Origin of the sequence: Paenibacillus sp. GCM10027628 (assembly GCF_042676385.1) — a bacterium.
Lineage (GTDB): Bacteria > Bacillota > Bacilli > Paenibacillales > NBRC-103111 > Paenibacillus_E.
Genome location: NZ_JBHTHA010000052.1, coordinates 112196 through 169866, shown reverse-complemented (window position 1 = coordinate 169866; position 57671 = coordinate 112196). Strand labels below are relative to the sequence as shown.

General features: G+C 47.5%; 46 protein-coding genes and 1 pseudogene (1 of these 47 cut by a window edge). 38 read left to right on the top strand and 9 right to left on the bottom strand.

The window, feature by feature from the left end; genetic code table 11:
• The 5 genes from ACFQZT_RS32115 to ACFQZT_RS32095 all read left to right on the top strand — a co-directional run.
• Nucleotides 1-1218, top strand: the 3' portion of a protein-coding gene (locus ACFQZT_RS32115) for a pyridoxal phosphate-dependent decarboxylase family protein (RefSeq protein ID WP_379307009.1). 453 nt of this gene lie to the left of the window's left edge; the window shows 1218 of its 1671 coding nt (coding positions 454-1671); the start codon falls outside the window, past its left edge; it ends in the stop codon at nucleotides 1216-1218.
• Nucleotides 1219-1224: 6 nt separating this feature from the next.
• Complete coding sequence (locus ACFQZT_RS32110) at nucleotides 1225-2961, top strand: methyl-accepting chemotaxis protein (protein ID WP_379307008.1); 1737 nt, start codon at nucleotides 1225-1227, stop codon at nucleotides 2959-2961.
• Between the two features lie 134 nt (nucleotides 2962-3095).
• On the top strand, nucleotides 3096-3701 hold the full coding sequence (locus tag ACFQZT_RS32105) for a pentapeptide repeat-containing protein (RefSeq protein WP_379307006.1): 606 nt from the start codon (nucleotides 3096-3098) through the stop codon (nucleotides 3699-3701).
• A 114-nt stretch (nucleotides 3702-3815) separates the two neighbouring features.
• A complete protein-coding gene (uxaC, locus tag ACFQZT_RS32100) occupies nucleotides 3816-5216 on the top strand; it encodes a glucuronate isomerase (RefSeq protein ID WP_379307004.1) in 1401 nt (466 codons plus the stop codon).
• Between the two features lie 146 nt (nucleotides 5217-5362).
• Nucleotides 5363-6412 carry a sulfite oxidase gene (locus ACFQZT_RS32095; protein ID WP_379307002.1) on the top strand — a complete coding sequence of 350 codons (1050 nt, stop codon included), beginning with the start codon at nucleotides 5363-5365 and terminating at the stop codon, nucleotides 6410-6412.
• A 16-nt stretch (nucleotides 6413-6428) separates the two neighbouring features.
• Here ACFQZT_RS32095 and ACFQZT_RS32090 read toward each other — a convergent pair whose 3' ends face one another.
• A complete protein-coding gene (locus ACFQZT_RS32090) occupies nucleotides 6429-7250 on the bottom strand; it encodes a helix-turn-helix transcriptional regulator (protein ID WP_379307000.1) in 822 nt (273 codons plus the stop codon).
• A 156-nt stretch (nucleotides 7251-7406) separates the two neighbouring features.
• Between ACFQZT_RS32090 and ACFQZT_RS32085 the strand changes: the two genes are divergently transcribed.
• Nucleotides 7407-8690 carry a Gfo/Idh/MocA family protein gene (locus ACFQZT_RS32085; protein ID WP_379306998.1) on the top strand — a complete coding sequence of 428 codons (1284 nt, stop codon included), beginning with the start codon at nucleotides 7407-7409 and terminating at the stop codon, nucleotides 8688-8690.
• 710 nt (nucleotides 8691-9400) lie between these two features.
• On the opposite strand, the gene ACFQZT_RS32080 is transcribed toward ACFQZT_RS32085, so the two are convergent.
• Together ACFQZT_RS32080 and ACFQZT_RS32075 are read right to left on the bottom strand one after the other, a co-directional pair.
• Nucleotides 9401-9997, bottom strand: a complete 597-nt coding sequence (locus tag ACFQZT_RS32080) for a TetR/AcrR family transcriptional regulator (protein WP_379307033.1) — start codon at nucleotides 9995-9997, stop codon at nucleotides 9401-9403.
• Between the two features lie 160 nt (nucleotides 9998-10157).
• Nucleotides 10158-11375, bottom strand: a complete 1218-nt coding sequence (locus tag ACFQZT_RS32075) for an MFS transporter (protein WP_379306996.1) — start codon at nucleotides 11373-11375, stop codon at nucleotides 10158-10160.
• 173 nt (nucleotides 11376-11548) lie between these two features.
• Here ACFQZT_RS32075 and ACFQZT_RS32070 point away from each other — a divergent pair, with 173 nt between their 5' ends.
• The 3 genes from ACFQZT_RS32070 to ACFQZT_RS32060 all read left to right on the top strand — a co-directional run bounded on the left by ACFQZT_RS32070 (nucleotide 11549) and on the right by ACFQZT_RS32060 (nucleotide 15097).
• Nucleotides 11549-12157 (top strand): SLOG family protein, encoded by a 609-nt coding sequence (locus tag ACFQZT_RS32070; protein WP_379306994.1) that lies wholly within the window; start codon nucleotides 11549-11551, stop codon nucleotides 12155-12157.
• A gap of 454 nt (nucleotides 12158-12611) precedes the next feature.
• Nucleotides 12612-13919 (top strand): RNA polymerase factor sigma-54, encoded by a 1308-nt coding sequence (gene rpoN, locus ACFQZT_RS32065; RefSeq protein WP_379306992.1) that lies wholly within the window; start codon nucleotides 12612-12614, stop codon nucleotides 13917-13919.
• Nucleotides 13920-14149: 230 nt separating this feature from the next.
• The gene (locus ACFQZT_RS32060) at nucleotides 14150-15097 is read left to right on the top strand and encodes a formylglycine-generating enzyme family protein (protein ID WP_379307031.1); all 948 of its coding nucleotides are present in this window, start codon (nucleotides 14150-14152) and stop codon (nucleotides 15095-15097) included.
• A 3-nt stretch (nucleotides 15098-15100) separates the two neighbouring features.
• On the opposite strand, the gene ACFQZT_RS32055 is transcribed toward ACFQZT_RS32060, so the two are convergent.
• From ACFQZT_RS32055 to ACFQZT_RS32045, 3 genes are read right to left on the bottom strand one after another with little or no spacing between them, the layout of a single operon-like run.
• Complete coding sequence (locus ACFQZT_RS32055) at nucleotides 15101-16693, bottom strand: response regulator (protein WP_379306990.1); 1593 nt, start codon at nucleotides 16691-16693, stop codon at nucleotides 15101-15103.
• A 4-nt stretch (nucleotides 16694-16697) separates the two neighbouring features.
• The gene (locus tag ACFQZT_RS32050; protein WP_379306988.1) at nucleotides 16698-18440 is read right to left on the bottom strand and encodes a sensor histidine kinase; all 1743 of its coding nucleotides are present in this window, start codon (nucleotides 18438-18440) and stop codon (nucleotides 16698-16700) included.
• Nucleotides 18441-18464: 24 nt separating this feature from the next.
• Nucleotides 18465-19964: an ABC transporter substrate-binding protein gene (locus tag ACFQZT_RS32045; protein ID WP_379306986.1), complete on the bottom strand. Its 1500-nt coding sequence runs from the start codon at nucleotides 19962-19964 to the stop codon at nucleotides 18465-18467.
• A 217-nt stretch (nucleotides 19965-20181) separates the two neighbouring features.
• Between ACFQZT_RS32045 and ACFQZT_RS32040 the strand changes: the two genes are divergently transcribed.
• From ACFQZT_RS32040 to ACFQZT_RS31950, 19 genes are all read left to right on the top strand, one after another.
• Complete coding sequence (locus ACFQZT_RS32040) at nucleotides 20182-21102, top strand: ABC transporter permease (RefSeq protein ID WP_379306984.1); 921 nt, start codon at nucleotides 20182-20184, stop codon at nucleotides 21100-21102.
• 23 nt (nucleotides 21103-21125) lie between these two features.
• The gene (locus ACFQZT_RS32035) at nucleotides 21126-22016 is read left to right on the top strand and encodes a carbohydrate ABC transporter permease (RefSeq protein ID WP_379306982.1); all 891 of its coding nucleotides are present in this window, start codon (nucleotides 21126-21128) and stop codon (nucleotides 22014-22016) included.
• A 118-nt stretch (nucleotides 22017-22134) separates the two neighbouring features.
• Nucleotides 22135-23670: an ABC transporter substrate-binding protein gene (locus ACFQZT_RS32030; protein WP_379306980.1), complete on the top strand. Its 1536-nt coding sequence runs from the start codon at nucleotides 22135-22137 to the stop codon at nucleotides 23668-23670.
• A 58-nt stretch (nucleotides 23671-23728) separates the two neighbouring features.
• Nucleotides 23729-24664: a metallophosphoesterase family protein gene (locus ACFQZT_RS32025; protein WP_379306978.1), complete on the top strand. Its 936-nt coding sequence runs from the start codon at nucleotides 23729-23731 to the stop codon at nucleotides 24662-24664.
• 340 nt (nucleotides 24665-25004) lie between these two features.
• A complete protein-coding gene (locus tag ACFQZT_RS32020) occupies nucleotides 25005-25850 on the top strand; it encodes an NAD-dependent epimerase/dehydratase family protein (RefSeq protein ID WP_379306976.1) in 846 nt (281 codons plus the stop codon).
• A gap of 1114 nt (nucleotides 25851-26964) precedes the next feature.
• Nucleotides 26965-29034 carry a bifunctional aldolase/short-chain dehydrogenase gene (locus ACFQZT_RS32015; RefSeq protein WP_379306974.1) on the top strand — a complete coding sequence of 690 codons (2070 nt, stop codon included), beginning with the start codon at nucleotides 26965-26967 and terminating at the stop codon, nucleotides 29032-29034.
• 17 nt (nucleotides 29035-29051) lie between these two features.
• A complete protein-coding gene (locus tag ACFQZT_RS32010) occupies nucleotides 29052-29447 on the top strand; it encodes a sensory rhodopsin transducer (protein ID WP_379306972.1) in 396 nt (131 codons plus the stop codon).
• A gap of 14 nt (nucleotides 29448-29461) precedes the next feature.
• Nucleotides 29462-30682, top strand: coding sequence for an L-rhamnose isomerase (gene rhaI, locus ACFQZT_RS32005; RefSeq protein ID WP_379306970.1), 1221 nt, complete (start codon nucleotides 29462-29464; stop codon nucleotides 30680-30682).
• The gene (rhaB, locus tag ACFQZT_RS32000; RefSeq protein ID WP_379306968.1) at nucleotides 30679-32184 is read left to right on the top strand and encodes a rhamnulokinase; all 1506 of its coding nucleotides are present in this window, start codon (nucleotides 30679-30681) and stop codon (nucleotides 32182-32184) included. The genes rhaI and rhaB overlap by 4 nt, the downstream gene beginning before the upstream one ends.
• 9 nt (nucleotides 32185-32193) lie before the next feature.
• Nucleotides 32194-32961 carry a DeoR/GlpR family DNA-binding transcription regulator gene (locus tag ACFQZT_RS31995; protein WP_379306966.1) on the top strand — a complete coding sequence of 256 codons (768 nt, stop codon included), beginning with the start codon at nucleotides 32194-32196 and terminating at the stop codon, nucleotides 32959-32961.
• A 108-nt stretch (nucleotides 32962-33069) separates the two neighbouring features.
• On the top strand, nucleotides 33070-33813 hold the full coding sequence (locus tag ACFQZT_RS31990; RefSeq protein WP_379306964.1) for a (Fe-S)-binding protein: 744 nt from the start codon (nucleotides 33070-33072) through the stop codon (nucleotides 33811-33813).
• Complete coding sequence (locus ACFQZT_RS31985) at nucleotides 33800-35308, top strand: LutB/LldF family L-lactate oxidation iron-sulfur protein (protein ID WP_379306962.1); 1509 nt, start codon at nucleotides 33800-33802, stop codon at nucleotides 35306-35308. Before ACFQZT_RS31990 ends, ACFQZT_RS31985 begins: the two co-directional genes overlap by 14 nt.
• On the top strand, nucleotides 35301-36047 hold the full coding sequence (locus ACFQZT_RS31980) for a LutC/YkgG family protein (RefSeq protein WP_379306960.1): 747 nt from the start codon (nucleotides 35301-35303) through the stop codon (nucleotides 36045-36047). Before ACFQZT_RS31985 ends, ACFQZT_RS31980 begins: the two co-directional genes overlap by 8 nt.
• Nucleotides 36048-36540: 493 nt before the next feature.
• Complete coding sequence (locus ACFQZT_RS31975) at nucleotides 36541-37989, top strand: PTS mannitol transporter subunit IIBC (protein WP_379306958.1); 1449 nt, start codon at nucleotides 36541-36543, stop codon at nucleotides 37987-37989.
• A gap of 64 nt (nucleotides 37990-38053) precedes the next feature.
• On the top strand, nucleotides 38054-40102 hold the full coding sequence (locus tag ACFQZT_RS31970; protein WP_379306956.1) for a BglG family transcription antiterminator: 2049 nt from the start codon (nucleotides 38054-38056) through the stop codon (nucleotides 40100-40102).
• 25 nt (nucleotides 40103-40127) lie between these two features.
• Nucleotides 40128-40565, top strand: coding sequence for a PTS mannitol transporter subunit IIA (locus tag ACFQZT_RS31965; protein WP_379306954.1), 438 nt, complete (start codon nucleotides 40128-40130; stop codon nucleotides 40563-40565).
• Nucleotides 40562-41719, top strand: coding sequence for a mannitol-1-phosphate 5-dehydrogenase (locus ACFQZT_RS31960; RefSeq protein WP_379306952.1), 1158 nt, complete (start codon nucleotides 40562-40564; stop codon nucleotides 41717-41719). The genes ACFQZT_RS31965 and ACFQZT_RS31960 overlap by 4 nt, the downstream gene beginning before the upstream one ends.
• 29 nt (nucleotides 41720-41748) lie before the next feature.
• The gene (gene ptsP, locus ACFQZT_RS31955) at nucleotides 41749-43467 is read left to right on the top strand and encodes a phosphoenolpyruvate--protein phosphotransferase (protein WP_379307029.1); all 1719 of its coding nucleotides are present in this window, start codon (nucleotides 41749-41751) and stop codon (nucleotides 43465-43467) included.
• 6 nt (nucleotides 43468-43473) lie between these two features.
• Nucleotides 43474-43737, top strand: coding sequence for an HPr family phosphocarrier protein (locus ACFQZT_RS31950; RefSeq protein ID WP_379306950.1), 264 nt, complete (start codon nucleotides 43474-43476; stop codon nucleotides 43735-43737).
• 107 nt (nucleotides 43738-43844) lie between these two features.
• Here ACFQZT_RS31950 and ACFQZT_RS31945 read toward each other — a convergent pair whose 3' ends face one another.
• Nucleotides 43845-44702 (bottom strand): aldo/keto reductase, encoded by an 858-nt coding sequence (locus ACFQZT_RS31945; RefSeq protein ID WP_379306948.1) that lies wholly within the window; start codon nucleotides 44700-44702, stop codon nucleotides 43845-43847.
• A gap of 272 nt (nucleotides 44703-44974) precedes the next feature.
• Here ACFQZT_RS31945 and motA point away from each other — a divergent pair, with 272 nt between their 5' ends.
• The 3 genes from motA to ACFQZT_RS31930 all read left to right on the top strand — a co-directional run bounded on the left by motA (nucleotide 44975) and on the right by ACFQZT_RS31930 (nucleotide 47219).
• Nucleotides 44975-45769, top strand: a complete 795-nt coding sequence (gene motA, locus ACFQZT_RS31940; protein WP_379306946.1) for a flagellar motor stator protein MotA — start codon at nucleotides 44975-44977, stop codon at nucleotides 45767-45769.
• Nucleotides 45766-46569: a flagellar motor protein MotB gene (motB, locus tag ACFQZT_RS31935; RefSeq protein ID WP_379306944.1), complete on the top strand. Its 804-nt coding sequence runs from the start codon at nucleotides 45766-45768 to the stop codon at nucleotides 46567-46569. The genes motA and motB overlap by 4 nt, the downstream gene beginning before the upstream one ends.
• Nucleotides 46570-46652: 83 nt before the next feature.
• Complete coding sequence (locus ACFQZT_RS31930; RefSeq protein ID WP_379306942.1) at nucleotides 46653-47219, top strand: MBL fold metallo-hydrolase; 567 nt, start codon at nucleotides 46653-46655, stop codon at nucleotides 47217-47219.
• 223 nt (nucleotides 47220-47442) lie between these two features.
• Here the strand turns inward: ACFQZT_RS31930 and ACFQZT_RS31925 are convergent, their stop codons facing one another.
• On the bottom strand, nucleotides 47443-49383 hold the full coding sequence (locus tag ACFQZT_RS31925; RefSeq protein ID WP_379306940.1) for a methyl-accepting chemotaxis protein: 1941 nt from the start codon (nucleotides 49381-49383) through the stop codon (nucleotides 47443-47445).
• A gap of 282 nt (nucleotides 49384-49665) precedes the next feature.
• Here ACFQZT_RS31925 and ACFQZT_RS31920 point away from each other — a divergent pair, with 282 nt between their 5' ends.
• The 7 genes and pseudogenes from ACFQZT_RS31920 to ACFQZT_RS31890 form a co-directional block, all read left to right on the top strand.
• Nucleotides 49666-50586, top strand: a complete 921-nt coding sequence (locus ACFQZT_RS31920) for a phosphate ABC transporter substrate-binding protein (RefSeq protein WP_379306938.1) — start codon at nucleotides 49666-49668, stop codon at nucleotides 50584-50586.
• A gap of 178 nt (nucleotides 50587-50764) precedes the next feature.
• A complete protein-coding gene (gene pstC / locus ACFQZT_RS31915) occupies nucleotides 50765-51700 on the top strand; it encodes a phosphate ABC transporter permease subunit PstC (RefSeq protein ID WP_379306936.1) in 936 nt (311 codons plus the stop codon).
• Nucleotides 51697-52554, top strand: coding sequence for a phosphate ABC transporter permease PstA (gene pstA / locus ACFQZT_RS31910; protein WP_379306934.1), 858 nt, complete (start codon nucleotides 51697-51699; stop codon nucleotides 52552-52554). Before pstC ends, pstA begins: the two co-directional genes overlap by 4 nt.
• A 2-nt stretch (nucleotides 52555-52556) precedes the next feature.
• On the top strand, nucleotides 52557-53318 hold the full coding sequence (gene pstB, locus ACFQZT_RS31905) for a phosphate ABC transporter ATP-binding protein PstB (protein ID WP_379306932.1): 762 nt from the start codon (nucleotides 52557-52559) through the stop codon (nucleotides 53316-53318).
• Nucleotides 53319-53341: 23 nt separating this feature from the next.
• On the top strand, nucleotides 53342-54001 hold the full coding sequence (gene phoU / locus ACFQZT_RS31900; RefSeq protein ID WP_379306930.1) for a phosphate signaling complex protein PhoU: 660 nt from the start codon (nucleotides 53342-53344) through the stop codon (nucleotides 53999-54001).
• 314 nt (nucleotides 54002-54315) lie between these two features.
• Nucleotides 54316-54642, top strand: a complete 327-nt coding sequence (locus tag ACFQZT_RS31895) for an ArsR/SmtB family transcription factor (protein ID WP_379306928.1) — start codon at nucleotides 54316-54318, stop codon at nucleotides 54640-54642.
• Between the two features lie 116 nt (nucleotides 54643-54758).
• Nucleotides 54759-55994: pseudogene (locus ACFQZT_RS31890) on the top strand (SulP family inorganic anion transporter); the annotation flags it as partial.
• On the opposite strand, the gene ACFQZT_RS31885 reads toward ACFQZT_RS31890, so the two are convergent.
• Entirely contained in the window at nucleotides 55987-57573 is a 1587-nt protein-coding gene (locus ACFQZT_RS31885; RefSeq protein WP_379306926.1) for a response regulator, read from the bottom strand. The pseudogene ACFQZT_RS31890 and the gene ACFQZT_RS31885 sit on opposite strands and share 8 nt — an antisense overlap.
• Nucleotides 57574-57671: the final 98 nt, after the last annotated feature.

Sequence of the window (57671 nt, the reverse complement as noted above, 5' to 3'; positions counted from 1 at the left end):
AAAAGCGGCGGTTATACGACTTGGGGCGGACAAGGAGCCGTATTCTCCGGTCTGCGGATTGCGATTGCCAAATTTGTTCCGGACGCGTTGCAAAAAGGCGTTCCCAACAATTTGTACGCTTTTTGTTCCGATGCCGCGCATTATAGTTTATATAAATCTATGGAAGCTTCAGGCATAGGCAGTGATAGATTGATAAGGGTCCGTACGCATGCAGACAGTTCCATGGATGTGGACGATCTGCGCAACAAAATGAAAGAAGTTATTGCAAACGGCGGAATTCCGATTTATATCGTTGCTACTACCGGAACGACAGACGCAATGGGTATTGACGATGTAGGGCAAATTTACGCTATGGCCGAGCAGGTAGCCGCTCATCATGGCTTATCCAGACCTCATATTCATGCAGATTCTGCTTTAGGCGGTTTTTTCGCTTTCTTTAACGACTATGACTTCACTGCAAATCCACTTGAGTTTAAGTCGGATGTTGTTCAAGCGCTAAAGTCCATCCAACGCAAGATGATACATTTGAAACTGGCCGATTCCCTTTGCTTCGATTTCCAAAAGTTAGGTCAAACTCCTTATGTGACAAGCTTATTTCTGCTTAAGGATGCCGCCGATTTAACGCTCGTCGATTTGCATCCGGATGAAACGCCTTATGTCGGACACCGCGGATATGGGCAATACCATACCGGATATACGTTGGAGTGTTCGCGCATGGCGAGTTCTATTAGTATTTATGGTGCTTTGCTTGCCTTCGGCATTCAAGGGTATCAGCGATTGCTGGCGCAATTCGTTGAGGTTAATCTCGCTTTCAGGGAAGCGTTGAAATGGGAAATCCCACAAGCCGAAATCGTCAATGGTGACAACCCTGGCATCATCACTTTATTTCGTATATATCCGGAGGGCAGTCCTGGCTTCCAGGCGGAAATGAAGGGCATGTGTACCCGTCTGGAAATCGAACGGAGCAACAAATTTAACGAACGACTGTTTGAAATGCTTGGGGATCATCGCGATCGTATCTTCTTCGGCGACACCAAGAAGCATCTCATGGTTCAGACGAAAGACGGCGGCTTGGTTCCTTTATACGCGTCTAAGATTTTTATTATTTCTCCTTATACAGAGACCAAGCACGTGCCTGAAATTGTTCAATATTTGAAAGAAACCGTAGCGCAAGTCTACGAAAAGCATTATGAATCAACGATTTTGAGCGGGAGGTAAATGAAAGTGGCAAAGCAGGCTCCAATGAAAATGATCAACTGGTTCCGGGAACGTATCGCGGTTAAAATGACGGGCAGTATTTTACTCCTGCTCTTGTTTATTTGCGCGGCATTTTCCTTGTCCGGATACATGGTTAGCCAAAAACTAACAACCAAGCTTGAGGATCAGTTCGTCCTCAGATTAACGTCCAATATTCAAAACGTTTCGAAATACATGGCTTCCATACCTGACCGGGCTGATGGAATTACCGGAAAAGATAATCCGGCCTATACGAAAATCAAACAACAATTCGAGCAGTTTAAAAAAGAAGATTCACTCGAGAACGTGTATGTGTTGAAAAAAGCTCAAAACAAAGAGCAAATTGTCATATTAACCGGAGTTGATGACGATTTCGGTACCGATTATCCTTTTACGCCTGAGATGAACGCAACGATTAAGGATAATAAACCTACGATCAGCAGCATCTATAAGGATGAATACGGCGTACATAAATCCATCTTTGTTCCGTTGAAAAACAGTAAAAATGAAAATATCGGAATTATCGGCATCGATTTGGATGCCTCGGTCGTTCCCAAAACAAAGCAAGATCTGTTGTGGACGACTTTTATGATCACCTTCATTGTTCTGGTCATCGGTTCTCTAATCGCATACTTGATTAGCCGCAGCGTGACGAAACCGGTCGTCCAACTGATGCGTGTGACCGAAAAGGTTGCTGCCGGAGATTTGTCTGCACAAGTTTCTATTCAGCGTGTCGACGAGATCGGTAAATTGGCGAATGCATTTAGCGAGATGAGGCACAGCTTGGAGTCCCTTATCCGTCAAATATTTTCTTCATCCAATCTGATCACCAATACCAGCGTGCAATTGTACCAGTCCGCGGATGAGTCGAGCTCCAGCGCAGGGCAAGTGGCCGTATCCATGAACAGCATGAACGAAGGCGTCGCTGAGGTCGTTTCTTCGATTTCAGATAGCACGGCTTCGATCATCGATATTAATAACGAATTGGTAGAGGTAACCACCGAAGTCAAAGAGATGCAGACTATGGCTCATCAAGTCGGCGCGCAATCTGTAGAGGGCCAACAGCTCGTTGAAAAAACGTTGCATCAAATGAACGTGATTCAAAAAGAAATGAAAAATTCGCAAGAAGCCGCCGGGCAGCTTGGGAACCGCTCGAAAGAAATCGGTGAAATTATTCATATCATTACCGAGATTGCCCAGCAAACGAACTTGCTTGCCCTTAACGCTTCTATTGAAGCGGCACGCGTGGGTGAACAAGGCAAAGGTTTTGCCGTTGTTGCCGGCGAAGTGAAGAAGCTGGCGGAACAATCGACGAATGCCGCAAGCTCGATCACCGAGCTCGTTTCCAGTACGCAAAATGACAGTCAGCTAGTTATGGAAAGTGTTCTTCAGGGAAATCGGGCGGTAGAGCAGGGGCAAACCTGGATCAATGAAACCTATGAGAATTTTAAAGTTATATTTAATGGTATTTCCGTATTTTCCAGTCGGACGGATCACCTGCTGAATTCGTTAGAAAAAGCGGAAAGATCCTTTGTGACCATCTCCAACGCGATGCAAAAAATATCCGGAATCACGGAGGAACAATCCGCAGGTTATGAGGAAGTAGCTGCCGCAGCGCAAGAGCAAAGTGCTTCCATTCAGGAGATTACTGCAGCTATACGCCAATTATCCGATATGGCTGTGAACTTGCAAACTTCCGTGCAAAACTTTAAAATTTCAGAATAAACTTCGTTCAATTGAGACGGCCAGCCTAGTGCTGGCTTTTTTGTTTTTCTCCGAAACTTCATAATCTGTCTCCTTTCATATACAATATGACTATGAATTTCGCTATTGATAAATGGCTGTTAGGAGATGCAAGTATGTACTCATATACCGATCAAGAATATGTAGAACAGGATTTTAGTCATGCCGATCAAAGGGACGGCGAATTGCGTAATTGTACGTTTACGCGATGCCGGTTCCGGGGCACTCATTTGGAAGAAATCTATACAATGGGTTCGCATTTTATCGATTGTGATTTTACCGGCGCGCAGCTGAACGGATCTGTGCATACCGGCTCGGCTTTTACGAACTGCCGGTTTCAAGGCGCCAATCTTTTCGTTGCCAAATTTGTAGATTGTAAAATGGTCGGCTCCGATTTCGCTGAGGCATTGCTCGATGGCATAACGCTTCAAGGCGGTGACTGGTCCTATACGAATCTGCGGAACGCGAATTTGATGAAGCAGGTTTTGTCAGGCATTCGTTTGCGGGAAGCGGATTTAAACGGTTGCAACTTGGAGAAGGCCGATCTCAGGCAAGCTGATTTGACACGTGCGCAAATGGGGAAAGTGAAGCTGGCTGGAGCGGATTTACGAGGCGCTATTCTGGACGGGATCGATTTCAAGTCTTTGGATATCAAAGGTGCGCGAATGGATATGACGCAAGCGGTCGCATTTGCCCGCGCTTATGGAGCGAAGATCGACTAAGTCAATATCTGCATATTTTACAAAAGGAAAGCAAAAAATCACAAGATTTTTGGGCAGGACTCGTCTAGAATAGACAGCAGATCATTCAGCTCATGAAAGGTGGAATCTTGCTATATGAAAACGTTTCTAGACGAGAATTTTTTGCTTACGAATGAGACGGCTGTTCATTTGTTTCACAACGTCGCCAAAAATCTACCGATTATCGACTACCATTGTCATTTAAGCCCGCAGGAAATCTATGAAAATAAACAGTTCAATACGATCACCGAGGCTTGGCTGTATGGCGATCATTACAAATGGAGAATGATGCGCGCGAATGGGGCGGAAGAGGCGTATGTTACCGGCAACGCAAGCGATTACGATCGCTTCGCGGCGTGGGCGGCGACACTTCCCATGGCGATCGGCAACCCGCTTTACCACTGGTCTCATATGGAGCTCAGGCGTTTTTTTGATGTACATGAAATCATTAATGCCAATAATGCTCCCGTCATCTGGGAGAAAGTTAACGCGAAGCTGGCGCAAGGCCATTTGCGGGCCAGAGATTTGATCACCATGTCAAAAGTTACGGTCATCTGCACAACCGATGATCCAGTTGATTCGCTGGAATTTCATATCAAAATCAAAGAAATCAAAGATTTCCATACGCAAGTGCTGCCATCCTTTCGCCCGGACAAAGCGCTTGAAATCAATCGGGCAACCTTCCTTCCTTGGATCGGAAAGCTGGAAGAGGCAGCTGGCGTTTCGATTCGCAATTATGATGATTTGCTGGCTGCTCTGGAGCATCGAGCTAACTTTTTTGCTTCTGTAGGGTGCAAAGTATCTGATCATGCCTTGGATTATGTGCCTTATGCCGCTGCATCCAAAGAAGAAGTGGAGCAGATTTTCCAAAGCGCCCTTCAAGGTCATTCTGTAAGTTTAGAGGACGAGAAAAAATACAAGACATGTACGCTCTTATTTTTGGGCGGCATCTACAAGAAACTCGACTGGGCCATGCAGTATCACATAAACGCGTCCAGAAATAATAATGGAAAAATGTTCCAAGTTTTGGGGCCCGATACCGGTTATGATTCGATCAATGACAGCCCTGTGGCTGGTGCATTGACAGGTTTGCTATCAGCACTGGCTCTCGACGACGCGCTTCCGAGAACGATTCTTTACTCGCTGAACCCTCGCGATCAGGATATTCTCGGATCGCTCATGGGCAGCTTCCAAGGCGACGGCATACCAGGTAAAATCCAGCTCGGTTCGGCCTGGTGGTTTAACGATACGAGAGACGGCATGCTGCAGCAATTGAAGACACTCGCCAATATGGGCTTGCTGGGCCGATTTGTTGGCATGCTGACCGATTCGAGAAGCTTCCTATCGTATACGCGGCACGAGTATTTCCGTAGACTTCTATGCAACCTCTTCGGTGAATGGGTGGAGGCGGGCGAGTTCCCGAACGACGAGGAGCTGTTGAAACAACTGGTTGAGGGCATATCTTATAACAACGCCAAACAATATTTCGGTTTTTAATTTTTGCGGCTGCTCAAGAGGTTATATGAACCTTTGGGGCAGTCTTTTTCTCATTCACTGACCCGACCGGGGAGTCTCATTTCAACAAGTTGCCCATACCTTCTAATAAGAGCTTAAACAATTCTTCTTATGAAAGGATGAATGACTTGTTGTATTCGGCTTACTTGATTACTCGAAAAATGATGCCGGAGAATCAGGAATTCCCCATGCTTTCGCTCTCCAGTCGAATCACTCCGGAACATCTGTTTTATATCCGCAATCATTTTCCTTATCCGTATGTGGATATTCTCAGGTGGGAATTGAGTATCCATGGACTTGTAAATCAGCCAATGTGTTTACGATATCACGATCTTTTAAAGTTGCCGATGGTTACGCGGCCTGTCACGCTCGAATGTGCAGGAGACAAAAGAGCTCTCTTTCATCCTAAAGCCCGCGGAGAGCAGTGGGGACTAGGTGCTATAAGTCATGCGATATGGACTGGGGTTCGTCTTGCGGATTTGCTGCATGTAACCGGGATTCAAACGAATGCGCGTGAAGTCATATTCGAGGGCATGGATAAAGGGGAGAGAACGGATAGGCCTGGCGTGGTTTCCTATATGAGAAGTCTTCCTCTTGACCAGGCTCTGAATCCTGATACGCTTATAGCGCTTTACATGAACGGAAAGCCGCTGCCCTTTCGCCACGGGTATCCGGCCAGACTCCTTGTTCCAGGATGGTACGGCATGGCTTCAGTTAAATGGCTGCACCGGATTACAGTCACGGAGGAGCCGTTTCAGGGCCCTTTCCAAGTCATAGACTATGTATACGATCGCACTCCTTTAGTGCCCTCCCCTCTAGAACCGGTGACTACGATTCGTCTTCATTCAACCATTGCCCGACCCACAGATGGGGAAGTATTGGCCAAAGGAGAGCATTGGATCGTAGGTACGGCAATATCGGGTAAATCACCAGTCGTATTGGTTGAGATAAGTACAGACGATGGATCAACGTGGAAGTCTGCATCATGGATGGATCCGCACGAAACCTATTCTTGGAGGCGTTGGATTTGGAAATGGACAGTAACCGTCTCCGGAGCCTACGACATTAAAGTCAGAGCGACGGATGCTGCCGGCAACGTTCAAAGTGAGAAGGCAGATTGGAATGTAAAAGGTTTTGGCTATAGCGCAATCCAGCATATACGCGTGTATGTGGACTGATTTAAAGTCCATTTGTTCATTTAACGCCCCGCGTGAGCTTACGGCATTCAAGCGGGGTCTGCTGTGTGACTTGCTTAAACACACGGCCGAAGTGAGCGACACTATCGAAACCGGACTGATCGGCAATATCGATTACTTTGAGCTTCGTTTCCCTAAGCAGCCGCTGCGCCTCGCGAATTCGTACGTTATTCAGGTATTCGATGAAAGAAAAGCCGGTCGTTTCCTTGAAAGAGCGGCAAAAATAACTCGGACTAATAAAGAACGTTTCAGAAATGGAAGCCAGCGTCAGCCGGGTCTTATAATGCGTGTTAATAAATCCGACAATTTCAAAGATTTTGGGGTTCATCGCATGTGGATGCTCGGGAGCTGCATTCGTTTTATCAATGAATCGGGAGCAAAAGATGAGCAATTGAGTCAACAGTGCTTTGCTGCTCAGTTCCCAGCCGCTTAACGTCTGCTGTTGTTCGCGCAGCATGCTGAACAGGAGGTTCTCCATGAAGGTGCGATTCTGCCCTTTCATGGTTATAATGTGCTGCTTTTGAGCAAAAGGAACTAAGAGGTGTTCAGCGGCATTCTCCCCAATGGAATCAATCCACGAATCGTCAAAACTAATCAGAATACGTTCATGAGGTTGAGCATCCGCATGATGTGTCTTATGCAGCTCATTGCGGTCTATAAATACGAGGTCGCCTTCTTGAATCAAGTAAGAACGATCTTGGATGAAGTAGTATCTTTGGCCCGTGAGCAAGTAGTAGATTTCATAATGGTCGTGAAAATGATTGACAGGCATGGAGAATGGTCCTTCCCTGCGAAGCCGTTCGATTTCGTAATTTTTCATGTGTTGTCACCTCTTTGGTTCATGATGCTGGTTTCTTAATAATAGCAAAATATGCAAGGAATATTAACCGAAAGATAATATTCGATTAGAAACCAAGCAAATATTGTATTACGCTTATGTTATCAGTTCATCTGAATCGAGAGGGGTACTACCTGAATGAAAAAACGTTATGTGCTAGTTGGTACCGGAGGAAGGGCGGAATTTTTCTACGGAGCCATCGTTAAGGATTTTCGAGAAACTTCAGAGTTGGCAGCGATTTGCGATATCAATCAGACCAGAATGGATTTCACCAATCGATTGCTGGTCGACCAATATGGTTATCACGCGGTTCCAACTTATAAGTCGGATGCATTTGAAGAGATGATTCGCAAAGAGAGACCGGATTATGTGATCGTTACCTCTGTTGACCGGACACATCACACTTATATTATCAAGGCGATGGAGCTGGGTTGTGACGTTATTTCCGAGAAGCCCATGACAGTCGATGAAGAGAAGTGCCAGGAGATATTGGATACAATCAAACGGACTGGCCGTCAGCTGCGCGTGACATTTAACTACCGCTATGCCCCACATAATACGAAAATCCGCGAATTAATTATGGAAGGCGTAATTGGCGATGTGCATTCGGTGCATTTCGAATGGCTGCTGAACACGCAGCATGGGGCGGATTATTTCCGCAGATGGCATCGGGATAAGCGCAATAGCGGGGGGCTGCTGGTGCATAAATCGACGCACCATTTTGATCTCGTTAATTTCTGGCTGGATACGCAGCCGCAGACCGTTTATGCGATGGGCGACCTGATGTTTTATGGCCGGGAAAATGCAGAAAAACGCGGCGTCACTGAATTCTACCAGCGTGCGACAGGCAATTCTATTGCAGAAAACGATCCGTTCGCGCTTCATCTGGATAAAAACGAACATCTCAAAGGTCTGTATCTGGATGCGGAGCATGAAGACGGCTATCAACGGGATCAAAGCGTGTTCGGCGACGGCATCAATATCGAAGATACGATGGGCGTTATGGTGCGTTACCGGAACAAGGCGATTCTAACCTACTCACTGAATGCCTATATGCCTTGGGAAGGATTCAATGTTAACATTAACGGCAGTAAAGGAAGAATTGAAATGAAGGTCGTGGAACAATCGTATGTCAATTCTGGCGGTCGTAAAGAGGATGAAGGCGCTTTGAAGGATAAAACGATTCAAGTATTCCCGATGTTCGCTGCGCCTTATCAGGTCCAAATCGAAGAAGGTACTGGCGGCCATGGCGGCGGTGATCCGATTTTGCTGCGCGATATTTTCGACAAACCGTCCGACGACCGTTTCCGTCGTGCGGCTTCCCATGTAGATGGCGCCATGTCGATTTTGACAGGCATTGCAGGCAACATTTCACTGCGGACAGGCCAGCCAGTTGCTGTTGATCGTCTGGTGAAATTTTAACAGGGTAGTCGCGAGGCAAATACAAGGAGATCTAGAAGATTTAAGAACAAAGGAATCAATTTCGTAATTTATTAGCCCTTGCCAGATAGGGCTTTTCCGTTATTGGAAAATGACTTACCTCCCCGATAGAGGTGCGTTTTATAATTCGATAGGAAACATAGGTAAATGTGCATGATGCCGATTTATGGATAAATATTATCAATCTATTTGTCCGGAATGACCGTAAAAGCTCTATTAGAGAAGAATGAAGTGCCTAAACAGTCGGTAATGCCCTCTATGTCTACAGTTCCCCCTTACCCGCCGTGGAAAGAACAAAGGTCGCTAATAGAGAACAATTTGACGCATTTGGTGGGTAAATGACCACCAATCAGGCCTCGAAAGAATAAAATTCCATAATTAGCGAAGATCGTTCGTTGTTTATGGACTTTTGTTCTTTCGAGCCCCGAAATGACTATTTCTCCGAAATTTAGCGTCAAACTTGTTCGCTAATAACGATCTTAGTTCTTTGTCAAGCGGGTGACCCGAAGGTTACCCCCTTATTTCTTTGAAAATGGCCGATGGTTGCATGATGTGCATTCGAATCTGTGGAAGAGCGAGCCAAAAGGAGTATATTTTATTGTGACTTTCTCACCGCATGTTACCAATTTTTTTCGCTTGGAGGTCATTCGTTTTCGATTGCGCGCTTTCGAGACAGTTCCTATACCTATTTTCTAGACTAAATATCGAAATAGCATCTCTTTCCATTCTTCAACGATTCGGTTGAAATTTTCTTTCGTTCCATCACTCAGATAGTGAAGGGCAATGCCGTCTCGTGCGGCCCAGAACAGACTGGTTGCCTTCTTCTCATCGATTTCTTTTCTAAATTCGCCGTTGTTTTTACCTTCTTCAATGATTTCTACGATCATTTGAAAGGCTTTATTGTAATTATGCTCCAGACGATTCTGCATATCTTCTTTGCGCGAGGAATGGATCGTAAATTCCAAATGAAAGGTAAGCAACCGACGCAGGTCATCTAAGGGTTGATCGATAAATTTTTGAAACATATAATGAAGCTTTGCTGTCGCGCTATCTTGTTGTTGCAGAAATTTGGACTTTAGGCCATCGACCATCGCATTCATCCGTTTTTCCATAAGACGAATATAGATGTCCTCTTTGCTTGGAAAATAGGTATAGATCGCCCCTTTGCTGATGCCAAGACGGATGGCGATATCATCAATAGTTGTTCCGCCATAGCCTTTTTCTGCAAAACAGTTCAATGCGCCTTCCAAAATGATATCGCGACGCTGCTCCTTATAGGCTTCTGACACTTTTGGCAAACCGATCTACTCCTTTAAGATGCGATGCCAACGTATGTTCGAAATTGTGACTAGACATCATGGCATTATGACTTTGAATATACCGTGTGGCAAATCCAATTGCAAGGGAAGGACATCCGACCCCGTGTATCTCGGGCTCATAAAGCCAAGGTTACGGCAACCATTCCGTCTTCCTCCTTAACGAAGTGCTGCTTCTCACCATGCCTATATAGAGTACAAGCACGATGACTGCCGATGTGATAACAATCCCATGTAAGCTCCAGACCATGCGACTTAGTGAAATCTGTTTTAAGAGCAGCGAGGCGACTAGAAATCCTCCGCCAAATCCAATAGAGTTCAATAGATTGGAGATCCCAGCCATCCTTCCGCGAATATGGTTATCACATTGCTGAACGATTGTCGATTGAATCGTTACGGAACAGGCGTCGGCAATGCCCGTTATAAATGCGCATAGCAGTACGATCGGCATTGAATCCGATATAAAAATGCTCATAAATCCAAGCGACATGAACACAGTGGAAATCAAATAAGCGCGATGAAGGTCGGCTTGAATGGCTTTCACCGAAGGCAAGCAATAGGTCATGAGCACATTCCCGAGCCCCCAGACAGACCAGATCATACCGTATATGAACGTTTGGCGTTCCGGTCTTAAAGCTTCTGCAAGCAGAGGAAAGCCCAGGTTATGAGAAGCGGAGCCGAAAGTATCTACGAAGTAAACGATAAACACCAGCATTAAATAAGGCTGAAGGCGTAGATACTTGACCGTTTCCTTCAGATCGTGAAGCAGACTTTGCCATATGCCCCCGGGCACGGTACTCTGAGCAGAAAGTCCGCTATCCCATTGCAGTTTAAACAGGATGACTGCGGATAGAAGAAATGAGAGGGCATCGATGAACAGCACGGTTGCATAACCGAATGCTTCGTAACAAAATCCGCCGATCAAAAATCCAAGAACCATGCTAATGGACCCAAGTCTGGAAATGATAGCATTGGTTTTTAAAATGTTGCCGCTTCCATAAATTTGGGGGATCTCTGCCGTATAGCTGACTTGAAAGAAACTGGCAATAAAACCGGATGCAAACCGAACGATTAGAATGAATACAGGATTCGGGTAAAAGATCAAGAGCAATATGGCGACGCCACGCAGCACATCGCTAACGATCATGATCGTTTTTCGATTCCATTTGTCGGCAGCAAGTCCTGATGCGAAGCTGGCCGCGATTCCGCCAATCATGGAAGCGATCATTGCAGCAGATAACCAAGCCACACTGCCGGTTTTCATATAAATCATGGCATTTAAAGCAATCATATCCATCCTGGAGCCGAAGTCGGAAAACGCTTTGACATAGAGATAAATGAGTGTTTTCAATAGGCATCTCCTAACTTATTAAACTACGGTTAATAAAATAAAAAAAACGACCAGTCAGTTTTTATTTTATTATTGCACATGCCCCTTATATCTTCAAGCTATTTATTAACTGAACCATCTGTGCTAACCTGTAACGAAGAGGATCGGAGATTGGACAGGGTGGTGTACCATCATTGAAGCGGGTTTTAATTACGGGATATAAGGCGTCGGAATTAGGCATCTTTTCTTTAAAGCATCCGGGCATTTCGATTATTAAAAAAGCAATTCAAAAGAAGTTGCATGCGCTGCTTGACGATGGATTGGAGTGGGTCATTGTGAGCGGGCAATGGGGTGTGGAGCTGTGGGCGGCTGAAGCGGCTCTGGAGCTTAGGCAAACCTACAAGGAGCTCAAGGTAGCCGTGATTACACCATTTTTGAATCAGGAAGAAAACTGGAGCGAAGAGAAGAAGAATCTTTACAGCAGCGTGATTACTCGGGCGAATTATGTTAACAGCGTTACGAAAACGAAGTACGAAGGGCCGTGGCAGTTTAAGGAGCGGGACAAGTTCCTGCTGCGTAACTCCGATGGGATCCTCCTTGTATACGATGAGGAAACCGAGGGTTCTCCGAAATTTATGAAACAACAGGCGATGCAGTTCGCAAATACGCAGTCATATCCAATCATCACCATCAATGCCTTCGATCTGCAGAATACGGCGGATGACGAGCAAGAGGACGGGCGGGTGGAGTATGAGACTGTGGATACGGATGCGCATGATACTCGCTGGCATATAGACGATTAATCGATTACCGCAGTCCAATGAATTTTGGGCTGCGGTTTTTTTGCATCATTTATGCAGGAGCAGCTAGTTATTCAAATTTGCATCAAATTATTTTTACCCGTGCCAGTGAAGTAAAGGGAAGGCGTTCATTCTACCTTGGCATAGGAATTGCTACTCTAATAAGATGTAACTCAATCTATGGGCTCGTGCAAAGCGTACATTAAAGGAAGCATAACCTATGGTGAGGCAGGCAGCCTCACGTATTGCAGGGCAGGTTGAACGCATCGTTCACCTGTCCTTTCTGTTTTCCACGTCAGCATCTTTTGATTGGCACAATTCTTGCTTGCTGAATATAAGGTTTTGTTGTCAGCCTCTTGGGACAGCATGCGAATCAAGTTAAACTCGGTCTCTTCATTACTGTCGCGCATAGAATTCACTAAGAATAGAGTTAAGTGTCATCATGGGGGGGTCAAGTATGAAAACGGGTATGAATCAATCACAAGAACTGAACCAGAAACTTATGATAACACCTGAACTTCAGCAGTCCATTCATATATTGCAGCTTTCAAGTTATGAGTTATCGCAGTACCTTCAAGAGCAAGCTATGGAAAATCCCGTACTAGAAATGGAGTCATTTACGGGTTCTTCCCTGAGATCCAGAAAGTCCTCACGCTCCGGGAATGTCATAGATCCTCTAGGGAAGGTAATGGCAGGCGAAGAAACGCTCGAACAGTGGCTGTGCAGCCAACTGCGCATAGCTAAGGTTTCTAAGCCCATCTATACAATCGCCGCTTTTTTGGCCGGCAATTTGGACGAGAGCGGCTACTTGCCTCTTGCGATTACGGAGGTAAGCATGCTTTTGAACTGCCCCAAAGCGACAGTCGAAGAAGCGCTCGCTTGTCTTCAATCGCTTGATCCGGCAGGGATTGGAGCGAGAAACTTGCAGGAATGTTTACTCTTGCAGATTGGTAAAGACCCGTCTGCCAAACCCGGCGCCTACCAGGTCGTCGACCAATATTTGCAGCTGCTTGCCCAAATGAAGCTGGATAAGATCGCGCAGCATCTCGGCATCCCGTTAATGGAATTGAAGGAAATCGTAACCTATATCCGCAGTTTGAACCCTAGGCCTGGACTCGCCTATAGCAAAAGCAATGAGCCGTATATGACACCGGATGCAGTTATTTATAAAGAACAAGGAGATATCGTTATCGAAATGAATCCTGAAGCTGTCCCAAAGCTTACCATTAACCATGATTATGTGGATAAACTTCAGTATGCAGGTAGCGATGAGGTCGATTCTTTTCTAAAAGAAAAATGGAAATCAGCAGGTTGGATCGTTCGCAGCCTAGAGCAGCGAATGTTGACGATGTATCGCGTGATTAGGGCTATTTTTGAAGAGCAGACGGCTTTTTTGGAGATCGGTGTCCGCGGCATTAAACCGTTAAAATTGAAAATGGTAGCTGAAAAGCTTGGGCTCCATGAATCTACAATAAGCAGAACGGTGCAGAACAAATTTATCCGCACCCCCAGCGGCGTTTTTGAGCTCAAATATTTCTTTTCCTCGGGATTGCAAACGGGGGAAGGTGATGCCACATCGATAAAAACGATTAAAATCAAAATCAAAGAGCTGATTTCGCAAGAAAATAAAAGGTGGCCTTATTCCGATCAAAAAATCGTAGAGGTCTTAGCCCAAGAAGGCATTACTATATCGCGCAGAACCGTGACGAAGTATCGCGAAGAGCTACACATTTTGTCTTCCGTACTTCGCAAAAATATATGGTGATCCATCAAGCCGCCCCGGGTTTTCGCCAAGTCAGGTCTAAAATAGTCCTTCATACGCTATGTTTCCTATGCAGGTGCGAACGGGCGGTATGATTTTGATTTGGTGTACACGATACACTTTATTGGCAACCATTCCAGCCTTAGGGAGAGCTATCTGCCAAAAAGAAAAAGTTGTATACTCGTTTAAAAGAGGAGTAAGCTTGGTAGATGGAGGGGAACTTCGTGTCAGAAATGTCATCATCTTGCGGCTGCTCGGTAAGTAGGGGCGCGCAGACGGAAGATCAGCAAGAAAATGAGGCAAGGATTTCCGGGAGTGCCAAGTCCAAAGAAGGGATGATTCTGCTGTCTGGCGGCGAATTTTGGATGGGAGATGACAGTGGCGAGGGATTTCCTCAGGATGGCGAGGGGCCTGTCCGGGCTTTTACGCTCGATCCGTTCTATATCGATCCTTATGCCGTGACGAATGAGCAGTTTCAGCGGTTCGCCACCGCTACGGGCTATGTGACCGAGGCCGAGAAGTTCGGCTGGTCATATGTTTTCCACCTGTTCGTCCCTGACGAACTGAGGGAAAGCGTTGACGGCGTCGTAAATAACGCGCCGTGGTGGTGGAAGGTTGACGGCGCCAATTGGCGGCAACCGGAGGGGCCAGGCTCCGCTATCCGGAGCCGGATGGATCATCCCGTCGTGCACGTCTCGTGGCACGACGCGCAGGCCTACTGCCGCTGGGCCGGCAAGCGGCTTCCGACGGAAGCCGAGTGGGAGTATGCGGCAAGGGGCGGCCTTGAGCGGAAGCGCTACCCTTGGGGCGATACGCTGCTTGTGGAGGGCCGGCACCGGTGCAACATTTGGCAGGGGCTGTTCCCGAAAGTAAACCACGCATCCGACGGCTATGCGGGGACTGCGCCTGTAAATGCGTACGAGCCCAATGGTTATGGGCTGTACAATGTTTCGGGCAACGTTTGGGAGTGGTGCGAGGACTGGTTCAGTGCGGATCATCACCGATCCGCCGCCTCGCACAATCCCAAAGGCCCGGGCAAAGGCGCCGCCAAGACGGTAAAAGGCGGCTCGTACTTGTGCCACAAATCCTACTGCAACCGCTACCGGGTTGCAGCCCGAACTTCCAATACGCCCGACAGCTCGACCGGGCATATGGGTTTCCGCTGTGCGGCGGATGCCTAGTCATTACAAGTTGGCTGAATGTTGGCGATAGCTTTGCGGGTTCGTATCGTACACTTTTCGGAACATTTTCGTGAAATGGGAAAAATTGTGGTAGCCTAACGACTTGGCGATGTCCGAAACCGTCATGGACGAGTGCTCCAGCAGCGCTTTCGCACGCTTCATCCGCTCGAGCAAAATATAATCGGAGATCGATTCGCCGGTCTCCTTTTTAAATAACCGCGATAAATATGCGGGATTCAGGAACACCAGATTCACCAAGTCTTCGCGTGTGATCGGCTCGTCCAGATGGTCTGCAATGTAACGCTTCAGCCGGTCGATGACGTTATCAGTGTCGTTGTGAACGATCTTGTCCATAACGATGCTTGCAAGGTTAAGCGCCCAAGCCTGCATTTGAACGATGGACTGCACCCGGAAGCTGATCTTGCCATAATCATCGCCTCTAAATAGGCCATATGCGGAGATGCCTTGTTTATGAAGAAAATAGTGGATCATCTGTAAGTAGCCATGGAAAAAGGCTTGAAGTATAGGAGAAACAGGAGCCTTTTCTTGGCTTAAAGCATGAAAGTAGTCGGTCAATTGCTTCTCCAATTCCGGTTTCTTGCCCTCTTCGAGCAGAATGGCCCAAATCGAAAAGGAAGGAAGCTTAAGTTCAGCCGGATGGCTTCCCGCCTTTTCCAGCGTATAAACCGTCGTCGCTTTATGGAGATTGCTGAATTCCATTTCCAGCAAATCCTTGAACGTTTGATGAGCAGTAGGAATATCCGTATGATCGCTTAGGTAACAGGATACTTTGCACCCAAAATATGATCCGCACGCTTCGATCAGGCGGTTGCACCGCTCCAAAAGCGGCTCTTTTTCCCATTGCTGCTCCGGCCAATCGTACAATATCACGACATTCTCGCCATTATGGGTTTGGATGACTTCCCCGGGTCCATGGCCAAGAACGACTTCAGCAGCCGCATTACGCAGCGCGTATTCCATCAGTTCCTCATCGCGGGCGCTCCATTCTCTTCCCCAATCTTCGATACTGATGAGCACGATCCGAATCGGGCATTCGGCCTCAATTCGTAGATCATACTCGTCAAGAAGCCTGTGGACGTTTTCTTTGTAGCATGCGATGCGCAGGCTGAACAAATCCTGCCAGAACCGTTCGTTGATGACGGTTCTTTTTCTTTTCCACATCTCATTAAACTTCTCGTTCAACAGCTTGATCTCACGATCTTGCTTGATATTCTCCAGCACTTGGGCAACAGTCGCATGCAGCACTTGAAAATCGACCGGTTTTAGCAAATAGTCGAAGCTTTCAAGCTGAATGGCCCTTTTGGCAAAGGAAAAGTCGGCATGACAGGTTAAAAAGATGACTTCCGTGTCGCGGGAATGCCGCTTGACCCATTCGACCAGATCGAAGCCCGAGCCTTTCGGCATCTCAATATCGCAGATCAGGAGATCGATGGACCGGGTTTCAAAGATTTGGATAGCATCGCGCATATTGAATGATTCGTAGAGCTCCGTAACGTGCAGGGATGCCCAATCGATTCCATTGCGTACGCCTTGCACAGCGTACATCTCGTCGTCAACAATCATCGCACTAAACAAAAGTTTATCCCCCCAAGCCTTCATGATTCGCAAGCGGAATATGCAGTTCTACCATTGCCCCGCCGCCTTGTTTATTGTCAAACCACATGATTGACTGACCGTAGAGCAATCTCAAGCGATGGTAGACGTTCCATATCCCGAGATGTTCGTCGCCTTCATTATCAAAATATTTCCCCGAGCGCAAATCAGCCAAGCTCTCCGCTGAAAAGCCGCATCCGTTATCGGAGATCGCGATGATCGCCAGCTTGCCCGCCTCATCCGGAGAAACCGCAATCTCAATATGAAATGGCTTATCCATAAAATCAAAGCCGTGCTTCATACAATTTTCCACGAACGGTTGGATAATTAACGGCGGAATCAGGAGTTTCTCGAGCCCTTCGGAAATATGAAAATGGTACGTGACCCGCTCGGGAAACCGAAGCTGGTGTATGTTCAAATAATGCAGAATATGCTGCATTTCGTCGGAGATCATGACGAGCGAGACATGGGTTCGGGTGAGGAAGCGAAAGTAGCTGACCAGATGCACGGCCATCCGCTGAATTAATTCATATTTCTTCATTTCAACCAAATTATAGATGATGTTCACACTGTTCATCAGAAAATGAGGGTTGATCTGTACCTGCAGATGCTTGACTTCCGCTTTATGAACTTTGATCTGCTCTTCATAAATATCAATTTTGAGCTGGCGAATTTGCGTCACCATGTGATTAAATGTTTCTTTAATCAGATTAAACTCCTTGGACGATTGATGATCGAGGCGCACATCGAGATTGCCGTGCTCGATTTTACGCATCCCTTTTAAGAGTAAATTCATAGGTTTCAAAATGATGCGGTTTAAAAACACCAAGTAGAAAAGCAAAGTGATCAGAGCGGCGACAGGAATGAGCAAAATGATCTTTTGAAAAGACGGCAGACTTTGCAGCAGCTTTTTCTCAGGTATAATGACGGCCAGTTTCAAAGCGCTCTGCGTAAGCTCGGAGCTGACGACCATGAACCGCTGCTTGCCGTCATCGACAAGCTGATACGGTTTTCCGGGATCGAACGTTAATCCGGTGAATTGATCTCCGCGCAGCTCGAAATTGGGCGACTCTGACAGAAGTTGATGCTCTTCCGATACAAAAGTAACCGTTCCCAACTGGTAGAGCGCAGCCAGATCTTTCGGAGACATCAGCCGGTCCAGACTGATCCAGGCTCCGACATAGGAGCCGTATCCGGTATCTAGCAAACGGACCAAGGCTGATTTGTTGTTGTAGGTAAACAGTTTCCATCCGAGAAAATATGGACTGTCCGTCGGTATATCCTGCAGCAAGGTAGGCAGTGTGTTCTGTATGGCCATTTCGTCTTCAAAGCCGTTATTGGCCGTTTGTGTCATGAATAAATCGTGTTTGCTCGGAACATAGGCGAAGAACATATCGACACCAAGCTCGTAGTTATGATAGGCAATCAGATTGTTCAGAATTCTCACTTTGGTCAAAAAGTACTCGTCATCGCTTAAGGAAGGGGAAGCCAGCGAGTTGAAATTCGGATCCTGAGCGGCGATGTTATACATAAAGTTTTTTTCTTTATTCAAAATAGCATCAATCTGTTTGGAGTAAACAAACAATAACGTTTTGTTCGATTCCGCTACCTGTGTTCTTACGACACTTACAGCATAGAAATTGATGTAGATCAGAAACAGAACGAGCGGAACGGCGATGGAAACGAAGCCGATGATCAATTTAAAACGAAGCGAACGATTGATATTCATAATTCTAGACCGTACCTCCGATCGCTAACGTTCATTTGGCGGTTTCTCCAGCATCCATGCGTCAAGCTGCTTTTGCATTTCGGCTACGACTTTATCGATGCCGGCTTCTTTTTGCTGCTTAATATAAAGCGGCAATATACGGTCGGGATTAATCGTTCCGCTGTAGAGCCCTTTCTGGTATTCCCGGTCCACGACCGCCAGATTGGCTAATTCAGTCTTTACCGGCTCAAGGTTAAAGAAGAATCCGAGTGCTGCCGACCTAAAGGCGGTTTCGTTAAACCGGTCGTAATGAAGCCATTTCTGAGGATCTTCATTTTCCCATAAATAGGCCAGTTTCTGGTTTCCGAACATCCAGGCATTGTTGCTGTAGCCAATATCACTGGCACGGACACCCTCCGGATATCGGATCCGGTTGTCAGATATTTTCACATAATGCTTGCCTTCTATTCCCCAATCCAGCAGGTTTAACAAGGCAGGATCCGTATAAAGCAAATTTAAAAAGCGCATGGCCGCCTCTTTATTGGAGGAGTTGCGGGAGATGGCGAGCATGGCGCCGGTCGCTTCAACAGATGTCGTAATCGGCGGTGAAATGGCAAATTGAACGAGATCGATGCCAAGGCTCACCGACATTTCCTTGTCTTTGCCGGGTTTTAGAGGAGACCCGATGGCGGCTCCCTTGCCGCTGCGGATCAGGTACCAGCTCTGATCCTCTTCCATCGTGCCCGCATCCTTGTGAATCAGACCTTCTTGATACCACTTATGCATCCGTCTCATGATGTCTGCATATTCCGCATCTTCCGTAATGTTGATGACGCGAGGGGTGCTATTTCTGTAAGCGATTCCAATATTGCCTGCCAATACATCGTAGCGGCTGGCCAACAGCGCATTCGCGAATCGGGACCCGACTAGCGGTGAGAGGCCCGGCTCATTTGACTTGAGAGTTCGAAGCATGACTTCAAGCTCATTTAACGATTTTATGCCGGTATTGTCGAACTTATAGGCATCCGACAAGTCCTTCCGCAGTAACAGCCCGTAAGACTGGGCAAATTCCTTGACGGTCGGCACCGCATAGTTGCGGCCGTTAATTTGGCTTGCCCGCATAAAATCGCTGCCGAGAGCTTCGGTTATCCCTTGCCCATACAGCTGCAGAAGTTCATTCAGCGGGGTGAATTGCCCTTTATATACGCTATCGGCGTAATTGTCCCACCCGGCGGTAAACATCAAATCGAAAGGCTCTCCGGCGGCTTTCATCATTTTGGATTTATCCGCCCAAGCATTCCATTCGATGACCCGCAGCTCGATGACGGTATTGATTTTACGCTGCAAATATCGACTCATTTCGGCTTGAACGAGCGGCAAATCCTTCGGGACCTTCGTTCCGGGATAGACCAGAACGAGTTTGCTGGGCTGCGGCTGGATACTTGGGGAAAGGGCAACATGTCTGAATGAACACCCGGCCGTTAGCAATGACAGACAAACGATTCCCGGCACTGTGAGTTTGCGCCATCTCTTTCCATTGTTCATAGAGGACTCCCACATTTGAAATAATTGCCTATTTATTTGCTATGGTAGCACAAAACCATTTTTTGATAAATAAAGGCGGGGGCCCAAATACCGCATTCTGTCATGAATGTCATCAAACTGCTAGGCGAATGTCATCAAACAAGTATCTGAAGGTGCCCGGAAATTTGTAAGATGTGTGCATGGGAGATTGATGGAGAGTTAGAAAGGAGCAAGCTTTATGTCGACCGCAACGAAAAGGCAGCTCAAAAAATACAAGTGGCTGCTGCTCATGACCGTTCCCGGCATCATTTATCTGTTCATCAATTGCTATTTGCCGATGTTCGGCATCGTACTCGCCTTTAAAAAACTGAATTACGCTAAAGGGATATGGGGGAGCGAATGGGTTGGGTTCGACAATTTCAGATTTTTGTTTTTGTCGCCGGACGCTTACATCATCACCCGTAATACGCTCGCTTATAACGGCGTCTTTATCGTCATTAATTTAATACTTTCAGTCGGCGTGGCGATTCTTTTAAATGAAATCAGGAACAAGCTGCTATCCCGGTTCTATCAAAGCTCGATGCTGCTGCCCCATCTGATGTCGGCTGTCATCGTTGCCTATCTGGCTTATGCGTTCCTGAGTTCGGACTCCGGCTTTATGAACAAGAAGATTCTCCCCATGTTCGGATATGTTTCTGTGTCTTGGTACAATGAGGCCGATTATTGGCCTTATATCATTACCCTCATTAACATCTGGAAAAACGTCGGATTTCAATGCATTATTTATTTGGCCGCAATCATCGGCATCGATTCCGAGTACTATGAGGCAGCGCGAATAGACGGTGCGAGCAAATGGCAGATGGCGACGCGCATCACGCTCCCGCTCATTACGCCGATTATCATCACCATGGCGCTGCTGCAGATTAGCGGCATTATGCGCTCCGATTTCGGGTTGTTTTATCAAGTTCCAATGAATTCCGGGCCGCTCTTCTCGACAACCAACACGATTGATACCTTCGTCTATCGTTCCCTGATCTCGCTCGGGGATGTAGGGATGTCATCGGCTGCAGGCTTGTATCAGTCGGCGGTATGTCTAGTACTGATTCTAGGCGCAAACTTCGTCGTTCGCAGAATCAATAAAAATGACGCTTTATTCTAAAGCATTGTAGGAGGCTGGCAACATTGAATACTGCAGCGGGCCGCGTCCAATCGCTGGTCATTCACGCTTTTTTCTGGATCTTCACAGCTTCTTCCTTACTGCCTTTTCTTCTCGTGGTTATGGCTTCCTTTACAGACGAGAAAACGATTTCTCAAAACGGTTATTCCTTTTTTCCTGAAAAAGTTAGCGTAGCCGCTTATCAATTTCTCGTTAATGACTCCGCTTCCATCCTGAAGGCCTACGGCGTCACAATTTTAACTACCGTTCTTGGCACCGTGATCAGCGTATTTCTAACGGCGCTTTACGCCTATCCGATCTCCAAGGCGGATATGCCGTTCAGGAGAACCCTGTCTTTCTACATTTTCTTTACCATGCTGTTCGGCGGCGGACTTGTTCCCTGGTACATCGTATACTCCCAATATTTCAATATCAAGGATACGCTGTTTGCACTGATCGTGCCCAACCTGCTCATGGGAGCTTTCAATGTGCTCATGATGAGATCTTTTTTCGCAAATTCGATTCCCGAATCCGTACTGGAATCGGCGACGATTGACGGCGCCGGCGAGTTTCGCCTGTTTTTCCAAATGGTCGTCCCAATGTCTCTGCCAGTGTTCGCCACCGTCGGATTGTTCAATACTTTAGCCTACTGGAACGATTGGTTTAACTGCATGATCTTCAACGATAACGCCAATTTGTACAATCTCCAGTATCTGATGTCCAAGACGTTAACCAATATTCAATTCCTCATGATGAAAGCGGACAGTTCCAAAGCGGCAGAGCTGCTCTCCATGATGCCGACAGAGACTGTGCGAATGGCGATGGCCATCATCGGGATGGGGCCGATCATCCTGGCTTATCCGTTTTTTCAAAGATTTTATATTCAAGGCATTACCGTAGGCGCTGTTAAAGGTTAACTCTGGCGGTTGTTCTTTGAAGGGGGTGAGCAAGCTTCTACGAAGAATTCAGCTTATGTTCAGGCAGCTTGCAGCAAGATATGCACAAATATGCATTAATCATACTGGAGGGGTATCCATGTTTAAAAACAGAAATGGCTTATCGTCCGCTCTAATCTGTACATTGACCGCAATGATCTTGCTTGCAGGCTGTTCGAAGGCGGCACCCGAAGCTTCCGGCAAACCGGCGGCGAGTACAGGTACAGCAGCGGCAACAGCTGCAGGCGCAAAAAATTCCGATTTGAAACCTTATAAACTGGTGATGGTATATCCCGGCAGCGCTACGAAAGACATGGCTACGGTCCAAGATGCGATGAGCAAATATTTGACGGAGAAAATTAACGCGACCATCGAATTGAAGCCGATCGATTGGGGGCCTTGGACGGACAAAGTGAACTTGATGAAAGCATCCAACGAACAGTTTGACATCATTTTCACTGCAGGCTGGTTGGAGTACAGAAAGGACGTTTCCAAGGGGCAGTTTCTGCCGCTCGACGATCTGATCCAGAAGTACGGCAAAGATATAGCGCCAACCGTCGGCGAGGGCTTTATGAAAGGCAACCTGATTAAAGGGAAGCACTACGGCGTTCCGACCAATAAAGAGATCGGTGCGTCAATCGGTCTTCTGCTGCGCAAAGATTTGGTGGATAAGTACAAATTTGATATTAGCAAGCAGCCGATCAACCTTGATCAGGTAGAAGCCATGCTGAAAACGGTGAAAGAGAACGAGCCTGGCATTACGCCGCTTATAGGCCCTAAATATACGGGAACGACGGACGCAACGCTGTGGGATACGCTAACTGCCGGCGCGAATATCAAGATTTTGGGGAACGATTTGAAAGTGTTCAATGCCATCGAACAGCCGGAATTTATGGAAACCGCCAAGCGTATGAATAAATGGTACAAAGCGGGCTATCTCAATAAAGATGCGGCAACCATGAAAGAAGACCAAGCATGGAATGTGATGAAAGCAGGCAAAGCGTTCGCCATGGGTTCATCCTTAAAACCCGGTAAAGATGCGGAAATGACGGTTTCAACCGGCATGCAGCTCGTACAGGTGGAGACGACGAGCGTCTATTCAACGACTGACGACGTGACAGGCGCAATGCTGGCCATCTCCCGAACGTCCAAGGATCCGGAACGCGCCATGATGTTCATGAACATGCTGTACACCGACAAATATTTGCTGAACCTTCTTGATTATGGCGTCGAGGGCAAGCATTACGTGAAAAAAGGCGACAATGTCATCGCTTTGCCTGACGGCCAGAAGGCCGATACCGTCGGTTATTCGAACAGTGCCTGGATGTTCGGCAACCAGATGAATACATATTTGTACGATAACGAAGATCCGAAAAAGTGGGATAACTTCAAAAAATTCAACTCAGCTGCGAAATTCTCGCCTACGCTCGGCTTCAGCTTCGATCCGGAACCGGTCAAAAATGAAGTCGCTGCATTGGCGAATGTCAATCTCGAGTTCGAGTCAGCGGTAAAAACGGGTACATTGGATCCCGAAACGACCATTCCGAAATGGATCGCGAAACAAAAAGCGGCGGGGCTTGAAAAAATTCAAGCTGAAGCACAAAAGCAATTGGATGAATGGGCGAAAACGAAATGATGATGAGAATAGGGCAGTCGACGGTTCCAGTCGTCTGCCCTTTCTGCTGGGAGGAAATATGAAGAAACAATTATGGTTTCGCGATGACGGCACGTTTACGATAGTCATGTTCTCCGATGTCGAATTTTGCAATCGGGATGAGGAGGAGCTTGAGATGCAGGCTATGATGGAGCGGATCGTATGGAAGGAGCAGCCGGATTTTATTGTATATGCAGGCGATGTGATCAACAGCGCCGGATCCCGTAATGCCGACCTGTCGTTTAGAAACGCCGTTTCCGTTGCGGAAAAGAGTGGAACGCCATGGGCGGCTGTATTTGGCAACCATGATTCGGAAGCGAATATAACGAGGGAGCAGCTGCATGCCATTCAATTGGCCATGCCCTACAACTATGCCAAGCCGGATCCGGCCAATGTGCACGGTGTGGGCAATTTTGTTTTGACCGTTACGGATAAAGAAAACGAGGCAGCCTCATCCCTATACTTTTTTGATTCAGGAAGTTACTCTCCTTACGAATATGTGGGGGTCGGGTTCTACGATTGGATTCGCCGCAGCCAGATCGAGTGGTATGCAACACAGTCGCGCCGACTCACTGAGGACAACGGCGGGCGGCCGCTGCCCTCGTTGGCTTTTTTTCACATTCCGCTGCCGGAATACGCCGATGTCTGGGAAATGCATGTCTGCCATGGCGAGAAGCACGAAACAATTTGTGCGCCGTGGATAAACACGGGGCTTTTCGCTGCAATGGTGGAAATGGGAGACGTGGTCGGAACCTTCGCCGGACATGATCACGGCAATGACTTCTGCGGGGAACTGCATGGGATCCGCCTTTGCTACGGACGTACAACCAGGTATGCAGACGTGGAAGGGCCGTTTCAAACCGGAGCACGTATCATACGCATGCGAGCAGGCGAGAGGGGGTTTTCAACCTGGATTCATCTTCAGGATGGCACCATCGTGACGACGCAGCCTGAGCATCAGCCGGAGGGACGATAACCAAAACTTGCTTAAGGATAGGGAGAAGATGCATAAGATCGATTGGCTGATTAACAAAGGGAGTACGACGCTGTCTAGCAAATGAATGGTTGCATTACAATGGCGGGGAACAAAGAAGTAATAGAATAGACAGCTCGAAGTGGAACAAAAAAGTGTAATAAGAGCATATTATCATGGCAGACTTTATTGAAATTCTAGACCATAATCCCATTGGAGTATACCGACCAAGAACTTGAAGATGCTCCATGACAACGAAGCATAAAAGCAATAGATTAATCGCTGAGAAATCGCTATACTTACTTCAACATGCTGTAGCGAATGTTAACTGGGAGGCAATACGATGAATATACTCATTACGGGCGCAAGCGGATTTATCGGAAAGAAATTGGTTAATAGTTTGGCAAACAATCATAACGTTATTTGTATGTCGCGGTCATGTCATCCCTTTAAAAAAGATGCAGCGTACGTTCAAGGTTCGTTTGATAGTATTGAGGATTTACGTGGTTTGGATCCTCATGAGATCGATGCGGTTATTCACCTGGCTGCCGTTACCGGCGGTTGCACCGAAGAGGATGGACTAGCTGTCAATGTGATGGGTACGAGAAGACTTTACCGGTACTTGCTCGATCGCGGGTGTAAAAAGTTCGTGACGGCCAGCTCGATTGCAGCTGTAGGCGGCTTGGATGATGATTTTATTCCGCTTAAGCTACCGATTCAAGCTGATCATCCTTGTCTGGCAACAGATGCGTATGGGTTAAGCAAAGCCTTAGTGGAGGAATTGACCCGTTATTTTCATCGTGTAAATCCTGACACGGATTTTATCAATTTACGCTTTGGCGCGGTAGCGAACGAGGATTGGGTACCGCCCTTGATTGAGAAGGATAAAAGGATGTCGGTACCGTTTATCGTCTTAGGACATGTGTATGCAAGCGATGTCGTTGAGGGAATTGTCAAGGTCGTGGATACGCCAATCAAATCAGGCGTAAGAAACTTTAACCTGGTAGGACCGGATATCAGCAGTACGATACCCGCGCGGGAAATTCTCTCTTCAATACTGGGAGACCATTATTATCTGGATTATTACAAACTTCCAGGTAATGAATATAAACCCTTGTATGCCATGGATGATTTCATCGCGGAATTCGGCTACGAACCCCGCAGATCAACGCGCCGTCCCGCAGAATAATCTAACTACTAGGAAAGACCGCATAGCGTAAGGGGAACCTCAAATTTAATGGAGTGGTATTGTGAAATATTATGGTAAAAATAAAGCTTTAGAACACCTTAAAATTCCCCTGAAATCTGGAAATGGATGAATCGATGCCGTAATTGCGGTCACATTGATTACTAGCCAAACTTGCCAGAATACATCCATTCAGATTATGCTGTTCCGCACCTTAAGTGGATGATTATATACGAAAATATTTTAGCCTTTTTCAGTGGATGAAAGGTTTTTGCGATATTTGTAAGCACAAATTTAACGAAAATTAAATATAAATTATTGGGTTAAATTTGATTATTAACGGGAACGTTAGTTAAACTTGCTTGCTACTACGAGAACCGGATTCCCTTGTGAGGAGTCCGGTTTTTTCATGTAACGCATTGCTTAGCGTACGATTTTTTCCATTTCGTGGGGTGACCCCATTATGTAAAGGAAGCATGTTCATGTCGTTAAAGAAAGTATGATCGTGTCGCTGGACAAAAAAGGGAATGGGGAAACCACAAAAAATGTATGCGAAAATCATACATAATGAGTGGAGCACACATCGAATCAGTCGATTCTATTCGAAATTTCATTCACAAAACGCGATTTGGTCCCTTGATTCTGTAAATGAATCCGAAAAATCATATACTTTCTCTGCATGTTTCCGTTCACGTCAAAACTATCCACAATAAATCGACAGCCTCTTTTGAATGCTTACAGACGAGAAAGAAAGCAGTTTTGTCCGCTGGGCGATGCTGGAAAGATGTTTCTCATCGTTCCAGACGTGTGGGGAGGTTTCAGTCGTGTCTCTAACGATATTTTTCATCTTTCCAGACGAGAAGATGGGCGATTTACAAAGACAAGTTCGTTCCCAAACGTACGGCTTAAGACAAGGACCTGGTCATCATCGGCCAGGTTTTTCTCATTGTATTCCCTATTGGTTCTTGGTGCGGAGATTAACCATTTCCATTTGTTTGGTTTTGTTTTAATCCCCAAAAACAAATATAAATAAAAATATATTCAAAAATAAACAAAGATGTGTTACGATGAAACCATCAAAAACAAACATCTATCGAAAACACTTGGGAGGGTACTTATGGTAGCGAATTTGTGGGAAACGGAAAAAGCGAAGGCAGTTAAAAGCGGATTGGACGAACTGGTTTACCGTTCGAACTTGCTGGGAACAGATCGCGCTGTTGCGAACTGGGGCGGCGGCAATACGTCGATGAAAACGATCGAAACGGACTTCCGTGGACGTGTTGTGGAAGTGATGTGGGTCAAAGGCAGCGGCTCCGACCTGGCGACGATGAAAGCAAAGAATTTCACAGGTCTGCGTATGGACGACATTCGTCCGCTTTATGAGCGCAATGAAATGTCCGATGAGGACATGGTAGCTTACCTCGTCAACTGCATGATCGACAGCAAGCACCCGCGAGCTTCCATCGAAACTTTGCTGCACGCATTCTTGCCTTTCAAACACGTGGATCACACGCATCCGGATGCGATTATCAGCCTTTGCTGCGCTCATAACGGTAAAGAACTGGCGAAAGAAATTTACGGCGACCGCTTCGTATGGGTTCCTTATGTTCGCCCTGGTTTCACACTTTCCAAAATGATCGCGGAAGGCGTAAGAAATAACCCAAAAGCCGAACTGGTGCTAATGGAGAAACACGGTCTGGTCACTTGGGGCGAGACGTCGGAAGAGAGCTACCTCAAGACGCTGGCGATTATCAACGAAGCGGAAAGTTTCATCGAAGCTCGCGTTCAAGAGAGCGATCTTTATGGCGGAACGAAGTACGACTCTTTGTCCGAACAAGAGCGCAATGACCTTCTAGCCCAAGTGCTGCCTATCGTTCGCGGTGCAGTAAGCGCCGAGAAGAAGATGATTTTGACCGTCGACAGCGCAGACGATGTGCTCCAATTCGTCAACAGCAAGGACGCAGCCGTATTATCCCAAGTGGGGGCGGCTTGCCCGGATCACCTCGTTCACACGAAAATGAAGCCCTTATATATCGACTGGAACCCGAATTCCAAAGACGCAGCAACACTCACCGACGCTCTGAAAGCCGGAATCGCCGCATACAAAGAAGAGTATAAAGCCTATTTTGAACGGAACAAAAATGAAGGCGACGTTATCTTCGAAACAGCGCCTCGCGTGATCCTGATCCCAGGGATCGGGATGATCAACACAGGCAAAAGCTGGGCGATGGCGCAAGTGAGCGGAGCCCTTTACCACCGTGCGATTTCCGTAATGAGAGGATCTACGGCGCTTGGCACTTTCGTTTCCCTCAGTGAAAATGAGTCCTACAACGTAGAGTACTGGCCGCTTGAGCTTTACAAGCTGACTCTCGCTCCAGCTGAAGCCGAATTTTCGCGTAAAATCGCCTTCATCACCGGCGGCGCGGGCGGTATCGGCAGCGTGACGGCTCGTCAACTTCTAAAAGAAGGCGCGCATGTCGTGCTCGCCGACCTGAATCTTGAAGGCGCGCAAAAGCTCGCCGCCGAACTAAATGAGCAATATGGCGAAAACAGAGCGATTGCCGTTAAAATGGATGTAACGAAAGAGGAAGAAGTCGAATCGGCTTACCGCGATTCAATCCTAAGTTTCGGCGGGATCGATATCATCGTGAACAACGCGGGTCTTGCGACGTCCAGTCCTTTTGATGAAACTTCATTGAAAGAGTGGAACCTGAACATGAACGTGCTCAGCACAGGCTATTTCTTGGTAGCGAGAGAGGCATTCAAAATCATGAAAAAGCAAAACGTAGGCGGCAGCATGGTTTTCGTCGGCTCCAAAAACTCGGTTTATGCAGGCAAAAACGCTTCCGCATACAGCACGGCCAAAGCAGCCGAAATTCACTTGGCCCGCTGCATTGCGGCAGAAGGCGGAGAGTATGGGATTCGCGTCAATTCGGTTTTGCCTGATGCGGTTCTGCAAGGCTCTGCGATTTGGAATTCCAGCTGGCGCAACGAGCGGGCTGCCGCTTACGGTATCGAGCCGGATCAGCTCGAGGAGCACTACCGCAAAAGAACGACGCTGCTCGTGAACATTTTCCCGAAAGATATCGCGGAAGCGATCGTCTACTTCGCGTCTTCCAAAGCGGACAAAACGACAGGTTGCATGATCACAGTGGACGGCGGCGTTCCAGCTGCATTCACCCGTTAAGCAAGGAAATATCGCCGATGACAACATTACAAAAAGGGCACTGTCTCTGGTACATCCCTGATGGTTATATACCCACCGTCAGCTCAGGTCAGTTGGAAAGTCACGAATCCATTTGTATCTTAAATTGCACTTATGAAGATGCTCATATCGAAGTTACCGTTTATTTTGAGGACCGCGACCCGATCGAGAAGATCGGGGTCGTCATTCCTGCAAGACGCACCAAGCACGTCAGAACGGGATCTCTCGCTAAAAACGGTGAATCCATTCCCAAAGGCGTACCTTACGCCATGGAAGTGGAAAGCAATATTCCCGTTATCGTACAGTACAGCAGGCTGGATGCCACCCAAGCGGAAAACAGCCTTATGACAACCATGGCGTTTCCGTACTTTGGCGGAGACCCAAATACCATTTAGGAGGCAGCAATCCGATGAGCGACCGCGCATACACACTTTTCGAAGAGCAGCAAAAACATAGAGGTATCGATCTGGATGCCGTTAAAAGCAAGCTGAAAGCGCTCAAGGTGGAAACGCCTTCCTGGGGCTACGGAGATTCCGGTACGCGTTTCAAAGTGTTCAAGCAAAACGGCGTGCCTCGCAATCCTTTTGAAAAATTCGAGGATGCCGCACAAGTGCATAAGCTGACAGGCGTCTGTCCGTCGGTTGCCATCCACATTCCATGGGATAAAGTGGACGACTACGCCAAACTGAAACAGCATGCTTCTGATCTGGGCGTATCTATCGGCGCCGTCAACCCGAATTTATTTCAGGAAGACGACTATATATTTGGCAGTGTGACCAACTCGAATGCCGCAATTCGTCGCAAAGCGACGGATCATTTGCTGGAGTGTGTGGACATCGCCAAAACCGTAGGTTCCAATGTGCTTAGCCTCTGGTTTGCTGACGGCTCTAACTACCCAGGGCAAGTAGATATTCGTAAACGCAAAACGTGGATGTATGAAGCGCTCAAAGAAATGTACGAAGCGATGACGCCAAGCATGCGTATGTTAATCGAATATAAATTCTACGAGCCTTCTTTCTACCACACCGATTTGGCGGATTGGGGTATGGCGTTTAATTTGGCGAATAAGCTCGGCCCCCAAGCAGAAGTGCTTGTCGATACCGGACACCACCCGCAAGGGACGAACATTGAACATATCGTGACTTACTTGTTGGATGAAAATAAGCTCGGCGGCTTCCATTTCAACTCCCGCAAGTACGGTGATGACGATTTGATCGTGGGTTCCGTGAATCCGTATGAGCTGTTCCTTATTTTTTATCAAATAATTGACGCTGCTAACGATGCGAACCCTGGCGTACGTCAAGCGGCTGACAATATCGCGTATATGATCGATCAAAGCCATAACATTGAAAGAAAAATTCCAGCGATGCTGCGCTCTGTCCTGAACGTGCAGACTCAGTATGCCAAAGCGCTGCTGATCAATCTGGATGAAGTGAAAGACGCTCAAGAACGTCAGGATGTACTCGGCGCAGAGGATGCTGTCCGCAAGGCATTTGAGTTCGATGTCACGCCGCTTCTTCATGCGGTTCGCGAAGAAATGGGCGTACCTGTCGATCCGATGAGAGCTTACTTGGATAGCGGCTATGATGAAAGTATAAATGTTCGCGGCAAAGGCGGTGCGAGCTGGTGAGCAAGCCATCGACCGTTCTGGCATTTGATTTAGGAGCAAGCAGCGGCAGAGCGATCGTCGGACGGCTTGATTCCGAAGCGGGCCAATTGACGATCGAGGAAATTCACCGCTTCCCGAATGATCCGGTGAAGGTGGGCGACCGCCTTCATTGGGACATTCTGCGATTGTTCCACGAGATTAAACAAGGGATTCTCAAGGCAAAACATCTGGGCTATGCGCAGGATGTGGAGAGTCTGGCCATCGATTCCTGGGCAGTGGATTTTGGATTGCTGGCAGCTAGTGGCGAGCTGCTGGGCAACCCATACCATTATCGCGATCATCAAACGGATGGGGTCATGGAGCAAGTGATCTCGCAGATTGGCCGGGATAAGCTATTTTCCAAAACTGGCCTTCAATTCTTGCAGTTTAATTCCATCTATCAGTTATTCGCGTTGAAAGAGAGAAACCCATCTCTTCTGGCGCAAGCCGATACGCTGCTTATGATTCCGGACCTGCTCCGATACTTCTTAACAGGTGAGAAACATAGCGAATACACGAATGCAACGACTACCCAACTGCTTAACGCGTCTTCCCGTCAGTGGGATAGGGAACTTCTCGATCAACTCGGTCTTCCTGCTGAGCTTCTGCTGCCTCCCGTACCGTCAGGCACGAAGGTAGGCTCGCTCACCCCGGCGATTTGTGAGGAACTGGATACCGCTTCCATTCCAGTTATTGCAGTAGGGGAGCATGACACGGCATCCGCTGTGGTTGCTGTTCCGGCTTTGGAACAAGATTTTGCTTTCCTCAGCTGCGGCACGTGGTCGCTTCTGGGTACGGAAACGTCTGCTCCGGTTCTGAGCGAACAGGCTCTCGAATGGAACTTCACAAATGAAGGCGGTGTCTATGGCACTAATCGTTTGCTCAAGAACATCATGGGCCTTTGGCTTATTCAAGAGTGCAAACGCGCTTGGGATAAGGAAGGCAAAAGCTTAAGCTTTGCCGATCTCGTCAAGCTTGCCGAGCGGGCGAAACCGTTTCAGTGCTTCATCGATCCGGATGACGATGCCTTTTTGAATCCTGATCATATGCCGAAACAAATCCAGCAGTACTGTCGGGATACTCAGCAAAGGGTGCCGCAAACGGAAGGTGAAATCATCCGCTGCGTGTTGGAGAGCCTGGCGCTGAAATATCGTCTGATTCTGGAGCGAACCGAACGGCTCGCTGGCAAATCTTATACAGGCCTTCATATCGTTGGAGGCGGCATTCAAAACGAGCTGCTTTGCCAGTTTACGGCCAGCGCGATTCAGCGTGAGGTTTGGGCAGGTCCTGTTGAGGGTAGTGCCCTCGGTAACCTTGTAGTACAATGGATAACACTTGGGTACATCGCCAATTTAAGCGAAGCCAGAAAGCTGATTCGGAATTCGTTTCCTGTGAAAACCTATACGCCTACTGATGACGGCGAGGCTTGGGAGGAAGCGTATGCAATATTTGGTGAGATGGTATCCCGATCGACTGTGAAATGAGGGAAGACAATGCTCGTAGCGGAAAGATGGCAAAAAATCGTTCAATTGGTGAATGAGCGCGGAAGCATTCGCGTCACCGAGCTGAGTGAGCTCTGTCAAGTTACGGAAGAAACGATCCGACGGGATTTGGATAAGCTCGAGAGCGAAGGCAGGTTGATGCGCAGCCACGGCGGCGCCGTGAGCGTGAAGGAAGCGCAGTCCGAGGTTCCTTTTATGGAAAGGGAAACGGCGTATGCCGACTTTAAAAACGCAATTGCCAGGGAAGCCGTCTCACGTATACAAGAGGATGACCGGATAATTTTGGACGCTAGCACGACTGCTTGGTACATGGCCAAACTCATCCCGGATATGCCGTTAACGATCATTACGAATTCGATAAAAGTAGCTTTAGAAGTCAGCTCAAAAGAAAAAATTCAAGTGATTTCTACGGGCGGCCTTTTATCCCCGAAATCATTATCTTATGTGGGGCCGCTCGCTGAGAGATCTCTGGATGTCTACCATGCCCATAAGTTGTTTTTATCCTGCAAAGGCGTTCACATGCAGCGAGGCATAAGCGAATCGAATGAACTTCAAGCGCTGATAAAGCGCAAAATGATTTCAATCGCTGACGAGACCTACCTCCTGGCCGACCATAGCAAGTTCGGCATGCAGTCGTTGACGCAGGTGGCCGGATGGAACGACATACATCATTTGATTACGGATCAACAAACGAATAAGGACTTTGTGTCCCAGATCCGTGAAAAAGGCGTTCACATCCTGCAATTAGAATCCAATTAATCGCGATCGTCCCTTCCATCACCGGTATGCTGTTTATAGTACTGAGGATGGTTTTTTGTATAGCAAGAATGCTTGCAAGGATGGTCAAGGAAGGGAGTAAGCTGCCTTATGAAAGTTTCTTTGTTCATCACATGCTTGAGTGACCTTGTGTATCCGCGGGTCGGTGCTTCGATGGTCGAGCTGCTCGCACGCTACGGGGTGAAGCTCGATTTTCCCGAAGTACAGACGTGCTGCGGTCAGCCGGCCTTCAACAGCGGATATTGGGATGAGGCGCGGAGCTCGGCGATGACGCTGCTGCAAGCATTTGAAGACAGCGATTTTGTCATTTCACCCTCGGGTTCCTGTACGAGTATGATTCATCATTATTATCCGAAACTTTTTGAAAATGACCCGGTTAATTTGGCCAAGGCAAACCGTCTGGTGGAGAAAACGTATGAATTCACGCAGTTTCTTGTTCAAGTATTGGGGGTAAAGGATCTCGGAGCGGTGTTCCCGCACAAGGTGACCTACCATCCGTCTTGCCACGGCAGCCGGTTATTAGGTGTCAAGTCCGAGCCGCTTGAATTGATGCAAAATATCCGCGACTTGGAGCTCGTAGCGCTTCCGCATGCGGAGGACTGCTGCGGATTTGGAGGGACATTTGCGGTGAAAATGTGCGACATTTCCGGTGCGATGGTATCCGAGAAGTCGGATCATGTTCTGGAAACAGAGGCGGAAGTATTGGTCGGACTCGACATGGGCTGTCTCATGAATATTTCGGGAAACCTGCTTCACCGCGGCAAGCCTGTGAGAGTCATGCATCTGGCGGAATTACTCGCAGAGGGAGTGAAACTGGCGCATGAGCGAACATAAAGTAGGCGGTACGGTCAAGGAAAGATCCAAGGTCGCGCTGAACAACGAATTTTTGCGCAATGCCGTTAAATTCACGACGGAGCGTTTGAAAAACGGCAAGCTCGCAGCTAGTGAAGAGCATGGGAACTGGGAGGAATGGCGGGAACGCGGCCGTCAAATCCGGCTGCACACCATCGCGCATCTCGATTACTATTTAGCTAGATTCGTAGAGAATGCTAGAGCACAGGGCGTTCATGTTCATTTTGCGGCCGACGCTGCGGACGCGGTTAAGCTAACGATGCAAATTGCCGAGGATAAGAAGGCGAAGAGCGTCGTGAAGTCCAAGTCCATGGTATCCGAGGAGCTGCATATTAACCATGCGCTTGAACAGCTGGGCGTTGAGGCTGTCGAAACGGACCTTGGCGAATACATTATCCAGCTTGCCGGCGAGACGCCTTCTCATATTATTATTCCCGCGATCCATAAGAACCGGTATCAAATCGCCGAACTATTGTCGAAGGAAGCGGGCGAGGAGCTGCCGCCGGACACGGGAATTTTGGCTGGTTTCGTGCGCAGAAAGCTGCGCGAGAAGTTTCTGGAGGCCGATATCGGCATGACGGGCTGCAACTTTGCCATTGCGGAGACAGGGTCGATCGTGCTGTTCGAAAATGAAGGAAACGCCCGGATGGTCAGTACGGTCCCTAAGACACAAATCACGTACATGGGCATGGAACGCATCATTCCGTCCCTGGACGATCTTGAAGTCATGGCGACACTGCTCCCGCGTTCCGCGACGGGTCAGAAGCTGACGGTTTACATGTCCGTTATTTCCGGACCGCAGCGGCAGCGGGATGGTGACGGGCCAGAGGAAATGCACGTCATCATCCTGGATAACGGGCGTTCCTTGCAGCTAGGCGATCCGCAGTTCCAGGAGCTGCTGAACTGTATTCGCTGCGGCGCTTGTCTTAACGCCTGCCCGGTCTATCGCCATATCGGCGGTCACGCTTACGGCGGCGTGTACAGCGGGCCCATCGGCGCCGTGCTGACACCGGCGCTTAACAAAAATGTCGCCGAATGGGACGACATTGCCAGTGCATCCAGCCTGTGCGGCGCTTGTTATGAGGCTTGCCCGGTGAAGATTCCTCTGCACGATATGCTGGTCTATTTGCGCCAGCGCAAAGTGGAAAGCGGAAGGGCGGATCTCGTCGAGAAGGCCGGTATGTCGGGCTTCAAATTCCTCATGTCCGATGCGAAGCGGGTTAAAGCGCTCATCCAATTAGGACGCATCGGGCAAAAAGTTCTTGTTCGTGATGGTTATATCAAAGCGAAGATCGGCCCGCTAAAAGGATGGAATTCCTATCGCTACGCGCCTAGTTTGCCGAAGCAAACCTTCCGCGAATCGTGGAAAGACATCGAGAAGGAGCTGGACGGCACGCTTCCGGAATTGAATCCGGACATGAAGGCCCGCATGGAGCAGCTGATTGCACAGCGAACAGGAGGTGGACATCATGGCTAAATCTGACGCCGATTTTCTCCGAAGCCTGCATGAGGAATCCCTCCGGAAACAGGAGGCGTTCTTTGCAAACATCTCGACTCGGCTGGGCCGGCAACGTCCGCTGCAAACACCACCGCCGCGGTCGATTAAAGGAGCTCCCGAGTTGTGGGAGAAAGTTGACCTGCCGATGGAGCAGCGGATCCAACTGTTTATGGCCAATTGGCAAAAAGCCGGTGGCCATACGAGAAGAATGAATGGGATGACGGAGGCTCAAGCCTTTATCGAGAGCTTCATCGCCGAAACGCAAGCGAGGCATCTGATTATTCAAGATCAGGAGGAGCTTGCGGAGCTGCGAACTGCACTGGGCGAAACCGCCGCCGCGGACATCACCGTATGGAATTCAAGCGAAGCCGATGAACAGGGAAAGGATGAGCTGGTTGCTAAGGCTGCTGGCGCAGATATCGGCATCGTAGCCGTCGAGCACGCCGTTGCTTATACCGGATCGCTCGTGGTCACTTCAAGCCAAACGCGGGGCCGAAGTGTCAGCTTGCTGCCGACGACGCTGATCGCCATCATACCGGCGGAGCGCTTAGTAACGAAGCTTGGCGAAGTGCTGAGGCCATTCGATGAGCTGGCGTTCAAAGACCGGCCGGCGGGTATTCACTTCATTTCCGGACCGAGCCGCTCCGCGGACATCGAGAACGATTTAACGATAGGTGTGCATGGGCCAGGTATTGTCTATGCGTTAATTGTGGAGTAAAAGTTAAAAGCCGTGAGAGAATAAGAATCTCTCGCGGCTTTTTGTGTGCCAGGAAATGAGCAAGTGTCATTCTTCGATCGAATAGAGTCAAAGTGTATCCTTAATAGCGAAAGTTGTTCTCTATGGAGGTGACCAATGCGTTGCGCATCTCACACCACGCCTTCGGCTTACGCGCACGGTGGAAGCGCCCATGGCATTCGGAAGTTGAATGTTTCCATCTGAGTCAACGGGATAGTGTTGATATGAGCCATCCAAAAGATATGCAGCGCTCTACATCTGAGGAAGTGGCAATAAATTCATGTGTGCGATCGTCTCCAACAATGAAACCCTACAGAGGAATGCCTTATGGAGCAGGCTTGAGCTACGTATTCAGGCTTTTGATAAAAATGTTGTCAACAAGGTTCATGACGAAAAGGGATTTTGATTTGATTGATCATGTAAGCGCTTTTGCATTACGATAAGATCATGATTCAGATCAAGGGAGGTTATCCTAATGGACACAATAGCTGCAAAGCAACAAGCATCAACAGATGGGGTCCGTGTAAAAGTTCAACGCTTCGGACGTTTTTTAAGCGGCATGGTGATGCCGAATATCGGAGCTTTTATCGCATGGGGACTTATCACCGCATTATTTATTCCGACAGGCTGGATTCCAAATGAATATTTGGCGAAGCTGGTCGGGCCGATGATTACGTATCTGCTGCCACTCCTTATCGGGTATACGGGAGGAACCATGGTACATGGAACACGCGGCGGCGTTATTGGCGCTGTGACAACCATGGGGGTAGTTATCGGAACCGATATTCCGATGTTCCTTGGAGCGATGATGGTCGGACCTTTTGCGGCATGGGTGCTGAAGAAGTTTGACAAATCAATTGAAGGCAAGGTCAAATCCGGTTTCGAAATGCTTGTTAACAATTTCTCTTCCGGGATTATCGGCGGGATCTTGGCGGTTCTAGCCTACTCGGTAGTCGGTCCAGCGGTTCAAGTTGTCAGTAAAGCTCTCGCATCAGGCGTTCAAGTGCTGGTAAACGCAGGTCTGCTGCCCCTTGCCAACGTCCTGATTGAACCGGGTAAAGTTCTTTTCTTGAACAACGCCATCAACCATGGCGTGCTCAGCCCGATCGCTTTAGATCAAGCATCCAAAACAGGCAAATCGATCTTGTTCATGCTGGAGTCCAATCCGGGTCCAGGGCTAGGCATCCTGCTTGCCTACTGGTTAGTTGGACGCGGTTCGGCGAAACTATCCGCTCCGGGTGCAGCTATCATTCATTTCTTTGGCGGTATTCATGAAATTTATTTCCCTTACATTCTCATGAATCCACGTTTGATTTTAGCAGTAATCGCCGGGGGCGTAACGGGAACATTTACGTTTTCCGTGTTCGGCGCAGGTCTGGTGGCTCCGCCATCACCGGGTAGTATTTTCGCTTATATCGCAATGGCGCCGAAAGGCGGCTTACTCTCGGTCTTCACGGGTGTCATTACGGCTGCGATTGTCTCTTTCCTTGTTGCGGCGCTGCTATTGAAAACAGGCAAACAAACGGAAGAAGAGGACGATCTGGAGAAAGCGACTGCGAAAATGAAACAAATGAAACAAGCGCCAGGCGCATCAACAGCACCTGCTAAGGCGGCAACAACTGCTGCGGCTGCTCAAGTAAAAGCTGCAACTGAAGTGCATAAAATCGTATTTTCTTGCGATGCCGGAATGGGATCTAGCGCAATGGGAGCCTCCATTTTGAGGAAAAAAATGAAAGAAGCAGCTGTAGACGTCACTGTGATTAATACGGCGATCAGCGAAATTCCAAACGACGCCGATATTGTGATTACACATAAATCCTTAACAGACCGCGCTCGTACTCAGGCGCCGCAGGCCGAGCATATTTCCATTGACAATTTTATGAAAAGTCCGGAGTATGATGAACTTGTCAAACGCTTAAGTTAATATCCACGACTAACGCTGGCCTAACCGCCGGCGTTATATCCATTTTGTCATGAGGAGCATGCGCATGAGCCTGTCTCATAGGCATCGTCAAATCCTGGAACTGTTGTTAAGTCGCAAAGATGAGATTACAGCTGGAGAAATTGCGGCGGAAATAGGCGTAAGCTCAAGAACAGTCCACCGGGAGCTGTCGGAGCTGGAGACGATCCTGACGGATTCCGGACTGACGCTGCAAAAGAAATCCGGAAAAGGCATCCAGCTGCAGGCGGATCCCACAAAGCTAGAAGCCTTCAAGCGGGAGCTGCATGGCCTGACAGCCGCCCATTTTTCTGCTCAGGACCGCAAATTATTTATTCTCTGTACGTTACTGAATGAAGAAGAACCCGTGAAGCTATTCACTTTGTCGCATGAGCTCGGCGTTACGATTCCCACGATTACTCATGATTTGGATGAGCTGGAGGCATGGGTGAGCATTGCCGATCTTATTCTCGTTCGAAGGAGAGGATACGGTGTTGGCTTGAGCGGTTCCGAGACCAATAAACGGAAAATGATCTCCCATTTGGCCAGAAACTATCTGGACGAATCGGACTTGTTCGGAAAAGCGAATCATGCTCATACGCCAATCGTCCTCAAACTGCTAGGATTGATCGGTAAAGACAACTTCACGAAAGTGGAAAGTGCGCTTTGGCTTGCTGAAGACGAAGGCTTGAATGAGTTATCGGAAAACGATTATACGAATCTGTTAATCAACATCTCGATCATGATTGCCAGAATTCAGCGAGGGAAGCCGATCGAACTCCACGCGGAGCATCATTCCATCCGCCAAAATGAGTTGCTTACCCACACGGTAGACCATTTATCTAAGGTTATACCTATTGAGCTTACGACTGCAGAAATCGCTTATTTAGCCGAACTGCTTGAACCAAGGGGAGTCACCCACCCCAATCAATTGCTGCCTTCAGAAGATCTTAGCTATATGGAAATTGTATGGAAGCTGATTCGCAACATGGAAACTCGCAGCGGTGTCAGATTCAGCGCCGATCGTTCATTGAGAGACGGCCTGCTCAGTCACTTGGAATCCGCGTTAAGGCGGCTTCAAGCCGGAGCCCATATCCGCAATCCATTGTTGTCGCAAATTAAAAAAGATTATGAATCCTTATTCGAAGCCATTCGTCAAAGCGTTGACGAAACGATCTTGAACATCCATATTCCGGATGAAGAGATTGGGTTTCTCGTCATGCATTTTGGGGCTTCGCTTGAGAGACAAAAGCAGTTCAGCCGCAATGTTAGAGCGATTCTGGTATGCACAAGCGGTATTGGAACCTCGAAGATGCTTGCGGTCCGCCTGACCAAGGAGCTTCCGCAAATCGATATAGCCGGCCATGCTTCTTGGTTCGAGGCTGCCCGCATACCGGAAACGGAGTATGATTTAATTATTTCAACGGTAGATTTGCCTCTAAACGAGGAGCAGTATATTAAGCTCAGCCCGCTGCTGACAAAAGAAGAAGCGGAACGCCTGCGCCTGTTCATTCAAAATGTAACGCTGGAAAAAGACAATGCCGCTAAAGATCAAGAGGATGTGCCGTATGACGATGAATCAACGACGCACCGGCTGCATCGTATTCAGCAATATGTGAATGAAATCGTCAGGATTATCGATCAATTCGCCATTCATCGCCTCGACCGGTCGTTTGACAGTTTACAAGAGACGCTCCATGTAATTTGTGAATATGCGCGGCAAGCTGATTACATCGATGAAGTGGATCCGATTGTTAACTTGCTGCTGGCCAGAGAGAAACAGAGCAGTCAAGTGATACCGGACACGGGCTTGGCCTTATTTCATATCAGAAGCGAGCAGGTAAAAGTGCCTTCTTTTACACTATTCCGTTTAAAGGAAGATTTGTTGTTGGATCGGCATGCGCCATCGGGGGTAAGGCAAGTGCTGCTTATGCTTGGACCGAGGGAGCTTTCCAAAGAAAGCCTCGAAGTGCTTAGCGAAATAAGCTCATACCTGCTCATACCGGAGATGATCGAGCTGCTCAAAACGGGCAGCGGACAAGAGATCAAACAGTATTTATCACAAGAGCTTGCCGCTTTTCTAGAGAGTAAAAAATAAAACGGGTATAGGGAGAGAACCAACTATGAGTATCTTATCGATCAACAAAATTAAACTGAATGCTCAACCTTTTAATAAAAATGAAGCGATCATCATGGCAGGTCAATTGCTCGTAGATGCCGGTCATGCGTCCGCCGCATATATCGATAAAATGCTGGAGCGTGAAGAAACGCTGTCCACCTATATGGGCAATGGTCTCGCGATTCCGCACGGCACGCAGGATTCCAAGTCCTTGATCGTTTCGACAGGTTTGTCTATCGTGCAGATTCCGGAAGGCGTAGACTTCGGCGACGGCGAAAGTGCGACCCTCGTAATCGGCATCGCCGCGGTGGGCAATGATCATCTGGACATATTGACCAATGTCGCCATGATTTGTTCGGAAGAGGAGAACCTGGAGCGAATTATGAAGGCATCGACGCCTGAGGAAATGCTGCAAATTTTTGAAAGCGGGATGGAATCATGAGAGCGGTCCATTTTGGCGCTGGAAACATTGGTAGAGGTTTCATTGGACTCATTTTAACGCAGGCAGGCTATGAAGTCTGTTTCTCGGACGTGAATGACAGTCTGGTGGAGCTGCTGCAGGAGAAAAAGGCTTACACGGTTCGACTTGCGAATGAATCACGAGAAACATTCCATGTATCGAATGTGACGGCCATCAATGGCAAGAATCTCGAGGATGTTGCAAGCGTCGTAGCTCAAGCAGATCTCGTTACAACAGCTGTAGGTGTCAATATTCTAAAGCATATCGCTGCTGGAATCGCTAAAGGCTTGGAACTGCGCGTGGAACGAGGTGCGGGGCCGCTTCACATCATCGCGTGTGAAAATGCGATTGGCGGCAGCTCTCAGCTCAAAGAGCATGTGTACAGCCATCTGAGTACAGAAATGCAAGAGAAAGTAAGCAGAAGCGTTGCATTTCCAGATGCTGCTGTGGACCGCATTGTACCGATCCAGCACAACGAAGATCCGTTGGAAGTGATCGTAGAGCCTTTCTACGAGTGGGTCGTGGATGAATCGCAAATGATACCGGGGTTTCGTCGCATTGAAGGCGTACACTATGTCAATCAATTGGAACCCTATATCGAACGCAAACTGTTCACGGTAAATACGGGACACTGCGCCGCGGCATACCTTGGTTATTTACATGGCTTCGCCACGATTCAAGAGGCCATGGCCGATCCTGCCATCGCAGCTCAGGTACAACATGTTATGGAAGAGACAGGGTCAATTCTTGTGAAAAAATATGGCTTCGATCCTAAAGAACATAAGGACTATATCCATAAAATTATAGATCGCTTCAAAAATCCGTTTTTGACGGACGAAGTCACACGCGTCGGGAGATCGCCGATCCGCAAACTTTCGAGCAATGATCGTCTCGTACGTCCTGCTTTACAAGCGCTCGAACTGGGAATGACTCCGATCTACTTGCCGATGGCAATGGCGGCAGCCTTGCTGTTTGACGATAAAGCCGATCCTGAGGCGGCGGAAATACAGGCAAATTTAAATGAACATGGAATTGCCCAAACAATTAGCAAATACACATCACTGGACGCAGAGCATCCATTGCATACAGCGATTTTGAACCAATATAAAGAATTAAAGCAAGCCGTACAATCTTAAGAAAGGGGAGCTTACTTATGGCTAAAATGATGTCGAAACAACTTTCCGGTATTGCCGCATCCCCCGGTATTGCCATTGCCAAAGCTTATCGATTGAATAACGCACAATACGTGCCCACTCTGGAGAAGGTGGCAGACGTTCAAATAGAAACGGCTCGATTCCGCCAAGCGGTGAAGGAAGCGGGAGAGGATCTCGAAGGGATCAGAGCGTTGACCGAACAGCGGATGGGTGCGGCGAAGGCGGAAATTTTCGAAGCGCACTTGATGCTGCTGGAGGATCCTGATTTGATCGATGCGATCATCGAGAATATTGAGAACGACAGCATTAATGCGGAGTATGCGCTTCACGAAGTGGCGAATAACTTCATTGAAGTGTTAAGCTCGATGGACAACGAGCTTCTTCGGGAACGCGCCTCCGATGTCCGCGATGTCTCCGGCAGAATTATGAGCAAGTTACGCGGTGTATCCTACGCTGCGGTATCGGCGATTCATGAGCCTTGTGTGCTGATTGCCGAGGATCTGACGCCTTCGGATACGGCCCAGCTCAATCTTGATTATGTACTCGGCTTCTTAACCGAGATCGGTTCACGTACTTCCCATTCGGCAATTATGGCCCGTTCTCTTGAAGTGCCTGCCATAGTTGGAGTGGGTACTGCCGCTGCAGATATCGAAGCAGGAGCGATGATTATTCTGGATGCCGTTGAAGGCACGGTGATTATCGATCCCTCCGAAGCGGAACTGGAAGCGTATCAGGCTCGCAAAGCGGCTTATGATGAGCGCAGGTTGGAGCTGCGCAAGCTGATGGATCAACCGACGATATCGCAGGATGGCCATCGCGTAGAATTAGCAGCCAACATCGGCAGCGTAGAAGATTTGCAGAAAGTGCTCGCTAATGGGGCCGAAGGCATCGGTTTATTCCGGACTGAGTTCCTATATATGGGGCGAAGCACACTCCCTGGCGAGGAAGAGCAGTTTCAGGTATATAAGCACGTCCTGGAACGAATGAATAACAAACCGGTCGTCATTCGTACGCTGGACATCGGCGGCGATAAGGAGCTGCCGTATATGAAGCTTCCTGTAGAGAGCAATCCGTTTCTTGGCTTGCGCGCCGTCCGGTTGTGTTTGGATAAACAGGAACTTTTTCGGACACAGCTTCGGGCATTGCTCCGAGCGAGCAGCTATGGTCAGCTAAAGATCATGTTTCCGATGATTGCAGTAATGGAAGAGCTGAGAGAAGCGAAACGCCTGCTTCAAGAAGAGAAAGCGAAGCTCGTTCAGGAAGGCATTGCCGTTGCCGATACCATCGAAGTCGGCATCATGATCGAGGTGCCTGCTGCGGCGCTTGCTGCGGACTTCCTGGCGGAAGAAGCCGATTTCTTCAGCATCGGCACGAACGATCTCATTCAGTATACGATGGCGGCGGATCGGATGAACGAGAATGTCTCCTATTTGTATCAACCATGCCATCCTTCGATTTTGCGGCTGATCCGCATGGTCATCCAAGCTGCGGTGAAACAAGGGAAATGGGTAGGCATGTGCGGCGAAATGGCCGGAGAGGAAACCGCGATTCCGCTTCTCCTCGGCATGGGACTCCATGAGTTCAGCATGAGCGCCAGCTCGATTTTACCCGCCCGCGCTTTAATTAAAGGGTTATCCCGGCAAAAATGGGCCGGTTACGCGGAGCAAGCGCTCTCGATGAGCAGCCAGTCAAGCATCCAAGAGTTCGTTAAACAAAAGATAGAGGAGTGACCTGATATGTTAACTCAAACTTATACAGTGCTAAATCCATCCGGCTTTCACGCGCGTCCGACTAAAGTGTTCGTGCAGGCGGCAAGCGCCTTTCCTTGCAAGATTCATGTGATCAAAGGCGGAAAGAAAGTGAACGGCAAAAGCTCGCTCAGCATGCTGACGCTGGGCATCCAGCAAAATGAGGAAGTGACGCTGGAAGTGGATGGAGAGCAAGAGGAGCAGGCTCTAAAGTCTCTAGGTGAGCTGTTGACGAAAATTTTCGAAGAATAGTAAACATCCAATGCTATTGAAAAAAGCCAGCAGTTTACGTTGCTTTCCATGAGGAAGGCGTGTAAATCTGCTGGCTTTTTCCATGTCGACACAATCGTATTACAGGACTAACGGACGTACCACTCGCCGGACATCCATTCGCTGGCTTTCCAGCGCAGAACATCCGGATTTGCCAGATGGACAATTTCTTTGAAAAATTCAAGCTGCTCTACATCGTTCATCGGTTTGAAGTTTTTTGCGATGGACAGATTTTGCTCCAACTGCTGCATGGATTCCATGCCGACGATCGCTGTGGATATCGGTAATGAGAACGTATACTGCAGCGCCTTCTCGTACCAAGGAACCAGCTTGCCAAGTGCCATGACCTTCATGCCAATTATAGCCACACCTTTCTCATTGGCTTTAGGCAGGAATTCATGCGCGAAGCTGTAGACGAAATGATCGGCTGCCGACAAAGCAACCAAAGCGCTGTCGAACGGATAGCGCTCAATTGCCTCCAGTTGGACGCGCGGATTCGTGTGCCCGCTGATACTGATGTGTTTAATCAGCCCCTGCTCCTTGGCTTCAAGCAGCGCTTCCAGCGCGCCGCCTTTGGCGAAGCAGCGATCAAGCTCGTCCATTGTCATGATGTTGTGCAGACGCCATTCCTCGACATGATCCGTTTGCAGCCTTTTAAGGCTGGCTTCGAGCAGCTTCAAGGAGCCGTCTCTAGTCCGGTCATGCGTCTTCGTCGCGATCCAAACCTCACTTCTGCGGCCTTGAAGCGCTTTGCCGAGCCGTTCTTCGGATTGCCCATCCGAGTAGCTTGGAGCGGTATCGAAATAGGTGATACCCTCATCGATCGCCCGGTTCACAATCTGGATGGCTTCCGCTTCTGAGCAGTTATGCTCATCGACGATGCGCTGGGCGCCAAAGCTCAAAATCGGGAATCGTTGACCTGTACGGCCGAAATCTCGTTTTTCCAAATGAATCACTCCTCGAGTTTAGAGTTGCCAATTTTTAAAATTCGTATTGATGATATCGATTTAAGAAGGGATTCTGCTGCTTCAAGTATAAAAGATGTAAGACAAGGATTCCATACTCCTGTTTGTATGAGTCCAAAGAACTATATTTTCGACAAATAATTGTTGTCATTTATAGTAAGTAAATTTATTATTATAGGTGCACACATAGAGATTTTGTCGGAATTTCGGAGATGGCGTGAGTTTTTTCAGATTATTTAGAGGGGTGTAGGAAGATGGAGAAGTCATCACTTATTGGTATCGTCCTAGCGTTTGTTGCGATTGGTGTAGGGATGGTTTTGAAAGGAGCAAGCTTAGCCGCACTCCTGAATCCTGCGGCAATGTTAATTATTTTCGGAGGAACGGCAGCGGCCTTATTTATAGCATTTTCACTTGAAGAAATGAAGAAGATTCCTACACTTGTTAAAATTATTTTCACCGAACAAAAGCTGATGCCCAAAAAAGAACTGATCGAAACGTTCATCAATTGGGTATCGATTACACGACGTGAAGGATTGCTTTCTTTGGAAACCCAAGCGGAAGAACTTTCGGATCCTTTTATGAAAAGCGGTATGCGGCTAATTATTGACGGGAACGATCCCGATTTCGTTCGGGACGTGCTGCTTGAAGATATCTCCGAAATGGAAGCCAGACATAAGAAATATGCAACTATTTTCACCCAAGCGGGTACATATGCCCCGACGCTAGGGGTACTTGGTGCAGTAGTAGGCTTGATTGCTGCCTTAGGGAATCTGAGCGAAGTTGAGAAACTGGGGCACTTGATTTCAGCGGCTTTCGTTGCCACCTTGTTCGGTATTTTTCTCGGCTATGTGATTTGTCACCCTTGCGCTAATAAATTAAAGCAGAAGTCGAAGAAAGAAGTAGAGATCAAGCTGATGATCGTAGAAGGCTTGCTTTCGATTCAGTCTGGCGTATCCGCCAACTCCGTCAAGCAGAAAATGATGATCTTTGTCGCCAACTCGGAACGTGCGGCCTATGAAGAAGAAACCAAGGAGGCCACGCCACAGTGAGCAAGAAAAAGAAGCATGAGGATCATGAAGAACACATTGACGAAACCTGGCTCATTCCCTATGCGGACTTGCTTACGCTGCTTCTTGCTCTTTTTATCATCCTGTTTGCTTCCAGTCAGTTGGATTCCAAAAAATATGACTCCATTATGCATTCTTTGAATAATGCCTTCACGGGAGGAGAAGCGCCCTTCTCCATGTCCAACCTGATTCCGATTAATCAAGACGCAAATGCTACGAAAAACAACGGTAAAGAGCAAAATCCCCCGAAATCGGATGGCAAACAGGACAGTCAACTTGCTGCAAAGCTGCAGAAGGAAGAAAAGGATCTCGAGGAATTAAAGAAGAGCATGGATGCATTCATCAAAGAGAATCACTTAAGTGAACAGCTGACAACGAAATTGGATAACGAGAAGTTAACGATTACGATCAGTGACCGGGCGCTCTTCGATTCCGGATCGGCAACGGTAAAACAAGAAGCCCAGACCTTGGCCGTGTCCATGGCTGACCTGCTAAGCCGTTACCCGGGATATCAAGTAGAAGTTGCCGGGCACACCGATAATATCCCCATCCACAGACAAGATTTTGAAACCAACTGGGACTTGAGCGCAAAGCGGGCAGTGAATTTTATGAAAATATTGCTGAATAACAGCAAAATTGATCCGGCTTCCTACCATTCCGTAGGATTTGGCGAATATCGCCCAATAGCGAGCAACGATACAACAGATGGCAGAGCCAAAAACCGCCGCGTCGAGGTCAGCATTTTGCGCAACCTTAAAGCAACGGATGAGATTGCAAAATAAAGGAATACTAGTGAATCATAGAGGTCAAGAGCCTTCGGCTCTTGGCTTTTTTTCATACACCTCAGGCTTGGAGGGAACGATAAATGGATTTGAATGCATCTTACAAAGATACGTTTATCCCGCTAACGACTCTATCGAGTGGTGAGGGGCATGAAGTGACTGTGGACATCTCCTGCTATTGCGACCAGATCGTCAATCTTTGTTTCGTTGGCGAAACCCATAGGGAGAAGAAGGAGTGGGTATTAGTTGATGCGGGCATGCCTGGAACCGCTGCGCGCATTATTCGGGAAGCCGAGGAGCGTTTTGGTCCCAATAATAAGCCTACCTCTATCATCTTAACCCATGGTCATTTTGATCATGTCGGAGCAATAGAAGACTTGTTGGAGCGATGGGACGTTTCCGTATATGCGCATGAGCTTGAAATCCCTTATTTAACAGGGAAAAAGGATTACCCCAAAGGAGATTCTACCGTAGATGGCGGTCTCGTTAGCGAGCTTTCTCCGCTGTTTCCCAATCATGGTATTGATCTAGGGGATCGAATTAAGGCGCTGCCTCGTGACGGCGGCGAGGAGTTGACACAAAATTTGAGTGAGTTGGCCGCGCATTTCGAGGAGATGGCGATTCCGGAGGCAGGAAGATTCGTACACTAATAAAATAAAAGCCCCTCTTGTTTCGGGTGCGGAAGTGAGAGGGGCTGTTTTACATCGTTACTGATTTGAATTGGGCAGATGCCATATAGGAAAACGACGAAAAGACCGTTAAAGCCATCTCATAGGCTAAAAACGGTCTTTTTTGCATCTTTGAAAATGACGCCAGGACTTTTTCAGTGGTCTCGGATAGCCCCAGACGGTTTTTCTCTGTAAGTTCTCCTGATTATGATTTGCCAGCGAGTACGGGTTCGCGTTCTTGTATCTCTGCTTTTTGTTCATGCTCATTACTGTCGGTTGAGGTTTCGGTTGACTTTAGCGGCTCCAACTGTTCTTCAGGCTCAGGAAGATTCGTGGTTTCCCCATGATCGACGTTTTCCGTCATTTCTTCTAATGAAGGGGTATTAACATATAACTGTTCTACTTCATTTTGCTCCGTAACTTGGGTCTCTTCAATCTGGAATTTGCTGATTTCTGCGAATAACTGCTGAGCCAGTTCAAGAATATCGTCAGACGCTTCGGCGATCCGGCGGATCGAGGCATCCTGCTGAATCGACGTCGAATTCACTTCTTCAACGCCAGCAGCTGTTTCTTGCGCAATGGCGGCTACGAATTGAACGGAGTCAACCAGGTTATCATTCTTCGAGCGAGCATGCTCGATCTTTAGATGAATCTGTTCAATCTGCGATTGGATGCCCTGCATCGAATTCTCAATTGCCTCAAAGGATCCGAGCGTATCGACAACGCGGCGGTTTTGCGTCACCGTGGACTCCCGAGCTTCAAGCAGGGAGCTCGTCAGCTCTTGAATTTGTTTTTGCAGCGACTGAATGATGCTGCTAATCGTCTTCGACGAATCGTTCGTCTGCTGCGACAGCTGACGAACTTCTTCCGCAATCACGGAGAAGCCCCGGCCGTGCACGCCTGCTCTTGCCGCTTCGATCGCGGCGTTCAAGGCCAGCACGTTCGTCTGCGTCGAAATCTCCGTGATCGAATGAACGATGGCGCCGATTTGCTTCGAGCTGTCGGCTAGCGTCTTCATGGCTGCATCGACTTTATGCAGCACCGCTTGCGATTGTTCGGACGAAACTTTCAGCGCCCGAACCGAATCCGTGCCTTGCTGCGTACCCGCGGCAGCCTCGCTACTGGCCCGCATCATAAGATTCGTGAATGCGGTAATGTCACGGATCTCCGCTTCAAGCTCCGCGATGATGAGCGAGCTTTGCTCTGATTTCATCGCTTGCTCGTCCGCGCCGGACGAGATTTCGTGAATCGCCTTCAAGATGTCCGTGTTAGCCGCAGCGGTGTGCTGCGACAAACGGTGGAAGGCATGTGAATGCTCGGACAGGGAGGAAGCGATCTGCAGCGTAGCACTCAGCATCTGACGGACCTGTACGATCATATGATCGAAGCTGTCGCTCAGCGTTCCCAGCTCGTCCTTGGACTTGGAATTAATCGTATGCGTCAAATCTCCTGCAGCAATAAGTGCAACGGCCTTTTGCAAACGTTTGATAGGACGTGTAAACGACCGCGTGATTAGGAACGCAATAACCGTCGTAACGATCAAAACGATCGCGGACGCTGTTAGCATCACCTGACTGGTCCTGTCCAGCTCATTCGTTGAGCTGCTGACGGCTTGATCGGCGGATTGCGCATAAGTTACATAAAACTTGTCCACAAGACCAAATATCTTATCTTTCAGATCCTGTGATTCGTTATATAAATAAAGAAGATTCAATTCGAGATCCTTCGGACTCGTTCCGTTACCTTGCACCATCTGGGCTGCAGATTCAAAGTTACTTATGTAATCGACGGAGGCAAGAATCAGTTGGCTTCTCCATTGTAGCTGTTCCGGTGAAGATGCAGTATCGCCGATATTTTTGATCATTTCTTTGAAAGGCTCTTTTTCTTTGTTATATCTCAAAATATATTCCGGCTTTTTGGATATCTCCAATCCTGAAGCGATGATATTCAGCTCCTGCACCTTTTCTTTAAGTTCGAGAGCCATGACTTTCAGCTTCACTTTATCATTCTGGTCGTTCATATGCTGTTTAATCTGATTGACCTGATAAAGATTAAAGAAGGCAACTGCAAGGAAAATTAAAAGAACTCCGCTAAAGCTGGCCATTAATTTGAAACGCATAGTCATAATGATTTTCATCTTCCTCATTGTCATTCCCTCCGATTTCTAAAGACAAGAATCGACTTATTTCTTATTTAATATAGGCCGCTTCTATTAACTAAAGCATCGAGTTTTGTTAATAAAATGTAAATTTATCCAAAACCCTGTGGGAGAATAGTCCCGAAAAAAAGTTTTACATTACGTTTACGTTTCGCGGGATTGGATTTTACATTCAAGGATTACGATGTATTAGGAAGTTAGTTCGACGACAAAAATGAAAATCGCAACTAACACCATGAAAGATAAAATTACAAGGAGGACATGCTAACTATGTTTAAGTTCATGTCGAAAAAAGGGATCACACTTACACTTTCCGCGGTATTAATGATGGGGGCATTGGCTGGTTGCGGCGCCAAAACAGAAACTAAAAATGCTGCTTCTGCAACACCTGCTGCAAGCGCGGCTGCATCTGCTAAACCAAGCGATGCACCAAAAACAGAACTTTCCGGTACTGTTACAGCTTCCGGTTCCAGCGCACTTCTTCCTTTAGTCAAACAAGCGGCAACTGAGTTTATGGATAAAAACCCGAAAGTAACGATCAACGTTACAGCAGGCGGATCCGGTACAGGTATTAAAAACGTTGCTGACGGCACTTCCGATATCGGTAACTCCGACGTAGCGCCTGGTGACGAATATAAAGATAAAGGTTTGAAAGAAAACTTCGTAGCTGTTGCTCCATTCGCGTTAATCGTCAATAAAGATGTAACAATTGACAACCTGACTAAGCAACAAGCAGCTGACATTTACATGGGTAAAATTACGAACTGGAAAGATGTTGGCGGTAAAGACGCGAAAATCGTACTTGTTCACCGTCCAGACAGCTCCGGTTCCCGTAAATTGGTTCAACAAATCATTCTTGATAACAAAGACTTCACGAAAGACGGTATTACACAAGAAAACAGCGGTGCTATGAAAACAGCGGTTGCCGGTCAATCCAGCTCCATTGGTTATGTAGATACTCCTTACATCGACGATACAGTTAAAGCATTGAAAATCGATGGTGTAGCATTCTCCGAAGACAATATCAAAAACGGCACTTATAAATTGTTTGGTATCGAGCGCATGTATACAAAAGGTGAAGCAAAAGATCCAGCTAAAGCGTTCATCGAATACATCAAAAGCAAAGAATTCCAAAGCAAACAAGTTCGCGATCTGAAATTCTTACCAGCAGACTTGTTAGGTGCTAAATAAATAGCTTACCAACCAGAGCGTTGCATCCGTGCAGCGCTCTATTTTTATGTTTATATGGGGGATTTTTGTCGAAAATAGGCTGAAATTTTTACATTCCCTTAACAATTCATTGACGATCCATTTACAATCATGACCTATTATTAAAGTATTGTGTATTTAATAGAAGGGGGATTTCCCATTGAATTCGGTAGCAAACAAGCTAACAAGTTCGGTAAAGGAGAAGAGTCGTCCGATGATTACGAAGTGGACTCGAGATCAGCATAGACAGGATAGCTTGATGAAATGGGTATTTGTCGGAAGTGCGGCGCTCGTGTCGATCATCATTTTCTCGATCATTGTTTTTGTTGGTATGCAGGGGATCAAAACGTTTCAAGGAGTCAGTCCTTTAGAATTTTTCTTTTCAACGGATTGGACGCCAGGTTCAGGTAAATTCGGAGCCCTTCCTTTTTTATATAGCACGCTCTTGCTGACACTATTTTCGGTTGTGTTATCCGTGCCATTAGCCTTGTCCGGCGCATTGTTTATGGCCAAAATAGCGCCGAAATGGATGCGCGAAATCTTACGTCCAGCGACGGATCTGTTCGTCGGTATTCCATCTGTCGTATATGGTTTGATCGGGATGACCGTCATCGTACCTGCGCTTGGCAAATTGACAGGCGGTATTGGATATGGAATTTTGCCGGCAGCAATCATATTGGCAATTATGATTCTACCGACTATTCTCTCCATTTCAGAGGATGCAATTCGTTCATTGCCAGGGCGTCTGGAGGAAGCTTCACTGGCGCTTGGTGCGACAAGATGGCAGACGATGTGGCGCGTATTGCTCCCCGCGGCTAGACCGGGCATTTTAACGGGCATTATCCTGGGTATGGGGCGCGCGATCGGAGAGACGATGGCCGTATTCATGGTAATCGGGAACTCGCCGCAAATGCCGAAATCTTTGCTCGATTCAACGACTGTTTTAACAACAGCTATTGTTAAAGATATGGGAAATACGAATTACGGAACAACGTGGAACAATGCACTGTACTTAATGGCATTGCTGCTGCTTGTAATCTCGCTTGCTTTAATTCTGATCATTCGCATCGTGGCCAAAAGGAGTGAACTCAAATGAACAGCAAAACAACGGATCGTTTGGCCACCATTTACTTTTGGGCTTCCGGTATTGTCATTATTTTAATTCTGGCCTGGTTTCTGATTCGAATCTTAGGCGAAGGCATCCCGCATTTATCTTGGCATTTTATATTCGGCAAGCCTGAGGAAATCAAGGCCGGCGGGGGCGTAGGCCCGCAGCTCTTTAATTCTTTCTATGTTCTCTTCTTGTCCTTGCTAATTTCCATACCGATCGGTGTGTGTGCAGGTATTTATTTGGCTGTCTATGCCCAAAAGAACTGGTTCACCGATTTAGTGCGTATTTCAGTGGAAGCTTTGTCTTCCGTACCTTCGATCGTATTCGGTCTATTCGGTTTCTTGCTTTTCGCAAATCTATTAGGATTAAAATTTTCGATCATAGGGGGAGCGGCAACGGTAGCTTTGCTTAACTTGCCGGTCATGGTACGTGTAACGGAAGAAGCGATTCGTACCGTTCCGGAATCCTACTGGGAAGCAAGTTTGGCATTGGGCTCCACCAAATGGCAAGCGATTCGCAAGGTGCTCATTCCAGCTGCTTTGCCGAATTTGATTACAGGGATTACCTTGATTGCCGGCCGCGCATTAGGCGAGTCCGCCATTCTGATTTATACGGCGGGGTTATCGGTTTCCCGATTCTTCCCGGATTTTAACCCTCTTAAGATGGGTGAGACGTTATCCGTTCATCTCTGGTATGTCGGCGCGGAGGCGTTGGTGCCGGACGCTAAAGACATCGCTAAAGGCAGCGCCGCGCTGCTTCTGATCGTTGTTCTGATCTTCAATTTACTTGTAGGCATACCAAGCCGTATTTTACAAAAAAGACTGTCCGGGGGGAAATAAACATGGCAACGAAGCATAAAATTAAAGCGGACAAATTGAATTTATATTATGGAGAAAATCATGCGCTTCACGACATTGAATTAGCCATCGAAGAAGGGACGATCGCAGCTTTAATTGGTCCTTCCGGCTGTGGGAAATCGACATTTCTGCGTACGCTCAACCGGATGAATGATTTGATCGACAGCGTCCGTATTACGGGCAATGTCGCGGTGGACGGGCACAACATTTACGGCTCCGAATCCGATGTCGTCTCACTCCGCAAACGGGTAGGTATGGTGTTCCAAAGACCGAATCCGTTCCCGATGAGCATCTACGACAATATTGCTTACGGCCCGCGTATTCACGGAACGAAGAAGAAGGCTGTTCTGGATGAAATCGTGGAACGCAGCTTGGTCCAAGCCGCTTTGTGGGATGAAGTGAAGGATCGCCTGCACAAATCCGCACTCGGTCTGTCAGGAGGACAACAGCAGCGCCTATGCATCGCACGCTTGCTAGCAGTCGAGCCGGATGTGCTGCTCATGGATGAGCCTACCTCGGCGCTGGATCCGATCTCGACACTGAAAGTCGAAGAGCTGACGCAGACGCTCAAAGAGAAATACACCATCATTATTGTGACGCACAACATGCAGCAAGCAGCACGGATCTCGGATATGACGTCGTTCTTCCTTAATGGCTATCTGGTCGAGACCGATAAAACGGACAAAATCTTTACAAATCCGAATGATCAACGCACAGAAGACTACATCACAGGAAGATTCGGCTAAATCAGCGGGAGGGACGAAACTAAATGGACGCAAGACCGGGGTTTCATCAATCATTGTCTTTATTGCAAAAAGAATTGCTCGATATGGGAGAAAGCGCGCAAAATTTGGTTCGCTCAGCTGTAGAATCATTGGCCAAGCTGGATGAGAAGGCCGCAACGCAGGTGATCAAAAACGATGACGTTATCGACGATTATTTGACCCGAATCGATGAGCTGTCTTTGCGATTAATTGCACTGCAGCAGCCGATGGCCAGCGATTTGCGGATTATCGGCACAGCGCTGAAAATTGCTACGGATTTGGAACGCATAGCCGATCACGCCGTGGATATTGCCAAGATCACCATCCGCTTCGCCGGAGAAGAATTGGTGAAACCGCTGGAAGTCATTCCGCAAATGGCGGAAATCGCAATTGAAATGTTGCAGGAGAGCTTAGAGTCTTACACCGAGCGTGATGTGCATCGCGCGGCTGCGCTGGCTGAGAAGGACGATCGCGTAGACAAGCTGTACAGCACAGTGATGCAAGAATTAATGGGCTTGATGAGTGCGGAATACATCAAGAATCGCCAACTGACACATCTGCTGCTGGTAGCCCATTACCTGGAGCGTGTAGCCGATCATGCAACCAATATCGGCGAAGGCGTCATTTATATGGTCACCGGTAAACGGAAAGATTTGAACGTTTAGTTGAATTATTAAGGGGCTATCCTGATTGTCATTCGTATGACTTCGGGGTAGCCCTTTTTTTGACACGTCTTCCTGAGTGTCGTTTGGGACGCTTTCCGAGGCTATAAAGATTTATTACATCGTTGGAGACACGAAGGGGATATGAAATCATGCCAATAACGATGTTTTTTATTCCTTTAGACGAGAAGTTGTTATCTGTCGGCCCCCAAATCCAATTTCCATTTGTTCCATGCAAAGAGGTTGATTGATTAAAGCATGCTTGGCCGGAATGTGATATTATATATTCAAAACTTCAAACATTAGGAGAGAACAGGATGTATCATGAAGTTCAGCAGTTTAAAGCTGATTTTTTCAAAGCATTAGCACATCCATTAAGAATTCGGATTCTTGAAATCTTATCGGAAGGCGACAAAAATGTGAACGAAATTCAGACGATTCTGGGGAGCGAAGGCTCTGCGGTTTCCCAACAACTTGCCATTCTAAGACATAAAAATGTGGTTGTAGGGACGAAAGATGGAACTTCAGTCATCTATTCATTAAGAGATCCTTTAATTAAAGACTTGCTGAAAGTGGCTAAACAGATTTTTGATAACCATTTGATCAATGCAATTTCTTTGTTGGAAAAAATGAATAATGAATAAAGGACATTTCGGGTTTACATATCCGAGATGTCTTTTTTTGTTGACGTTAATGTCATATGAATATATGATTTTACATATATTCAAATAATCAGATATTTATCCAAGTGAGGTAACATATGAAATTTTCATTCAGCGGCCGGTTTCAAGGGTATCATATGAAATCATTACAGAAAGATTTGATTTCAGGCGTAATTGTCGGCATTGTCGCCATTCCATTAGGAATGGCATTTGCTATTGCATCGGGCGTAAAACCTGAATATGGATTATTCACTACGATTGTTGCCGGGATTCTTATATCCGTATTCGGGGGCTCCAAATTCCAAATTGGCGGCCCAACTGGAGCGTTCGTACCCATTTTGTTCGCCATTGTGCTGCAGTATGGCTACGAAAAGCTGCTAATCGCTGGTTTTATGGCCGGGTTTATCCTGTTTGTGATGGGCTTATGCAAACTGGGGAGGATGATCAAATATATACCGCGGCCAGTGACGATTGGGTTCACAGCAGGCATTGCCGTTACGATATTTTCAGGTCAAATCGCCAATTTCCTCGGTTTGCGTGATCTGCAAAAACACGAAGGTTTTCTAGCTAATATGAAAGAGCTTGGCATTCATTTTTCGACATTAAACGGGTATAGCATTCTAACCGCTGTCATTTGTTTGGCATTCATCATATGGACGCCTAAACGGCTGCCGAAAATTCCAGGCCCGCTGGTCGGGCTATTCATTTCAACTGTCGTTGCAACTTTATTTTATCCCGATAAGGTGGCGACGATTGGTTCTACTTATGGCGCTATCCCCAATAGCTTGCCTAACCTGCATTTCCCGGATCTATCCATTGCAAACATGCAATTATTAATCAAACCGGCCTTGGTCATTGCGATGTTAGGTGGCATAGAATCCCTGCTCTCAGCTGTGGTAGCTGATCGAATGGGCGGTACCGCCCATCATAGCAACCGGGAATTGATGGGGCAAGGAATTGCCAATATGATCTCCCCGTTGTTCGGAGGGATTCCGGCAACCGGCGCTATTGCCAGAACGGCAACGAATATTAAGAATGGTGCGGTATCTCCGATTTCTGGAGTCGTGCACGGTCTTGTTGTTTTGTTGGTTTTGTTCTTTTTTGCTCCTTACGCTTCGCTTATTCCGCTTGCAAGTATGGCGCCTGTATTAATGGTTGTCGCATGGAATATGAGCGAACGTAGAGCGTTTGTTCATGTGATGCAAACAAAAACAGCGGAATCGTTAGTTCTGTTGGTCACTTTCATTTTGACCGTACTGACAGATCTAACTACCGCTGTTGGCGTCGGATTAATTCTTTCGGCAAGCTTTTACTTGGGGAAGCGCTTTAAGCTAGCGAAAGGGTTGGAGTAGGAATGGCAAAACGAATGAAAAAGGTCGTTCCTTTATTGCTGGACTGTACTTCTATTGGTGCATGATGCCTTGCCGCGATGCTGTAGCAGATGGCTAATCCTAATCCGGTGCCATGGTCTTTGGTCGTAAAAAACGGTCTTCCCAGCTTTTCAAGGTGCTCTTCATGAATCCCTGAACCTTCGTCGGAAATTTTAAGCACAACATGCCTTTCTTCCCGAAATGTTTCCACCGTCAGCGTGCATCCGGCTTCCATGGCTTCCAGTCCATTCATGCACATATTCAAAATTAATTGTCGAATCTCTTTATCGTCCAGACTTAATTCGGGACAATCTTCCAGCTGGAAATGAACATGTTTGCCTGACATGACGGCTTCCGCTTGTATCAAGGGCTGAAGCGTTTCAATGATACGGTTCAAGTGTTCCATTTGTTGGTGCGTTCGCTTGTTTTTCGCCAAAGATAAGTACTCGGTTATGATGTGGTTGGCGCGGTCGAGCTCCTCGAGCATGATATGGATATATTCCTTTTCCATCTTGCGGTTACCGTCACGGAATAATTGAAGAAAGCCGCGAATGGTCGTCATCGGATTGCGTATCTCATGAGCAATGCCCGCGGCCATCTCCCCGACCAGATTCAACTGGGCAAGGCGTGCCATCTCCGATTCATACCGCAAATTTTCCGTAATATCAATAGCGACTTGCAATAAGCATTTCTCATCTTCAATATCGATAATTTCTGTCGATAACAGCGCTGTGCGAATTTCTTTGGTTTTGGTTTCGTATTTCACTTTGTAATTGTGTACGACTTGATTCAAGGGGAAATCTTCACCGGTCTCAGACTTTATAAGATTCGCTGATGAACCAATGATTTCATCCCCATATCCTGTGTAATGTTTCCAACTTTCATTGACCTCAATATATGTATGATCGGATATCCGGCGAATCGCCATAGGGCATGGTGAAGAGACAAACATTTTCTTGAAATGCTCCTGAGATTTCATCAGCTTTTCATGGGCGTCAACCAATTCGGAGGTTCGCTCTTCCACCCAGTTTTCGAGGAGCAGATTCTGTTCCTTTAGCTGGGAATCCGCCTGTGCCAATCTCTGATTCGTTTCTTCCAGTTCTAACGTACGCATATGCAGAAGTTCACTCTGTGATTTAATCTTCTGATGATACCGATGCAGTTTGACAAAAGCATCCACCTTCATTTTGAGTAAATCCGGATGTATGGGTTTAAACAAGTAGTCGATGGATCCTACATGATAGCCTTTCAGTACATGCTCGATCGATGTGCTAAGTGCGGTAAGGAAGATGATCGGAATATCCTGGCAAGACTTCCTCTGTTTAATTAGCTCGACCGTATCGTATCCATTTAATCCAGGCATTTGCACATCCATCAGGATCACAGCAATAGGATCGGGCGATTCTTTTAGCAAGTATTTCAGCACTTCTTCTCCTGATTGCAGGGAAACAATATCGTATTGAGATGATGCAAGTATGCTATTCAGAGCCAGCAAGTTTTCATAACGGTCATCTACCGCCAAGATTTTTACTTGTTGTTCCATTTCATTTCCTTTCCGTGCTATTCCTCAGCACACACCTAGACAATCCCACGTTTTACTTTTCGGGAGAAAGAGCGAATTCCCTCTTTTTCTTGCCAACT

Coding starts and splice junctions, on each gene's coding strand:
- ACFQZT_RS32105 (WP_379307006.1), top strand. CDS start 3,096: ATGTACTCATATACCGATCAAGAATATGTAGAACAGGATTTTAGTCAT.
- uxaC (WP_379307004.1), top strand. CDS start 3,816: ATGAAAACGTTTCTAGACGAGAATTTTTTGCTTACGAATGAGACGGCT.
- ACFQZT_RS32090 (WP_379307000.1), bottom strand. CDS start 7,250: ATGAAAAATTACGAAATCGAACGGCTTCGCAGGGAAGGACCATTCTCC.
- ACFQZT_RS32085 (WP_379306998.1), top strand. CDS start 7,407: ATGAAAAAACGTTATGTGCTAGTTGGTACCGGAGGAAGGGCGGAATTT.
- rpoN (WP_379306992.1), top strand. CDS start 12,612: ATGAAAACGGGTATGAATCAATCACAAGAACTGAACCAGAAACTTATG.
- ACFQZT_RS32060 (WP_379307031.1), top strand. CDS start 14,150: ATGTCATCATCTTGCGGCTGCTCGGTAAGTAGGGGCGCGCAGACGGAA.
- ACFQZT_RS32050 (WP_379306988.1), bottom strand. CDS start 18,440: ATGAATATCAATCGTTCGCTTCGTTTTAAATTGATCATCGGCTTCGTT.
- ACFQZT_RS32045 (WP_379306986.1), bottom strand. CDS start 19,964: ATGAACAATGGAAAGAGATGGCGCAAACTCACAGTGCCGGGAATCGTT.
- ACFQZT_RS32040 (WP_379306984.1), top strand. CDS start 20,182: ATGTCGACCGCAACGAAAAGGCAGCTCAAAAAATACAAGTGGCTGCTG.
- ACFQZT_RS32030 (WP_379306980.1), top strand. CDS start 22,135: ATGTTTAAAAACAGAAATGGCTTATCGTCCGCTCTAATCTGTACATTG.
- ACFQZT_RS32025 (WP_379306978.1), top strand. CDS start 23,729: ATGAAGAAACAATTATGGTTTCGCGATGACGGCACGTTTACGATAGTC.
- ACFQZT_RS32020 (WP_379306976.1), top strand. CDS start 25,005: ATGAATATACTCATTACGGGCGCAAGCGGATTTATCGGAAAGAAATTG.
- ACFQZT_RS32015 (WP_379306974.1), top strand. CDS start 26,965: ATGGTAGCGAATTTGTGGGAAACGGAAAAAGCGAAGGCAGTTAAAAGC.
- ACFQZT_RS32010 (WP_379306972.1), top strand. CDS start 29,052: ATGACAACATTACAAAAAGGGCACTGTCTCTGGTACATCCCTGATGGT.
- rhaI (WP_379306970.1), top strand. CDS start 29,462: ATGAGCGACCGCGCATACACACTTTTCGAAGAGCAGCAAAAACATAGA.
- ACFQZT_RS31995 (WP_379306966.1), top strand. CDS start 32,194: ATGCTCGTAGCGGAAAGATGGCAAAAAATCGTTCAATTGGTGAATGAG.
- ACFQZT_RS31990 (WP_379306964.1), top strand. CDS start 33,070: ATGAAAGTTTCTTTGTTCATCACATGCTTGAGTGACCTTGTGTATCCG.
- ACFQZT_RS31985 (WP_379306962.1), top strand. CDS start 33,800: ATGAGCGAACATAAAGTAGGCGGTACGGTCAAGGAAAGATCCAAGGTC.
- ACFQZT_RS31980 (WP_379306960.1), top strand. CDS start 35,301: ATGGCTAAATCTGACGCCGATTTTCTCCGAAGCCTGCATGAGGAATCC.
- ACFQZT_RS31975 (WP_379306958.1), top strand. CDS start 36,541: ATGGACACAATAGCTGCAAAGCAACAAGCATCAACAGATGGGGTCCGT.
- ACFQZT_RS31970 (WP_379306956.1), top strand. CDS start 38,054: ATGAGCCTGTCTCATAGGCATCGTCAAATCCTGGAACTGTTGTTAAGT.
- ACFQZT_RS31965 (WP_379306954.1), top strand. CDS start 40,128: ATGAGTATCTTATCGATCAACAAAATTAAACTGAATGCTCAACCTTTT.
- ACFQZT_RS31960 (WP_379306952.1), top strand. CDS start 40,562: ATGAGAGCGGTCCATTTTGGCGCTGGAAACATTGGTAGAGGTTTCATT.
- ptsP (WP_379307029.1), top strand. CDS start 41,749: ATGTCGAAACAACTTTCCGGTATTGCCGCATCCCCCGGTATTGCCATT.
- ACFQZT_RS31950 (WP_379306950.1), top strand. CDS start 43,474: ATGTTAACTCAAACTTATACAGTGCTAAATCCATCCGGCTTTCACGCG.
- motA (WP_379306946.1), top strand. CDS start 44,975: ATGGAGAAGTCATCACTTATTGGTATCGTCCTAGCGTTTGTTGCGATT.
- ACFQZT_RS31930 (WP_379306942.1), top strand. CDS start 46,653: ATGGATTTGAATGCATCTTACAAAGATACGTTTATCCCGCTAACGACT.
- ACFQZT_RS31925 (WP_379306940.1), bottom strand. CDS start 49,383: ATGAGGAAGATGAAAATCATTATGACTATGCGTTTCAAATTAATGGCC.
- ACFQZT_RS31920 (WP_379306938.1), top strand. CDS start 49,666: ATGTTTAAGTTCATGTCGAAAAAAGGGATCACACTTACACTTTCCGCG.
- pstA (WP_379306934.1), top strand. CDS start 51,697: ATGAACAGCAAAACAACGGATCGTTTGGCCACCATTTACTTTTGGGCT.
- pstB (WP_379306932.1), top strand. CDS start 52,557: ATGGCAACGAAGCATAAAATTAAAGCGGACAAATTGAATTTATATTAT.
- phoU (WP_379306930.1), top strand. CDS start 53,342: ATGGACGCAAGACCGGGGTTTCATCAATCATTGTCTTTATTGCAAAAA.
- ACFQZT_RS31895 (WP_379306928.1), top strand. CDS start 54,316: ATGTATCATGAAGTTCAGCAGTTTAAAGCTGATTTTTTCAAAGCATTA.
- ACFQZT_RS31885 (WP_379306926.1), bottom strand. CDS start 57,573: ATGGAACAACAAGTAAAAATCTTGGCGGTAGATGACCGTTATGAAAAC.